The sequence below is a fragment of the Corynebacterium sp. NML130628 genome (assembly GCF_001875665.1).
GTDB lineage: Bacteria > Actinomycetota > Actinomycetes > Mycobacteriales > Mycobacteriaceae > Corynebacterium.
Map to the genome: position 1 here is coordinate 114629 of NZ_MLAL01000023.1, position 42215 is coordinate 156843.

At 62.2% G+C, this 42215-nt stretch carries 34 protein-coding genes and 6 pseudogenes (1 of these 40 cut by a window edge); 13 read left to right on the forward strand and 27 right to left on the reverse strand.

What is annotated here, in order from left to right:
- The 3 genes from recF to dnaA form a co-directional block, all read right to left on the reverse strand.
- Positions 1 to 848, reverse strand: partial view of a DNA replication/repair protein RecF gene (gene recF, locus BJP07_RS06870; protein WP_071566750.1) — the 5' portion only. It extends 331 nt beyond the left edge of the window; 848 of the gene's 1179 nt are visible here — the first part of the coding sequence; the start codon lies at positions 846 to 848; the stop codon falls past the left edge of the window.
- Between the two features lie 9 nt (positions 849 to 857).
- The gene (gene dnaN, locus BJP07_RS06875; RefSeq protein ID WP_177222538.1) at positions 858 to 2063 is read right to left on the reverse strand and encodes a DNA polymerase III subunit beta; all 1206 of its coding nucleotides are present in this window, start codon (positions 2061 to 2063) and stop codon (positions 858 to 860) included.
- A gap of 859 nt (positions 2064 to 2922) precedes the next feature.
- Positions 2923 to 4455, reverse strand: coding sequence for a chromosomal replication initiator protein DnaA (dnaA, locus tag BJP07_RS06880; protein WP_071566751.1), 1533 nt, complete (start codon positions 4453 to 4455; stop codon positions 2923 to 2925).
- 882 nt (positions 4456 to 5337) lie between these two features.
- Between dnaA and rpmH the strand changes: the two genes are divergently transcribed.
- From rpmH to BJP07_RS06915, 7 genes are all read left to right on the forward strand, one after another.
- Positions 5338 to 5475 carry a 50S ribosomal protein L34 gene (gene rpmH / locus BJP07_RS06885; RefSeq protein WP_071566791.1) on the forward strand — a complete coding sequence of 46 codons (138 nt, stop codon included), beginning with the start codon at positions 5338 to 5340 and terminating at the stop codon, positions 5473 to 5475.
- A 21-nt stretch (positions 5476 to 5496) separates the two neighbouring features.
- Positions 5497 to 5868, forward strand: coding sequence for a ribonuclease P protein component (rnpA, locus tag BJP07_RS06890; protein ID WP_071566752.1), 372 nt, complete (start codon positions 5497 to 5499; stop codon positions 5866 to 5868).
- Positions 5847 to 6149, forward strand: a complete 303-nt coding sequence (gene yidD, locus BJP07_RS06895; RefSeq protein ID WP_071566753.1) for a membrane protein insertion efficiency factor YidD — start codon at positions 5847 to 5849, stop codon at positions 6147 to 6149. Before rnpA ends, yidD begins: the two co-directional genes overlap by 22 nt.
- Before the next feature lie 22 nt (positions 6150 to 6171).
- Positions 6172 to 7152, forward strand: coding sequence for a membrane protein insertase YidC (gene yidC / locus BJP07_RS06900; RefSeq protein ID WP_071566754.1), 981 nt, complete (start codon positions 6172 to 6174; stop codon positions 7150 to 7152).
- Between the two features lie 67 nt (positions 7153 to 7219).
- On the forward strand, positions 7220 to 7870 hold the full coding sequence (rsmG, locus tag BJP07_RS06905; RefSeq protein WP_071566755.1) for a 16S rRNA (guanine(527)-N(7))-methyltransferase RsmG: 651 nt from the start codon (positions 7220 to 7222) through the stop codon (positions 7868 to 7870).
- 20 nt (positions 7871 to 7890) lie between these two features.
- Complete coding sequence (locus BJP07_RS06910; protein ID WP_071566756.1) at positions 7891 to 8772, forward strand: ParA family protein; 882 nt, start codon at positions 7891 to 7893, stop codon at positions 8770 to 8772.
- Between the two features lie 2 nt (positions 8773 to 8774).
- Positions 8775 to 9860 (forward strand): ParB/RepB/Spo0J family partition protein, encoded by a 1086-nt coding sequence (locus BJP07_RS06915; RefSeq protein WP_071566757.1) that lies wholly within the window; start codon positions 8775 to 8777, stop codon positions 9858 to 9860.
- On the opposite strand, the gene BJP07_RS06920 is transcribed toward BJP07_RS06915, so the two are convergent.
- The 7 genes from BJP07_RS06920 to BJP07_RS06950 all read right to left on the reverse strand — a co-directional run bounded on the left by BJP07_RS06920 (position 9861) and on the right by BJP07_RS06950 (position 20137).
- Positions 9861 to 11042 (reverse strand): N-acetylmuramoyl-L-alanine amidase, encoded by a 1182-nt coding sequence (locus tag BJP07_RS06920; protein ID WP_071566758.1) that lies wholly within the window; start codon positions 11040 to 11042, stop codon positions 9861 to 9863. It abuts the gene before it with no gap.
- 51 nt (positions 11043 to 11093) lie between these two features.
- A complete protein-coding gene (gene trxA, locus BJP07_RS06925) occupies positions 11094 to 11417 on the reverse strand; it encodes a thioredoxin (RefSeq protein ID WP_071566759.1) in 324 nt (107 codons plus the stop codon).
- 30 nt (positions 11418 to 11447) lie between these two features.
- Positions 11448 to 12398 carry a thioredoxin-disulfide reductase gene (gene trxB, locus BJP07_RS06930; RefSeq protein ID WP_071566760.1) on the reverse strand — a complete coding sequence of 317 codons (951 nt, stop codon included), beginning with the start codon at positions 12396 to 12398 and terminating at the stop codon, positions 11448 to 11450.
- 579 nt (positions 12399 to 12977) lie between these two features.
- Positions 12978 to 13529, reverse strand: coding sequence for a sigma-70 family RNA polymerase sigma factor (locus BJP07_RS06935; RefSeq protein WP_071566761.1), 552 nt, complete (start codon positions 13527 to 13529; stop codon positions 12978 to 12980).
- Positions 13530 to 13612: 83 nt separating this feature from the next.
- Positions 13613 to 16921: a lipid II flippase MurJ gene (locus BJP07_RS06940; RefSeq protein WP_143109697.1), complete on the reverse strand. Its 3309-nt coding sequence runs from the start codon at positions 16919 to 16921 to the stop codon at positions 13613 to 13615.
- Position 16922: 1 nt separating this feature from the next.
- Positions 16923 to 19388: a DUF6049 family protein gene (locus BJP07_RS06945; RefSeq protein WP_071566763.1), complete on the reverse strand. Its 2466-nt coding sequence runs from the start codon at positions 19386 to 19388 to the stop codon at positions 16923 to 16925.
- On the reverse strand, positions 19385 to 20137 hold the full coding sequence (locus BJP07_RS06950; RefSeq protein WP_083584141.1) for an NUDIX hydrolase: 753 nt from the start codon (positions 20135 to 20137) through the stop codon (positions 19385 to 19387). The genes BJP07_RS06945 and BJP07_RS06950 overlap by 4 nt, the downstream gene beginning before the upstream one ends.
- Positions 20138 to 20286: 149 nt before the next feature.
- Here BJP07_RS06950 and BJP07_RS06955 point away from each other — a divergent pair, with 149 nt between their 5' ends.
- The 4 genes from BJP07_RS06955 to BJP07_RS06970 are packed head-to-tail and all read left to right on the forward strand — an operon-like array spanning position 20287 to position 23352.
- Positions 20287 to 21708 (forward strand): CCA tRNA nucleotidyltransferase, encoded by a 1422-nt coding sequence (locus BJP07_RS06955; RefSeq protein ID WP_071566792.1) that lies wholly within the window; start codon positions 20287 to 20289, stop codon positions 21706 to 21708.
- Complete coding sequence (locus tag BJP07_RS06960; protein ID WP_071566764.1) at positions 21701 to 22309, forward strand: YqgE/AlgH family protein; 609 nt, start codon at positions 21701 to 21703, stop codon at positions 22307 to 22309. The genes BJP07_RS06955 and BJP07_RS06960 overlap by 8 nt, the downstream gene beginning before the upstream one ends.
- Positions 22310 to 23023, forward strand: coding sequence for an AzlC family ABC transporter permease (locus BJP07_RS06965; RefSeq protein WP_071566765.1), 714 nt, complete (start codon positions 22310 to 22312; stop codon positions 23021 to 23023).
- Positions 23020 to 23352, forward strand: a complete 333-nt coding sequence (locus BJP07_RS06970) for an AzlD domain-containing protein (protein WP_071566794.1) — start codon at positions 23020 to 23022, stop codon at positions 23350 to 23352. The genes BJP07_RS06965 and BJP07_RS06970 overlap by 4 nt, the downstream gene beginning before the upstream one ends.
- Before the next feature lie 639 nt (positions 23353 to 23991).
- Here BJP07_RS06970 and BJP07_RS06975 read toward each other — a convergent pair.
- Positions 23992 to 24444, reverse strand: a complete 453-nt coding sequence (locus BJP07_RS06975) for a hypothetical protein (RefSeq protein WP_071566766.1) — start codon at positions 24442 to 24444, stop codon at positions 23992 to 23994.
- 631 nt (positions 24445 to 25075) lie between these two features.
- On the opposite strand from BJP07_RS06975, the gene BJP07_RS06980 reads away from it, so the two are divergent.
- Entirely contained in the window at positions 25076 to 26296 is a 1221-nt protein-coding gene (locus BJP07_RS06980) for an HNH endonuclease signature motif containing protein (protein WP_071566767.1), read from the forward strand.
- Here BJP07_RS06980 and BJP07_RS06985 read toward each other — a convergent pair.
- From BJP07_RS06985 to BJP07_RS07030, 10 genes and pseudogenes are all read right to left on the reverse strand, one after another.
- Positions 26293 to 26601: a hypothetical protein gene (locus tag BJP07_RS06985; RefSeq protein WP_071566768.1), complete on the reverse strand. Its 309-nt coding sequence runs from the start codon at positions 26599 to 26601 to the stop codon at positions 26293 to 26295. The genes BJP07_RS06980 and BJP07_RS06985 overlap by 4 nt on opposite strands.
- Positions 26602 to 26607: 6 nt before the next feature.
- Complete coding sequence (locus BJP07_RS06990; protein ID WP_071566769.1) at positions 26608 to 27582, reverse strand: bile acid:sodium symporter family protein; 975 nt, start codon at positions 27580 to 27582, stop codon at positions 26608 to 26610.
- Positions 27583 to 27622: 40 nt separating this feature from the next.
- Positions 27623 to 27970 (reverse strand): Rieske (2Fe-2S) protein, encoded by a 348-nt coding sequence (locus BJP07_RS06995; RefSeq protein ID WP_071566770.1) that lies wholly within the window; start codon positions 27968 to 27970, stop codon positions 27623 to 27625.
- A gap of 14 nt (positions 27971 to 27984) precedes the next feature.
- Positions 27985 to 28841: pseudogene (trpA, locus tag BJP07_RS07000) on the reverse strand (tryptophan synthase subunit alpha).
- A 1-nt stretch (position 28842) separates the two neighbouring features.
- Positions 28843 to 29998: pseudogene (gene trpB, locus BJP07_RS07005) on the reverse strand (tryptophan synthase subunit beta).
- 9 nt (positions 29999 to 30007) lie between these two features.
- Positions 30008 to 31353 (reverse strand): annotated as a pseudogene (locus tag BJP07_RS07010) (bifunctional indole-3-glycerol phosphate synthase/phosphoribosylanthranilate isomerase).
- Positions 31340 to 31947: pseudogene (locus tag BJP07_RS11575) on the reverse strand (anthranilate phosphoribosyltransferase); the annotation flags it as partial. The pseudogenes BJP07_RS07010 and BJP07_RS11575, both read right to left, overlap by 14 nt.
- 39 nt (positions 31948 to 31986) lie before the next feature.
- Positions 31987 to 32391, reverse strand: a pseudogene (locus tag BJP07_RS11580) (anthranilate synthase component II); the annotation flags it as partial.
- A pseudogene (locus BJP07_RS07025) lies at positions 32388 to 33131 on the reverse strand (chorismate-binding protein); the annotation flags it as partial. The pseudogenes BJP07_RS07025 and BJP07_RS11580, both read right to left, overlap by 4 nt.
- A 469-nt stretch (positions 33132 to 33600) precedes the next feature.
- Positions 33601 to 33999, reverse strand: coding sequence for an SdpI family protein (locus BJP07_RS07030; RefSeq protein WP_255365939.1), 399 nt, complete (start codon positions 33997 to 33999; stop codon positions 33601 to 33603).
- Positions 34000 to 34157: 158 nt separating this feature from the next.
- Here BJP07_RS07030 and BJP07_RS07035 point away from each other — a divergent pair, with 158 nt between their 5' ends.
- Positions 34158 to 35387, forward strand: coding sequence for a dicarboxylate/amino acid:cation symporter (locus tag BJP07_RS07035; RefSeq protein WP_071566772.1), 1230 nt, complete (start codon positions 34158 to 34160; stop codon positions 35385 to 35387).
- On the opposite strand, the gene BJP07_RS07040 is transcribed toward BJP07_RS07035, so the two are convergent.
- The 6 genes from BJP07_RS07040 to BJP07_RS07065 all read right to left on the reverse strand — a co-directional run bounded on the left by BJP07_RS07040 (position 35377) and on the right by BJP07_RS07065 (position 41681).
- Positions 35377 to 36045 (reverse strand): hypothetical protein, encoded by a 669-nt coding sequence (locus tag BJP07_RS07040; protein WP_071566773.1) that lies wholly within the window; start codon positions 36043 to 36045, stop codon positions 35377 to 35379. The genes BJP07_RS07035 and BJP07_RS07040 overlap by 11 nt on opposite strands.
- 9 nt (positions 36046 to 36054) lie before the next feature.
- Positions 36055 to 36933 carry a carbohydrate ABC transporter permease gene (locus BJP07_RS07045; protein WP_071566774.1) on the reverse strand — a complete coding sequence of 293 codons (879 nt, stop codon included), beginning with the start codon at positions 36931 to 36933 and terminating at the stop codon, positions 36055 to 36057.
- 3 nt (positions 36934 to 36936) lie between these two features.
- The gene (locus BJP07_RS07050; protein ID WP_071566775.1) at positions 36937 to 37782 is read right to left on the reverse strand and encodes a carbohydrate ABC transporter permease; all 846 of its coding nucleotides are present in this window, start codon (positions 37780 to 37782) and stop codon (positions 36937 to 36939) included.
- Between the two features lie 82 nt (positions 37783 to 37864).
- Positions 37865 to 39193, reverse strand: coding sequence for an ABC transporter substrate-binding protein (locus BJP07_RS07055; RefSeq protein WP_071566776.1), 1329 nt, complete (start codon positions 39191 to 39193; stop codon positions 37865 to 37867).
- Between the two features lie 124 nt (positions 39194 to 39317).
- Entirely contained in the window at positions 39318 to 40547 is a 1230-nt protein-coding gene (locus BJP07_RS07060; RefSeq protein WP_071566777.1) for a DUF4032 domain-containing protein, read from the reverse strand.
- 9 nt (positions 40548 to 40556) lie between these two features.
- Complete coding sequence (locus BJP07_RS07065; protein ID WP_071566796.1) at positions 40557 to 41681, reverse strand: ABC transporter ATP-binding protein; 1125 nt, start codon at positions 41679 to 41681, stop codon at positions 40557 to 40559.
- Between the last annotated feature and the right edge of the window lie 534 nt (positions 41682 to 42215).

The window sequence follows — 42215 nt, forward strand, 5'->3', positions numbered from 1 at the left end:
TGCGGCCCAACCAGCGTTGAGCCACGCTCAATCTCCTCTTTTCGACGCCTCCCCAACTCCGACAACATCGCCGCCTCCAACACCCGCGGATCCCTCGACGCCGCCCCCGTCAACTCCAACACCGCCCTATCCAGCGTCGACGTGTACTCCACCGACGCCGCACGCGACTCCGGCGCCACCGACGCATAGGACTCCGTAATGTGGTCGGAGAGGGCGTCGACAAGCAGAAGCCTGCCCGCCAGCACCTGCGCCCCATAACGCGCCAACTGTGCATCCCACGCATCCAACGTGCTCAACGCACCCGCGCCCGCCGCATCCCCATAACCGCGGCGCAGCGCCATATTCTGCGAACGCAACAACGCATTACGCTGGCGCAACACCTTGTCATAGTCCGCCTTCACCCCACCATGACGCGGCGTACGCACCGCCGCCAACGCATCCAAAAACCGGCGCCGATCCCCCGGCTCCCCATTCACCAACCGCAAATCCTCCGGCGAAAACATCACCGTCCGCAACACACCCAGCAGCTCACGCGCCGACTTCAACCGCGTCCTATTAATCTGCGCCTGATTCGCCCCACTCGACTTAATCAACACATGCGTCGTCAGCGCGCGACCCTCATTCACCGTCGTCGCCGACACACGCGCATCACTCGCCCCCGAACGGATCAGCGGGCCATCCGTCGCCACCCGGTGACTCCCGAGCATCGACGTGTACCGCACCGCCTCCACAACGTTCGTCTTCCCATGCCCATTACGGCCAGAAAACACCGTGACGCCCGGCTCCAAATCCACATGCAACTCCCGCCACGAACGGAAATCACGCAGGTCAAGTTCCGAAACGTACATCGCGGCAAACTAGCCCGGCAGACGAACCGGCATCAACAAATACGTGAAATTCGTCTCCGGCGTCGGGAACAACCCATCATCACCCTTCTCCGGCAAGGACTCCGGCTCCGGAATCATAATCGCCGGACGCGACGACTCCGTAAACCCAAACACCGCACGATCCGTCCCAATCACCGACAAACCATCACGCAAATAACCAGCATTAAACGCAATCAACAACTCATCCTCCCCCACAAACTGCGCAGGAATCGACTCCGACGCCTCACCCGAATCAGCCCCCGACGCAAACAACGTCACCTGACCCTCCGAAAAATGCAACCTCAACTGCGCATTCCGATCCGCCACCAACGACACACGACGAATCGCCTCCAACAACGGAGCAACCTCCACCGACGCCATCGACGTATGCGCCTTCGGCAACAACGGCTGCACATTCGGGAAATCCGCATCCAACATACGCGTCGTCGTCTCACGATTGCCCGCATGCAAACCAAACAAACCGTCCGCGCCCACATTATCGACGCCACCAACGGCAATCTGCACCGGCTCCTCCAACTGCGTATCCAACGTCCGAGCGTTATCCAACAACGTCTTCGCCGGTACCAACAGCTTCGCCGCAACCCCCTCACCAGCAGGCGACCACTCCAACGAACGCAACGCCAACCGGAAACGGTCCGTCGCCGTCAGATGCAACGTCGAACCCTCCACCTCAATGTGGATACCCGTGAGCATCGGCAACGTGTCATCCTTACCCGCCGCGGCAGCCACCTGCATCACCGCACCGCTCAGATCCTCCGAGCTGATCGTGCCCGTCACCTCAGGCAACTGCGGCAACTGCGGATAATCATCCAATGGCATCAGAGGCAGCTCGAAGTGGGCGGAGCCGCCGTCGAGAAGCAGCTTCGAATCATTCGTAGAAACCTCAACCGGCTGATTCGGCATATTCGACACAATGTCAGCCAACAACTTACCCGCCACCGCAACGCGACCCGGCGTAGCAACCTCCGCCGCAATCCGCACCCGCGACGACACCTCATAATCGAAGCCCGCGAACTCCAAACCCTCATCCGACGCCGTAATCAACACCGCGCGCAAAATCGGCTGCGTGTTCTTCGTCGGCAACATCCGAGCAACCCACGCCACCGCGTCCGACAGGTCCTCCTTGTGCACGCGGAAAGAAACGTTGGAATTCAAGTTGTCATGGATGTCCGCCATAGTGACACGGGCTCCTTGCAGTACGTAGAGATTCTTGTAATTACGTTCTCACTTTAGGCGGGGACGCGCTTTTTGTCATTCGAGTTTTCACATAGCTTTTTGGGTCGTTGCTCGTTCGTGAGCCGTCCATGCGCCGTTCTGCACAGGTCCCCTTTCTACTCTAGGAATTACAAGTAAAAACCTTGGGAACAACAATAAGTCCTGTGCAATCTGTGGAATTACAAGTATTTGCCGTGGTTGGAGCGCGAAAACAGGGTGTGCAATTGCCTGTGGATGAATTGTGGATAACTCGACTCAGTTGTGGATAGAATTTTTAGCATCTGGCCTGTGCACAACTTGGAAAGGGTTGTCCACTGGGGATTCACAAGTTATCCACAAGCACTGTGGGGTGTGACGTGGGTCTCTTTGTGGTGGGGGTCACTCGCGTGTTTTGCCCCTGAATGTGAATTACAGCGGTGTAATTACACAGGTGTGGATAAGTCTGTGGATTGTTTGCTGGGTGGGGCCCCGTCAGCGTTTCCCCAGGTCGGGCGCTGGCAGCGAAGGAATATGGTGTCGCGTGGGTTGCGTGAGTGACAAAGGACGCAATCCTGCCGACGGACTACGGCAAAAGCCCAGGTCGCGAAAAGTCGGTTGCATCCTTTGTCACTCGCTGCCCAATCTCTGCACCAAATTCCTTGCTTTCTGCACGTGAGTTTGGAAAAACCCAGGTTGGAAGATGGTTGTGAAGGAATTTGGTGTCTTTGACTCTCGGTGAGGCACCAAATTCCAGGATTTTGGGTAAAGCGCTGGGTAAAACCCCAGGTGAGCATAACTCCGCGAGGGAATTTGGTGCGGGGGGCAACGCGGGGGCTAGCAACTAGCGCAGGGTGCGGGCGCGGGCCTTGATGATCTGGGTCAACTCCTGGATTTCGTCGTAGGTGACGCGGTTCTCCGTCATTTCCTTGCGGATCTTGCGGTCCGCGTACATCACGGTGGTGTGGTCCTTGCCCCCGAACTCGTCGCCGATCTTGGGCAGGGAGAGTTCGGTCAGTTCGCGACACAGGTACATCGCGATCTGGCGGGCGTGCGCCACCTGACGGGTTTTACCTGCGCCGATGAGCTGGTCCATCGTGACGTTGAAGTATTCGGCCGCGTACTCCTTGATGGTGGAGGCGTTGATATTGATGTCGCCTTCGTCGGGGAGGATGTCGCGAAGTGCGACTTGGGCGACGTCGAGGGTGATGGGCTCGTCGATAAGGGAGGAGTAGGCCGAGACCCTGATGAGGGCGCCCTCGAGCTCGCGGATCGACGACTCGAATTGTGAGGCGATGAGCTCGAGCACCTGGTGGTCGACTTGCGTGCCGTCGGCTGCTGCCTTCTTCATCAAGATGGCGATGCGGGTCTCCAGGTCAGGTGGCTGGACATCGGTGATGAGGCCGCCTTCGAAACGCGTGCGGAGGCGGTCCTCGAGGGTGGTGAGCTGCTTCGGTGGGCGGTCAGACGACAGGATGATCTGCTTATTCGCCTGGTGCAGCGCGTTGAAGGTGTGGAAGAACTCCTCCTGGGTGCCTTCCTTGCCCTCGAGGAACTGGATGTCGTCGACCATGAGGATGTCGAGGTTGCGGTAGCGGCGCTTGAAGCTTTCTTGGCGGTCGTCGCGCACGGAGTTGATGTAGTCGTTCGTGAACTCCTCGGAGGAGACGTACTTGATGCGGAGGTTTGGCTGCAGGACCTGCGCGTAGTTGCCGGCGGCGTGCAGCAAGTGCGTCTTGCCGAGCCCGGATCCGCCCCAGATGAACAGGGGGTTGTAGGCCTTCGCGGGGTTCTCGGCGACGGCGACGGCGGCGCCGTTGGCGAAGCGGTTCGAGGAGCCGATGACGAAGTTTTCGAAGGTGTACTTCGGGTTCAGGCTGGTCTCGCGCTCGGGGTCGTGGGCAGGCTTTTCGCGGGGGATTCGCTGAGGGACGGTCGGGTGCGCCGTCGCCTGGTGGTGTTGTTGTTGGCGGGCGTGCATCTCGGCGAGTTCGTCGAGGCCCATTGGGATTTGCTCGCCGGGGGTCATGTAGGCGGGGTCGATGGCCTCGGGAGCTGGCGCGGCAGGCGGGGGCGTGGGGGTCGGCGGGGCTGCTGGTGCCTGGATTGAGACGGCCAGCGTGCAGTGTTTGCCCACGTGGGAGGCCAGGAGCGCCGTGATGTGCGGTGCCAGGGACTGCTCCACGACCGTTTTCGCGGCGGCGTGGGGTGCGGAGAGGATGGCGTAGCCGTCGACAAGCATGACGGGGCGGACGAGTTGGAGGTACGCGCGTTCTTGCGGGGTGAGCGATGGGACCTGTGAGCTGGGCTGTTCCGACAGCGCCAGCAAGTCGGCGACGATGGTGCGCCATAGCGTTTCGATGTCTTGCTCTGCCAACGTCCCGCTCTCTTCCTAGTCCAACATGACATTTAGTGATGTTCGTCATATCTGTGGAATTTCACGTACATTCCACCGCTGTTTCACAGATTTTGTAATTCCAAAACCTGCCTCTCACCAGTATCTTCCACAGACTTATCCACACCTGTGGATAACTCCGGTGAGTAAGTTGTCCACAGTCTCTCGCCTCACCTGTGGATAACTTTTTCGTGAATATTCACCGGCGTTGACCTGCGGTAATTACAAATTCTTCCGAAAAGTCTCAACCTGTTGTTCACAGTTATCCACAGCGATGTGGAGAAAGAGCGTGTGTAATTGTGGTGCTTTACCATTGTTACCCGGTATGAGCTTGCAATGTCTAACAGCCCGCGGGTCGCAACCCTGTGGATAACTCGTTTCGACGGTGTAATTCACAGCGAATGTCGAACATCGCCTACGCGTGTTTGGAAGTAATCGCGCGTCAGGCCGGTGATAGCGCGGCCCCCGGTGTTCGAAAATGCGCAACCACCTGCGCGAAAGTACAGCTTTGTAATTACGGGGGTAAACGAATGGACGCTCGCCCCACCCGGCGCAAAAAGGCGGTGTGTCGATTTGAACAACCAGCGGTTTTTCGCGTAGTCTGGCGTAGTCTGTCACACCACGGGCGCGAAGCAACATGCCCACGGTGTGCTTGAGAGCAACATCTACGCGGTGCACCGGGCCGCCCACCCAGGGCGAGTCAGCGAAGGTGATGCATGCAGGTCAACGCGCACAACGCGCAGCGGCCGGGCAATCTCAACCTGCACATTATAATTCCGGGACGGCTACTACCCCGGGAGGGAACACGTCGCACACCGCGGCGGGTTCCCGCTGGCCGTCGTGACCTCTTTAAAGGAGTCCACCGTGTCTAAGCGGACTTTCCAGCCAAACAACCGCCGTCGCTCACGCAAGCACGGCTTCCGTGCCCGCATGCGTACCCGCGCCGGCCGCGCAATCGTTTCCGCGCGCCGCAAGAAGGGCCGCGCAAACCTCTCGGCATAAACGCCGAAGCGCAGCGACACCGTGTTACCCCGCCCGCACAAACTCGCCTCATCTGCCGACTTCCGGCAGACCATGAGGAAGGGAGTGCGCGCGGGGTCTCGCACTTTAATCGTCCACGTCCGCTCGCGGGCCGAAGACACCATCGCGCTCCAAGGAGGGCCGCGCTTCGGACTGATCGTGTCCAAGCAGGTTGGCAACGCGGTGACCAGGCACGCAGTGTCTCGAAAGCTGCGGCATGTGCTGCGAGGGGGCGTCGAGAAGCTGGGGCAGCACCACGACGTCGTGGTGAGGGCCCTGCCCGCCTCAGCCACCGCCACGAGCGCGCAACTCGCACACGACTACAACGCCGCGCTGCGCAAAGCCCTGGACAAATGGCGTACTACAACTTCCTAGGCCAACGCATCCCCGCACCACCAAACGCGGCCGCGCGGGCACTCGTGAAAGCCGTACGCTGCTACCAAAAGTACCTCTCACCCCTTAAGATGGGTGCGACGTGTCGTTTCATGCCAGTGTGCAGCGCCTACGCCCTCGAAGCGGTCGCGCGACACGGTGCCACCAAAGGCACCCTGCTCAGCGTGGCCCGCGTCTGTAAATGTGGGCCCTGGCACCCCGGCGGGTTCGACCCAGTACCCGGCAGCGGTACGGACGCGTCCACAGAAACGACCACCAAGTAACAACGAGGAGAAACACCCCAAAGTGCTGAATTTCATCTACTGGCCGATTTCTTGGGTGCTGTGGTTCTGGCACAAAGTATTCGGCTTCATACTCTCGCCGGACTCGGCGTTGTCATGGATCCTGTCCATCGTCTTCCTCACCTTCACCCTGCGAACCCTGCTGGTCAAGCCCATGGTCAACCAAATGCGGTCCATGCGCAAAATGCAGGAAATGCAGCCGAAGATGCAGGAAATCCGCCAAAAGTACAAGAACGACCAGCAAAAAATGGCGGAAGAGACGCAAAAACTGTACAAGGAGATGGGCACCAACCCACTCGCCTCGTGCATCGTCCCGCTGGCACAGATGCCCGTATTCATCGGACTGTTCCACGTGCTGCGCTCCTTCAACCGCACCGGCACCGGCCCCAACCAGCTGGGCTTAAGCGTTGAAGAAAACCGCAACCTGGCCAACTACGCGTTCTCCCCAGAAGACGTCCGCTCCTTCCTAGACGCCGACTTCTTCGGTGTGCCGCTCTCCGCCTACATGTCCATGCCAGAAGACGCCTTCGCAGCGTTCACCGGCCTGGACTTCACGCGCGCCAACATCATCATGGTGTGCCTGCCGCTCGTGCTCATCTCCGCGACGTTCACCCACCTGAACGCCCGGATGTCCCTGAACCGTCAGGCTGCTCGCCGCGCCGCCGGCAAGACCAACAGCCCATCCGGCGACAACGCCGCCATGATGGAACAGCAGATGCAGATGATGAACAAGATGATGCTGTGGGTCTTCCCGGTCATGATCATCGCGTCCGGCTTCCTGTGGCACATCGGCCTGCTGTTCTACATGCTGGCCAACAACGTGTGGACCTTCTTCCAGACCCGCATCGTCTTCGCCAAGATGGACGCCGAGGAAGAGGAAGAGGAGCGCGCCAAGGCAGAAGCCAAACGCGCCTCCGCGCCCGTTGTCGGTGCACGCAAGGTAGACAAGCGCAGCAAGAAGCAGCGCAAGCAGCAAGGCAAGTAACTTGGCCCCTAGTGAGCCTTCAGCCCCCAGCAAGTGTTTGCTGGGGGCGTTACTTTTACTAGAGTCGATGCCAGACCAAAATTCAAAGGAGTACACAGCCGTGTCAGCACTACCCACAGCCGCCGCCACCATCTTCGGCGACCGCCTGCCACTCGCCCAGGCCTACCACGAATCGCTCGCCACCACCGCCGCCGAGCGCGGCTTCATCGGCCCCAAAGAAGTCAGCCGCCTGTGGCAACGGCACATCCTCAACTGTGCGGTCGTCTCCGAAGCACTTGACGACGCCACCACCGTCGCCGACATCGGATCCGGCGCGGGACTGCCCGGCATCCCACTGGCCATCGCACGCCCCGACGTCACGTTTACCCTCATCGAGCCGCTGCTGAAGCGCTCCACGTACCTCGCCGAGGTGCAACGCGAACTGGGTTTGGACAACGTCACCGTCGTCCGCGGCCGCGCCGAAGAGCAGCCCGGCGGGCAATTCGACGTGGTCACCTCCCGTGCCGTCGCACCCCTGGGCAAGCTGGCCGGCTGGAGCCTTCCACTGGTCCGCCACGGGGGCTCGATGTTGGCGCTGAAAGGCGCTAGTGTTGCAGAAGAACTCGAACGCGACGCGCGGGCGATCAAGAAAGCCGGGGGTATCACGCCGAACATTTTCCAGGTTGGCGGCGACGTCCTCGACCAGCCGACCACCCTCATCCGAATCGTGCGGAAATAGCGGAAAGGAACACCACCAGCATGGACAACGCCACGCTGCAACGGCCCGCGCACACCCGCGTGTTCACCGTTGCGAACCAGAAGGGCGGCGTCGGCAAGACGACGACATCGGTGAACATGGCGTCGGCACTCAGCCGCCAAGGCATGCGCGTCCTCGTCATCGACCTTGACCCGCAGGGCAACGCCTCCACCGCGCTCGGCGCCGAGCACACCTCCGGCACCACCTCCAGCTACGAAGTTCTCATCGGCGAAGCCACGCCCGAGGAAGCGCTGCAGCCGCACGCTAACAACGAGAACCTCTACTGCATCCCCGCCACCATCGACCTCGCCGGCGCCGAGATCGAGTTGGTGTCCATGGTGCGCCGCGAATACCGGCTCCACGACGCCATCCGGCGCGGCTTCCTCGAAGAACACAACTTCGACTACGTCTTCATCGACTGCCCGCCATCGCTCGGGCTGCTCACCATCAACGCCATGACCGCCGTCGACGAAGTCATGATCCCCATCCAGTGCGAGTACTACGCGCTTGAGGGCGTCGGCCAGCTGCTCGGCAACATCGGCATGATCCGCGAGCACCTCAACCACAACCTGCACATCTCCGCGATCGTGCTCACCATGTACGACGCCCGCACGCGCCTCGCGGCGGACGTCGCCGGCGAGGTGCGCAACCAGTTCGGCGAAGTGGTGCTGCGCAACGTCATCCCGCGCTCCGTGAAAGTCTCCGAGGCGCCCGGTTACGGCCAAACCGTCATCGACTACGACCCACTCTCCAGCGGAGCGCTGGCCTACTACGACGCCGCCCGCGAACTGGCAACACGCGGCGACTACCAACCACACGCCACCACGGGGCCCATCGGCGTCAGCCCCCAGGTGGCCCAACAACTTGACGAGGGCGAGGAATAACCATGGCACAAGAGCGTAAAGGCGGCCTCGGCCGCGGACTAGCAGCACTCATCCCGCAGGCACCAGCCGCGACCGACAAAACCGGCAAAACAGGCGGTATCGGCGGCAAGGCCTCCGACGTGATCTTCGGGGCCGGAGCTCCTGCCGGCGCCGCAGAGACTGCTGGCGGTGGTGGTGGCGGCGATAAACTTCCGCCGCGCGGAAAGCGACCCAAGGTTGCGGGCGCGCCCACCGTCGGCGCCACCCCCGAGAACGTCATCCAGCCGGTGCCAGTCGGCGCACGCTACCAAGAAATCGCGATCGGGCAAATCATCCCGAACCCGAAGCAGCCCCGCCAGGTCTTCGACGAAGACGACCTCAACGAACTGGTCCACTCCATCCGCGAGTTCGGCCTGCTGCAGCCCATCGTCGTCCGCGACACCCCCGACGGCTTCGAACTCATCATGGGCGAGCGCCGCTGGCGCGCTGCCTCCAAAGCCGGCCTGAAACACATCCCAGCCATCGTCCGCGAAACCTCCGACGAGGACATGTTGCGCGACGCCCTGCTGGAAAACATCCACCGCGTCCAACTCAACCCACTCGAAGAAGCCGCCGCCTACCAGCAGCTCCTCGAAGAGTTCGGCGTCACCCAGGAGCAACTCGCCGACAAACTCGGGCGCTCCCGCCCCGTGATCACCAACGCGATCCGCCTCCTGCGCCTCCCAGTGCCAGTGCAGCGCCGCGTCGCCGCAGGCGTCCTCTCCGCAGGCCACGCCCGCGCCCTCCTCGGCCTCAAACTCGGCAGCGACGCCCTGACATCCAACGGCCAAAACCTGCTCGCCGAACGCATCGTCTCCGAAGGCCTAAGCGTCCGCGCCACCGAAGAAGCCGTCACCCTCATGAACAACGAAGGCGGCGTCCCGCAAAAGAAACGCCGCGAACCCACCCCCCAACCCGAATACCTGACCCGGGCCGCCGACCAACTCGCCGACGAATGGGACACCAAAGTCTCCGTCACCATGGGCAAGCGGAAAGGCAAAATCGTCGTCGAATTCGGCGACCGTCAGGACTTCGAACGCATCATGGGCCTCATCCAGGGCACAGACTAACTACAGGTGCTCCTGGCGGAGCAGCTCCTGGAAGGAATAAGTGCCTGTCGGCTGATCATCAGAATCCAGCAAGTACAGGCGCTTCACTGCCACCACAACCGCCTCAGCGATCGCGTCACGCTGCTCCGGATCCGTCACGACCTCAACATCGTGCGGATTCGTGACATAACCAGCCACAATCTCCACCGACGGCATCCGCGTCATCCGCAGCATCTCCCACGTCCGGGCATGATTCCAGCAATTACGTAGCGACGTCCTCGCCGCAATCTCACGCTGAATATAGCCCGACAGCGTCTCCCCCGTCATCGACGACGTCCCGTTCTCCGAACCGAAATAGAACGTGGCCACACCATTCGCCTTCTCATTGGCATACCGGTCCAGCTGCAGGGAAATCACCAAGTCGGCGTCGAAGCCGTTCGCCAAATCGGCGCGCTCCTTACACGACGGATTATCACCACGCGGGCGGGAAATAATCGTCTCCACACCAGCCGCAATCATGCGGCCCTCCACGCGCTGCGCCAAATCCCACAGGATCTCCTCCTCCGTGATCTGGCCAAAGGGGCCGTCGACAAGCGAACCCTTATCCGCACCACCAAGATGCGGATCAATCACCACGCGCTTGCCCGCCAACTGCGGGCCCGCCGCGCGCACATGCTCACGCTCACGAATCGCATGCGCAGAACCACCCGTAATCCGGCGGCCCAACAGGCTCAACGCGTGCAACGTATCCGGGCCACACACCCCATCGTCTTCCAAACCCGAATTCAGCTGGTAATTCACCACGGCCTCGTGCGTACGGGGACCAAACCGGCCATCCACGCGATCCGAATAAAATCCCAGCTCATGCAGCTGCGTCTGCAACTGGCCCACGTCGTCGCCCACCAGCTCCTGATTCGGCTGATACTGCAACACACGCGCCCCCAACGTATACGAGGCCTCACGCAGCTCACGCAACGTCAAATCATCAATCGTGCCAGTCGGCATAATTCCCCGCGACTGCTGAAACGCCTTCACCGACTCAGCCAAAGGGGCGTCGAAAAGCATCTCATCAGGAGTGAACTGCCGAGAGTTGAAGTCCTCAATGTCACCATCGAAGTCCTCCAACATGCCCAAACGCGCAAGCGTCGCACGCGCCTCGGCCACCCGAGCACTCGAATCACCTACGCGGAGAATGTCACCCACTGGGCACCTTTCTACAAAACCAACAATGCAGACTATTCTACGTCGAACAGCCTACAGGTACGACTCAACCTTCTGGAGGATCTGCGCCTTCGGCAGCGCCCCCACAAACTCATCCACCTTCTGGCCATCCTTGAAGATCAACACAGTCGGAATCGACATGACCTGGAACATCATCCCCAGCTCACGCTCCTCATCCACATTCACCTTCACGACCTTCACCTTGCCATCCAGCTCAGTCGCAAGCTCATCCAACACCGGCGACAACTTCCGGCACGGAGCACACCACTCAGCCCAAAAATCCACCAACACCGGCGTCGAAGCCTCAACAACCTCAGCCTTAAACGTGTTCTTCGTCACATCAACAGGTGCACTCATTATTCCTCCTTGAATACAGTTCTCTCTATCCTAAAGCGCCGCAAGGAAATGCTGCGCATCCAACGCCGCCCGGCACCCCGAACCAGCCGCCGTAATCGCCTGACGATAATGGTTATCCACCAAATCACCACACGCAAACACACCCGGCACGCTCGTGCGCGTCGAAGGGGCGTCGACAAGGACGTAGCCACCCTCATCCGTGGCCACCTGGCCCTCCAAGAACGCCGAACGCGGATCGTGCCCAATCGCCACGAACAACGCCGTCGCATCCAACACCGACTCCTCACCCGACTGCACATTCCGCACCTTCAGGCCCCCGACCTTGCCATCCTTCTCGACGACCTCTTCGACCACCGAATGCGTAATGAACTCAATCTTCTCATTCGCCCGAGCGCGCTCCAACATAATCTGCGACGCGCGGAAATTCTCCGAACGGTGAATAATCGATACCTTCGACCCAAACTTCGTCAAAAACGTCGCCTCCTCCATCGCCGAATCACCACCGCCCACAACAGCAATGTGCTGATCCTTAAAGAAGAAACCATCACACGTCGCACACGTGGACACACCACGACCCGTCAACTCAGCCTCACCCGGAATACCCAAGTGACGCGGCGCCGCACCAGTAGCCAGAATCACCGCGCGAGCCTGATAGACATCATCCCCAACGAACAGCTTCTTCACGTCCCCGCTGAGATCCACCTTGTCCACCAAGTCAGACTCCAGACACGCCCCGAACTTCTCCGCTTGCTCACGCATCTGCATCATCAAATCCGGGCCCATCACCCCGTCCTTGAAGCCCGGGAAATTCTCCACCTCCGTGGTGTTCATCAGCTCGCCGCCGTACTCGTAACCCTCAAACACCAGCGGGTTCAGCTCCGCGCGTGCTGCATACAGCGCCGCTGTGTACCCCGCCGGGCCCGAGCCGACAATAATCACGTCATGAATCTGGTCTTGCTTCTCGTTGGTCTCGTTGGCCATGGAAACTCCTCGTAGATTTGCTCTGTCTGGTGTGTAAACGTAGTAAGTCTACTGTTTGTTCCAGACGTGTGCTTCTTCCTTGCTTCTGCCCTGCATAAGGAGGTGCGCACCAGATTCCCGCTCCCGGGGTTGGTGACCTGGGGAAACGCCGAGGGTGCCTAGGGGGAATCCGTGAATGTGGTGTCACTCCGGCCGAACGGAGTGGCAAAGGGCGCATCCTACTTTCTGTGACCTGGGCTTTTGCCGGGGTCGGTCGGCAGGGTTGCGTCTCTTGTCACTCGTTGCCCTGTGTGCACCAGATTCCTGCTTTTCGGGAGGGTGCCGTCGCGTTCTCCCAGGTCGCTGGTGCTGCGTGAAGGAATGTGGTGTCACTCCGGCCGAACGGAGTGACAAAGGAAGCACCCCACTTTTCGTGACCTGGGCTTTTGCCGGGGTCGGTCGGCAGGGTTGCGTCTCTTGTCACTCGTTGCCCTGTGTGCACCAGATTCCTGCTTTTCTGCACATCGATTTTGAAAAGGCCAGGTCGTAGATCGGCGGTGAGGGAATTTGGTGCGCGCCTAACTTTCCTGTGGCGGGGAGCTAGCAGACCTCTTCCATGTGCTCGAGCATCATGGCTCGGGCGCGGGCGCGGCGGGACTTCATGGTGCCGGGCTGGACGCCGCACGTGTCGGCGGCGGATTGGAGCGACATGCCCATGATGTCGATGAGGTAGACGGCCTTCCGGTGGGCCTCCGGCACGACGCGGAGTGCATCCTTGACGGCGATGAGGCGATCCAGGTTGGCGGTTGGGTCGTGGGCGAGGCGGGGGTCCTTGTCTTGGGGGATGACGTCGTAATCGTCGAGGGAGACGGTGTACTCGGCGCGGCGACGGCGTTGGTGGTCGAGGCTCGCGTTGGCGACCAGGCGGTACAGCCAGGTGGACACCTTCGACTCGAAGCGGAAACGATGCAGGTGGCGCGACGCTTTCAGCAGGGCGTCTTGGACGATGTCCTGGGCGTCCTGCTCATTGCATGAGTAGCGAAGGGCCACGCCGAACATGTTGCGTTGGTGGCGTCGGACGATGACGTTGAAGGCGTGGACGTCGTCGGCGATGTAATCGTGGACGAGTTGGTGGTCTGTTTTTCTGCGCATGATGCACCCTCCCATTGCTGATGCATCCAGTGTGATGCATCAGCCCCAGGAAGGGAAGCGCTTTTTGTCCACCTTGGTGGACATCACCGGAGGTTGGTGCGGCCGATGAGGGTGATGTCGCGAAGGATGATGTCCTGGCCGGACACGTTGAGGATCAGGCCGGTGAGTTCCGGTGAGTCCTCCACATCGATGCCGTTTTCGCCACTGAGGAACGTGCCCTCCTGTAGCAGCGGCAGCTCGGCGGGGCTGCCGTTCCACGAGGCACCCGTGGGCAGCCCGTAGAGACGGAACGTGTCGCCGTTGGATGGGGTGTCGACGATCACGTGCTCCAGGGTGAACCCGGTGCGGGCGGTGGCCCCTTTGCCTGGTCGGAGTTCGACGCTCACTTCGTCCGAGCCGGTCCAGGTGGTGGAGCGGTCGGCGTCGACAAGCTCGGGGGCGGATGTGCCCTCGATGGTCGCGCGCATCGGGGTGAGTAGCACGGGCAGACCCTTGACCTCCTCCTCGACTTCCTCCGCGCCAGACTGTACGGAGTCGACAGTGACGGGTGCGTTGGTGTCGTCGCCGGAGAGGAACCCGACGAGGTAGGCGGTGAGCGCCGCGATGACGATGACCGCGCCGACCGCGAGCGACAGCAGCACCGCCAGCGTGACCGGGCGGTAGCGGCGGGAGCCGAAGCCGCCGCGCAGGTCCTTCGGCTCCTCCGGCTGCTCCTCCACCGGCTCGACGGGGTCGATTGCTTCGGCGGGTGCGTCCTCTGGTTCGTCGCGGGTGAGCTGGCGCTCGAGTTCGCGGAAGTCGTGGGACTCGATGGCGTCGGCGTCGACGAGGGCGCGGGTGGTGCTGGCGACGTCGGCGAGGTCATCGGAGTCGACATTGGTGGTCAGCAGCTGCAGCGCGGAGGCGAAGGCGTCCGCGTCGTCGGCGGCGGAGGCGTCCGGCAGGACGGCCGGGAACGCGAGGCGCACGTGGCCCTCGCGGTCGATACGGAGGCGCTGGCGGTTATCCAACCCGAGCGGCACCCCGGCCTCGTGGGCCGCGGCGATCGCGCCCGCCAACGGGGCAAGCGCGTTCGCCACCGCGTCCGTGTGCAACGTCTGGCCGGACTCGGCCACGGCGCGGACCGAGGAGCCCTCCACCCAGTCCGCAACCACGAGGGCGCCCGTGCGGTAGGACAGGATCTCGATGTTCTCCGGCAGCGCCGGGTGGCGCAGCATCGCGAGCTTGCGCGTGCGGCGCGACACACCGGCCGCGTCGATCGCGGCCTGGCGTGGCGTCGCCGGCGCCATCGGGGCCATGCCCGTCGTATCGACGAACGTCAGCGCCACGGAGCGGCCCGTCGACACCTCGCGGGCCTGCCAGAACCTGGCGCCCGTCGTGGAGCCGTGATCGCGGATGAGGCGGAAACGGCCATCCGACACCGACGCACCCGGCACCAAGCGGGGGCCTCGCACGACACCGGCCGACATCGGCGGCGGCACCGGCGACGCGTTGAACGTGTCGGCGGCGAGGAACTGCTGCGACATATCCCGCAGGTCCACTTCCCCGACCTCGATCGCCGCGTCCTCGTCCGGGCGGATGAAGCGGCCCACACCCGGGATGCGCGCCAGCGCGCGGCCCAGGTTCTGCACCTCCGGCAAACCAGAACGCGACAGCACCAGGCCCGTCGCCACCACGAACAGCACGCCGAGGACGATCACCTCAAGCAGGAAGCCCAGCGACGGCAGCCCGATGAGACCGCCGAGGAAGGATGGGGCGTCGACACCCGCGACATCGCGCACGAGCCAGCGGACCAGGAACGTCACAGCGATACCGATCAGCGCCGAGGCCGCCGCCCACAGCGACGTATGCAGCACCGAGCGGGCCTCCAGCGTGCCCAACTTACGACGCAACAGCAGCGCACCAATCACCGCGCCGGCGACGAAACCGAAGCCGTTCGCCGCACCCAACAGCACCACCACCGACTGCGTCGAGTCCGCGACCAGCGGCGCAAGGTACGACAGCACTACCTTCGTGATCGTGATGCCGGCGATGATGAACGTCGGCGTCCACGCCTCCTCCCGCGCGTAAAACACACGCAGGTGCAGCATCACCAGGGCGTACGGGATCAGGGTGAACGCGGAGAAACTCACCGTCAGGCCCAGCGTGCGGGCCGTGTTGCCGTCGAAGTTGCCGTACGCGAACAGCGCATGCCCGATATCCGGGCCGAGCGCCGTCATAAAGACAATGATCGGGATCAGGGCGATGAACGTCAGCTTCGTACCCAGCGTCAGGTCGCGGACCACGGCGGCGTCGTCACCGTCGGCGGCGTTGCGGGACAGGCGCGGCATAATCGCCGTCAGCAAGGTGACGCCAATGATGCCGTAGGGCACCTGCAGCAGCATCCAGTGCTGCTGGTAAATAATCGGGGCGGCGTCGCTCGCCATCGACGCGATACGCGTGGTCACGATGTAGCCGACCTGGCTGATACCCACATAGGTCACGATCGCCAGGGCCATCCCGCCGAACACCTTGAGGCGGTCGTCGATACCCCACAACGGCCGCAGATTGATGCCGAGCTTGCGCAGCGCAGGCAACATAATCAAGCACTGCACCGCCACACCCAACGTCGTACCGACGCCCAGCAGCAGCACATGCGGATTCGCTATCGACGCCGGTGCTGCGGGATTTAAGCTGCCTGGCAACATCATGTAGCCCAGCAACACCGCAATGGAAACGATATTGTTCGCCACCGGCGCCCACGCACCCGGACGGAAATGCTCCTTCGTATTCAGCACCGCCATAAACAGCGAGAACATGCCGTAGAAGAAAATCTGCGGCAGCACCAAATACGCAAAGGATGTCGATTGCGCGACGTTGACCTGCCCCTCATCGTCCAGGAAGAGGCGCGTCAGCAGCGGCGCGGCGGCCACCGCGATCACGGTCACCACCGTCAGAATCGTCAGCGTCAGCGTGAACAGCTGGCGGATAAAGCGCTCCCCGTGGTCGGGGTCCTCCTTCTCCGCACGCACCAGCACCGGCACGACCAGGGCCGTCAGCACCGACCCCAGCACGATCTCCGTAATGATGTTCGGCAGCGTATTCGCCGTATTAAATGCCGACGCCACCGCCGGGCCCAACGCGGCACCAATCAGCACCGTGCGGATGAAGCCCGTGATGCGGGAAATCAGCGTCGCGATCGCCATCGAGCCCGTCGCCCGCACCACCGAAGCGTTGCCCTGGACGGGCTCCGGCACCGCCGCCGACGGGTCCGCCGTCAGCGTCGAACGGTCCGGAGCTTCGGCCTCCGTGGTGTCGATAAGTTCTGGGTTCTCTCGCGGGGTGGGCACCGGCGCCGGCGGCGCAGGGGGCACGATTCGGCCACGCGTACCAGCCCGAGGTTGCTCAACCACGTCAGTCTCCAATCAAAGGTGGGTGTTCATTGTCCAAACGTTGCTCTGTTGTAGGACTACGGGGCGCCGCCCGCGCCCTGCGTCGGCGGCCCACGGAATACATCAGCATCAGGGCCACCAGCACGCCAAGCCCGGCGACGAGTGCCCAGCCCTCCACGGCGGCGCCCGCCGTGCGCACCGAAATGTTTACTGGCTGCGAGATCGGGCTGCCGTCGGCACCCGCTAGGTACAGCTGCAGGTCAATACTGCGTTGGTCCTCCGGGTAGTCCGCCGTCATCTGCACCGTTTGCGAGCCGCGGGCCGGGATCCGCATCGTCGTTGGCACGTGCAGCGTGATCGGGCCGCTCGCCGCCTGGAACCGAATCGTGGTCTCCACGGGCAGCGGCATCCCGTTCTGCGCCACAATCAGCAGCGGACTCGACGGGGAGGTCCGCGTGTACACGTTGCCCGGCGGAATCAGCGTTATCGACGCCCGCAACGCCTGCAGCGTGTCTCTGCTGCCCCGCAGGCGCTCGGCCGTGGTCCGTACGGTGGCGTCGTAACGCGAGAGTGCCTGGCGCTCCTGCATGCTCAGGGCGGCCAGCACGTCGCGGCGCAGCGGTAGCGTGAACCCGTAGCGGGTCAGCGCCACCTGCGGGTCATTCGCCAGGAGTTGCGTCAAGTCGTCTGTGAACTCGGCCTGCTGGGAGGCCGTCAGCACCTCCGCGTCCGACATGACCGTCGGGTCCGGAAACAGCGTGCCGACGCGCGTCGCCACTGGCACCGCCGCCGGGTCGGGCGTGTTCAGGAAGTCGCCGAAACTCATCGGCGCCGCCTTGCCTTCCCGCACGAGGTCGGCGACCGTCCCCAGCAGCAGTGCGGCCGAGTCGGCGTCCCAGCCGGCCGGCGGGTTCACGAACACCGGTTCCTCCGGAGTCGCCTCCTGCACCGCCAGCCGTAGCGCGGACGCCGCGTTGATCGCGCGCGCCCGTTGGGAGTCCATCTCGTACCGGAACCGGAGTGCGTCATTTGAGTAGCCGACGGTCGCGGGCGCGGAGCCGACCGTCGCTAAGACTGAAGCCAGCGAGTCCTGGAACTGCACCGCCATCACCCCCGGCGCCACCCACGCGGCGTTGCCGGGGCCCGGGTGGTCGACGCTGCTGCGCGCCGCCAGCACCTTCACCGGGTGCGCAGGCGCCGCCGGGAACACGTCCGCCGCATCCGGCAGCTCGTTACGGTCGAGCGCCGCCTGCCCGTCCCCGTTTATCGACGCCCGCTCCGCCCGAGCAGCCTCCCACTCCCCCTGCAGTCCGTGCTGCGGAATGGCCGAGTCGATGTGGTTCGCCCAGCCGAAGGCAGGCGCTGCGTCTTTCGTGATGTAACCGGCGCCCGGAATGACGGCGTTGAGCGTGCCCGCGGTGCCGAGCTCCTGCTCGAGCACGAACGGGCCGCGCTCCAACGCTTCCCGCATTAACCACTGGTCACCGGTGCGCGCAAGAGTGTTGATGTCCACGTTCTGCCACGGCAGCGCCACTGTGCAGCCCTTCGCGGCGACGCTGCGCAGCTGGGTCAGCCATGCCTTCGCGTCCGCGGAGCCGGTGCCGGGCTCGCCCTGGGCGGTGGTGTCGTCGGTATTCCAGCTGTCGCGGAGCCGTTTGGGTTCCACGGCGACGGGCGGGCGTGTGGTGGTCACGCGGTAGCCTTCCGCCATCCGCGCGACCGTATCCACGAGGGCCGGGTCGAGTCCCACGCACGTGGCGAAGCCGACGCCGGGCTCCTCCACGGCCTCCTCGTACTGGCTGAGCAGCCGCTCGAGCCGCCCGCCTGGCGCGAGTTGGTGCGCCAACGTCTCCGACTTCAGCAACAGCGGGGCGCGCTCCGGCGCTTCTCCGGTCTCGCCGGGCACGATGTCTATCGGCGCGGTGATCGGGTACAGCGCGGTCATCGCCGGCGCAGGGTCCTCGGAGGGTGCGCCGCGCACTGAAATGTGGAAGCGCTCGGTGTCCAGCGTCGTCGCGCCTTGTTTCAGCTCGAACAGCAGCGGGTACGTCCCCGCGCCCGGGAGCTCCACGTCCAGCTCGACCTCAGCAGACTCCCCCGCCCCAAGCTCCTTTTCGACGTCCACTCCGCGCCCCACCACGCCGTACTGGCTCACCGAAGCGACCGCTGCCGCCCGCTGGTCCAGCACGGAACCAGTTGCCGCTCCGCGGCGCGGCACCACGCGCAGGTTCGCCAGGGGCGCGTCCGTGGCGTTGTGAATGCGAAGTTTCACGTGAAACATTTCGGCGGCGTTGACGGCCGAGGGGGCGTCGACAAGCGTGACGGAGGCACGAGTGCCCTCCCCCGGGCGAACCGCCGGGTTCACCCACTGCGAAGCCACCGCCGAATCCCCCGGCGACGTCGGCGCCGGCAGAGCACCCGCCGTGACCGGCAGCAGGCCCAGCGCCGCCACCGCAACCGCCGCGGCTCCCCTCCGCACACTGCTCATCGTGGCGTCAACCTTCCGGCCGCGGCCTCCTTGCGCGCGAGATCCGGCATTCTATTCACCGCGATCCGTGCCAACTTGCGCTCATCCGCGTACGCCAACCGCTCAATCAGCTGGTTCATCGGCACCCACGCGACTTCCGTGACTTCCGGGTCTTCGTCGTTAAACACCCCGTCGACGTAACGCAACAAATTGTGGTGCACGGTCTTATGAATACGGACGCCCTCAGAAATGAACCAATAATCAATCACACCAAGCGTATTGAAGGCCTCCCCGGTAATCCCGGTTTCCTCCCACACCTCACGTTCCGCGGTACGCCACTGGTCCTCGCCATCCTCCACGTGACCCTTCGGCATCGACCACAGCAGACGGCCCCGGCGATCCAGCCGCCCAATCAACGCGACGTAAATCTTCGACAGGTCCACCTTGTCATGCTGGTCCACAGCCTCAGCCATGCCCGACACCACCAAGCCGCCCGCACTCGTCTCGTTCCGGGTCTCCAGCGATGAATCAACCGGCCTCTGCTGCCTCTTACGTGCCGACGCGCCCCGCCCCCGCCGATTCGACCCGCGACGACGCTGCTGCTGCGACCCCCGCTTTTTGGCGTGCGAACCACGCCGACGGCCACGCCGCCGCTTCGGGGAGTCACCCCCCGCCTTCGAGTTAGCGCCGTCCCCGCGCCCCTTCCCGCCAGAGTTCGAAGACTTGCGCTCCGACGGAGGAACCGGCTTCGGCCGAGTGTTCTCAGTCATTCAATTCATGGTATCCGCACTGGCCACGTTTGTGGTACTTAACAGCACCCGGGAAGCAAAGTATCGTGTGAGAGGTGACAAAGACTGAAGAAACACACCGGTGCCCATTCGACCTCCCCGAGCCTTCCGACCCGAACGCCGTCGCGGCGTTGCAGGTTCGGGCCGAAGGGGGCGTCGAGAAGCTGAGTGGCTTGCTGACGCCGCTCGCCCAGCGCTTTGTGGAGCGCGGCGAGCACCTTTATCTTGTCGGCGGGCCCGTGCGCGACGCGATGCTGGGCAAGCTCGGGCACGACCTCGACTTCACGACGTCCGCCCTGCCCTCCACCGTGCAGGAAATTCTCGACGAGTGGGGCGAGACGACCTGGGACACCGGCATCGAATTCGGCACCGTCGCCGCCGTGCGCGAGGGCCAGCAGGTGGAGATCACAACGTTCCGCTCCGACCTCTACGACGGCGTGACGCGCAACCCCGAAGTCACCTTCGGCGACACGCTCGACGGCGACCTCGTGCGACGCGATTTCGCCTGCAACGCGATGGCCATCGAGCTCGACGTGGTCGACGGCGCGCTCCGCCCAATCTTCCACGACCCCGTAGACGGCATCAGTGACCTGCTGCAACGCCGCCTGGACACCCCGCAGGCGCCCGAGGTTTCCTTCCGCGACGACCCGCTGCGCATGCTCCGCGCGGCCCGCTTCGCCTCCCAACTCGGCTTCGAGGTGGCCCCGCGCGTCTTCGATGCGATGCGCGACATGGCAGGTGAGATTGAACGGATCACGGTCGAACGCATCCAAGCCGAGCTGGACAAACTCATGTGCGGCATCGCCCCCTGGGAGGGCATTGACCTGCTGGTTCGGACCGGCCTCGCCGAGTTTGTGCTGCCCGAGGTGCCCGCGCTGCAGCTCGAGCAGGACGAACACATGCAGCACAAGGACGTCTACGCACACTCGCTGACCGTGCTGCGCCAGGCAACCGAGCTCGAGGACGACGGCCCTGACCTCAAGTTGCGGCTCGCTGCGCTACTTCACGACGTCGGCAAGCCCGCCACCCGGGCCGTCAAAGAAGGCGGCGGCGTGAGCTTCCACCACCACGAAGTCGTGGGCGCGAAACTAGTGCGCAAGCGCCTCCGCGCGCTGAAGTATCCGAAGCACGTGATCAGCGATGTTGGCCAGCTGGTGTTCTTGCACATGCGTTTCTACGGCTTCGGCGACGGCAAGTGGACGGATTCGGCGGTGCGTCGCTACGTCACTGACGCTGGCGACCTGCTCGGCCGCCTGAACAAACTTGTCCGCGCCGATTGCACCACGCGCAACCCGCGCAAGGCCCGCCGCCTGCAGCGCGCGTACCAGGAGCTCGAGGAGCGGATCGAGACGCTGGCCGAGCAGGAAGACCTCGCGCGGATCCGTCCTGACCTGGATGGCAACGAGATCATGCGGATTCTGGACCTCAAACCGGGCCCCGAAGTTGGCGAGGCCTGGAAGTACATGAAGGAACTTCGTTTGGAGCGCGGCGAACTCGACCACGACGAGGCCGTCGCCGCGTTGAAGAGTTGGTGGGAGGAACGCAATGCCTGAGTACTTTTACGGTGACCGCCTGTTCACGTCACTCGAGCGCACCGAGCCTGACAGCGGCATGTTGCTCGTCGCCGCTCCGGGGATGTACTCGCCGGATTTCGCACGCACGGTTGTCCTCGTGATTGAGCACGGTGAGCAGGGCACCCTCGGCGTCGTGCTCAACCGGCGTTCCGACGCCGCCGTGGTGAGCGTGCTGCCCGAGTGGGAGGCACTCGCCAGTGAGCCATCGGTGATGTACTACGGCGGACCCGTCAGCCCGAACGCAGCTGTGGGCCTGGGCGTGACGCGCAACGACGTGGACATCGCCGAGCACCCGACGCTGACCAGGCTGGCGAACAAGCTGGTCCACGTGAACATGCATGAGCCGGCTTCCTCTTTCTCTGATTTGCTGGAGGGCTTCCGCCTGTTCGCCGGGTTCTCCTCCTGGGACGTTGGGCAGCTCGACGAGGAGATCGAGCGCGGGGACTGGTACGTCGCCCCCGCCCTGCCGTCCGATGTAATCACGCCTGCGAGCGTCGATTTGTGGTCCGACGTCCTGCGCCACCAGCCGATGCCACTGCCCTTGTTCGCCACCTTCCCGTCGGACATTGAGGACAACTAGATGCATGTTTCACGTGAAACATTGCGCGAACTTGGGCTCGGAGTGCGCGACATGTGGCTCGTCGGCCTCGGCGTCGTCCCGCTCGGGTTAGCGTTTGGCCTGCTCATGGTGCAGTCCGGGTTCGTCTGGTGGTGGACACCAGTCTTCTCGATGCTTATCTACGCCGGCTCCACCGAATTCCTCGCAATCCCGATGGTGCTCGGCGGTGTCGGCCCAGCCTCAGCCGCGATGACCGGGTTCATGGTGAACTTCCGCCACCTTTTCTACGGCCTCACCTACCCGCTCAACTCCATCCGCTCGACGTTCGGTCGCCTCTACGCGATGTATTCACTGACCGACGAAGCCTACGCCGTAGTCAGCGCCCGCCAGCAGACAACACGCTACACCGGACCGCGACTCCTCGCCATTCACGTGTTGTGCCAGGCACTGTGGGTTTTGTCCGGGATCGTCGGCGCCATCATCGGCGAGCGCCTCCCCGGCACGATCGAGGGCATGGATTTCGCCCTGACCGCACTCTTCATCGTCCTCGCCTACGAAGCCTTCCAAGCTTCGCGCGACCTGAGCGCCGTGCTTATCGCCGCCGGGATCGCGCTCGTGGCGGCATTCGTCGTGCCGGGGCAGATGCTGATGGTGGCGTTGATTGCGTATTTCCTCGTCCTATTGGTTCGATTTTGGGTACCGGGCGTCGACAAGCGATTGGAGTGGAAGCGATGAGCGGCCTACCTACCGGCGTCGACCTGCCCATGGTGTGGGCCGTTATCGTGCCCGTCGGCGTGGTCACGGTGCTGCTGCGCTCGCTGCCGTTCGCGCTGCGAGGATGGCTGGACGGCAGCCCACTTCTCGACTTCCTCCGCATCTACATGCCCGTAGGCGTCATGATCGTGCTCGTCCTGTACACCTTCACCAGCTCCGACCAGCCGGTGTGGGTCGGCGTGCTCGTCGGGCTCGTGACGCTCGCCCTCCACGCGTGGCGACGCTCCCCCGCCCTCTCGATCCTGGCCGGCACCGGCTTGTACGTCGCTTTGGTCAACGTAGTGTTGTAGTAAAACGTATTACTGAATAGAAATCTGGCTGATAGATTGAATCTAGTTGTCAAAGCCCTGGCAATTTCACCCTCTGCATTCAGGAGAGTTCCACGAAGCGTTTCGCTACCGCTGCCCTTTCGCTCGCTGTTGTACCGGCACATGCTGGTGAGACTTCGAGCGGTGACGAGGTCACTTCCTCTGTTCAAATCTTGACCCTTCTGCAGCTCGGCAAGAATGGGGTTGCGAAGACCAGGATGAACTTGACCACGCGGATGGGGAAACTGCTTTGGGGTATGTTGCTTGGCGTTGCGGCACTCGGCGGGTTGGCGTTTCTTGGAATGGCCGAACAATAGTTCCGGAGCTAAAGCGCTCGGTCCGAATTTTCGGCCGGGCGTTTTTCTGACTCTGGACCAACTTGTATATCGTCACATACGATAAAGTGGCGCGGGTGCCGGGTAGGGTGAGAATTCTCCGTTTCTGCGTCACATCGGCCACTTGAGACGCTAATGCTCTCAGGAGGCTATTGAGCAACGAATAATAACCACTCGCCCACCCATTGATCGGGAATCAATACGAGCGTCCTGCAACTAGCTACCAACGCAAAAAGGCCCAGCCTTATCGGGAAGGCTGGGCCAGAATGTGGCGTCTATAAGCCGATTAGAAAGGCAGTGCCGGGAGCTGAACGCCAGGGATGACCCCGGCAACGGCAGCGCCAGCAACGCCAAGAAGTGCAATGATCGCAGCCGGTACACCGATCAGGAGGCCGAGAATACCAGCCTTGTAGTCCTTATCGTTGATGAGTTCCTTGACGCAGTCCAGCTCGTCAGACGCCGAGGTGAGCTCCTCGCGAGCCTCCTGACGAGCCTGATCGGCCTTGTTCTTCGCCAGGTCGCCAGCGGTCTTCGCATCAGCCGCCTTCTTCTTGGCGTCAGCTTCCTTCTGCTTCTCAGCAGCTTCAGCCCTCGCCTTGCACTGAGCGTATGCAACGGAAGAGCCGACCTTGGCATCTTTGTCGCTAAGCTGCTTATTGGCCGCGCCGGTAAACGCAGGGCCAGCAACGAGGGAAAGGGACAATGTTGCAGCTGCTGCCGCGGTGGCAAAGCGCTTCATCGGGAGCTCCTTAAAGTGTTTGCGTTGAATGTCAGGAAGTTGGCATTTCTAAAACGCCATCCTGGCCAAGCTGATGTGCGTTACATTCCAACTCAATTCTCGAAAGTAATTCGAAGACTCGTCACCGCGGAATAGATTATCGACGCCGCCATGCCCGCCCACAACAAATTGGAGCTGGAGAGGCGCTCTCTGTTGCCGGGAGAACTTGCCGCAAAGGTCGCGTATATTCCGCGGGGCGGACAACCCAAATTGGCCGGTGTAGCGACCGACCGCGTGTGTGTCAGACTGTCCGCCGCGCGGACACCTGCTCGCCGCTTCCCGCATTCCGCGGCGCGGACAGATATTGCTGATTTCATTACCCATCACTAGACACTCCCCACTGACGTGAGGTGTCGGTCTCGTTATTCCGCGCGGCGGACAACCCCTGTCGGGCAGTGTGGCGATCGAGCGTATGACGAGGTGTCCGCCGCGCGGACACTACCCGCATATCCCGTGGACGAAGGGGGCGTCGAAAAGCTACCCCTCATACTGTCCGCCCCGCGGACACCGCTAAACAATCTTCCACACACCCCTTGACACCACCACTCGAACACGTATACTAAACGAAACAACCAAAACATCAGGGGGAGTCATGCACACCACCATCGACGCAGAAGCAATCGTCAACACCATCGTTGATAGCGCACGCTTGTTCGCGTATTCGCACGCGGAAATCTTGTCAGCGATCGCCGAATTCGACGCCCATAACCTCGCCGAAACGTACGGCTGTGCTTCCACCGGGGCGTGGCTTGCCAGAGTGCTGAAAATGAAACGCACCCGCGCCTATGAATACGCCGCTGTGGCACGCAAACTGACAGGCTTTCCCGCCATCCTTACCGCGTTGCGCAACGGACATATCGACTACACCAGCGTGCGCTACATGCTTGACTACGCCACGTATGCCAACGAGGAAGAGTTAATCAACATTGCGACGCACTCTGGCTACCAAGGGTTAGTCACCGCGCTTGCCGGGGCGAGCCCTACCGGAGGCGAACCTGCAGATGCCGGTGAAGCATGTGGGTTGCACCTGCGGGAAGACGGTGAATACATTCGTGGCTGGTTTTGTATGAACGCTACTGATGGGGCCGCGTTCCAAGCAGCACTGCGGGCAGGGGCGCACGCCTATGTCGACGAGAACGCTTTGGATGAGGCTGATGCGGCGATGATGCGCTCAACGTTTGGGCTGCCGCCTCGTCGGTTGATGCTGCAATCACTGATGGGCATGGTGCACATGGTGCGCACCGGTGCTGCCAAACACGCGACGATGGCGCCGGCGGCACAGGTGATGGTGCATATGACTACTGATGGGCGAGCATTCTTACCGAATCATATGGCGGCGCCAGCCACGCGGATTGCCAATCTGGTTGATCATGGGGATTTGATGGGTGTGCTCTATGACTCGCAGGGGCAGATGATCAAGTTTGGGCGCAAACGGCGTTTGGCAAGCCCGAAGCAGGTGCAGGTGTTGTTAGGGATGTGGGGGCACAAGTGTGCGGTGCCGGGATGTGGGCATACCAGGTTTTTGCAGACGCATCATATTCGGGATTGGGCTGAGGGTGGTGCAACGGATCTGGAGAATCTTGTGCCGTTGTGTTCGAGGTGTCATTCGTTGGTCACTGATGGGTTTAATCGGGTGGTGAAGCCTGGTCCGACGTTGTTTTTCCGGTTTGCTAGTGGTGAGCAGTGGGTGTGTGAGCCTGGTCGGGTGGGGTATCGCGATGATGATGCGGAAATTGAGATGGATGGGTGGGGTATGGATTCGTTTGCGGATGAGACCGCACCAACATGGGACTGGGACAGACCCAAAACCTAGGCATGGCTGAGAAGGCTGCAGGCCTCAGCCCAAAGGGTCTCGAACTCCTCCATAGCAATTGCCGTCGCGGTGACGCCTTCAAACTGTGCGTACATTTCAGGGTGAGGAACCGTGTCCAGGGGCTTGTTCGCCTGGCCGATGACCTTCCCGTCAACGTAAATGCCGGTGATCGTTTCACTCGGATCCAACTCGATCATCCTGACCATGGTGCACTCGCGCGGGTTGAGCTCCTCCAACTCTGCGATGTTGAGCAGCTCTCCCCCGAGATCCGGTGCGCTGTAATGAATGCGAACGTAATGTTTCACGTGAAACTACTCCTCAGAAGTCGTCGATTGGGCAAGGCGGGAGACGTACGCGGAGCACGTCATCAACTGAATCAGATGGTAGAGCATCAATGGCACAATCAGCACACCGAGCTGCCCTCCCCCGAAAATCACCGAAGCCATCGGCAATCCAGCGGCCAACGACTTCTGGGTTCCACACATTTGGATAGCCACAGTGTCCGCCCTGGAGAATCCCACGTGGCCTGGGACCGCCTTCGTCACCCACAACATGACGCACACGAGCACAAACGCGAACACGGAAAGGAAGACCAATTCAAGCAAAGAAACGTTGGTCCACACTCCAGAAACTACCCCGGCCGAGAATGCCGAATACACAACCATCCAGATCGACCCGCGATCGACAAGCTTCGTAGCCTTACGAGCAGCAAACCCCGCAACAGCGGGCACCGCTGCCCTCGCTACCTGGCCGAGCACGAACGGAAAGAGCAACTGCAATGCAACATTTCGAAACACTGAGGCATCGACATGCACACCGCTATCCGTGCCCATGAGCACCATGACGAGGGCAGGCGTCGCCACGACACCAACTATCGACGACAGGCTCGCCGCCACCACCGCACCCGGCACATTGCCACGCGCGATCCCTGTCAACGCAACCGACGACTGCACCGTCGAAGGCACAAGGCACAGATACAGGATGCCTTGATACACGGACTCCGAGACAAAGGCTGTCGTAGGCCGCATTGCGAGCCCGATCAGCGGGTACGCCACAAAGGTAAACGCCAAGATGACAGAGTGCAATCGCCAGTTCGTGAGCCCTTGCAACGCCTCACGGGTAGACAGGCGTGCACCATAGAGGAAGAACAGCAACCCGATGGCGATTTTGACGGCAACAGAAAACCCCTCGGCAAACGATCCGCGGGCAGGCACAACGAATGCGAGTACCGCGGCGATGATGATGCCGAGGAGCAAGGGGTCTATGCGGCGAAGAAAACCTGGCATGCAGATATGATAGCCACGCCAGGTTCAGTTGGCACCAGTTCTACAGAGACGCGTTGAGGGTCTCGCCCTCTTCGGTCAGCTGTGCTTGAGTAAGGGGGTTCTGCGTCGGACCGGAGACTGCGGAGCCGTCGATAATGCTGAAGACGGAACCGTGGCCGGTGCAGCGCACTGTGTCGCCTTCGACCTTGGTGATTTTCTGGCCCTGGTGTGGGCAAGTTTGGGAGTATGCGACGTACTCGCCGGCGGTCGGCTGCGCGATGATGAAGCCGTCGAGGATGACGGCGCTGCCGACGGGTACTTGGGTCTTGGCAACCTCGGCGGTCGGTTCGGATCCGCAGGCGGCGAGGAACGCGCCTGCGAAGGTGGTGGCGGTGCCGAGGAGGAACATGCGTCGTGAACAAGTCATGCCCTGATAGTAGCCTGTTTCATCGCGGCGACGTAGGAGGACAGCTCGGCTGTGAGGCCGTTGATGTCGGCGATGCGTCCAGGCGCCGGGTGCGTATGCGAGGCGTATTTTGCCACGATGCTCGCAATCGCGGAGCCCGTGATGGCGTCTGCTGTCCCAGCGGAAATGGCGTCGCGGACGTACTGTGACGTGGAGATCCCGAATCCGAGTAGCACCGGGGCACCGCCGTACGCTTGCACGTTGTCCACTACCTCGGGGGCCCGTCGACGGAGGCCTCCTTGTCGGCGCCGGTTAGCCCGTCGCGGGAGATGGCGTAGATGTAGCCACGGGATTGCGCCGCCACGCCCTCGAGCGTAGCGGGCGAAGCCTTGGCTGGGGCGATGTAGATCGGGTCGATGCCGGCAGCAATCGCAGCCTGGCTGAATGGCGCAGACTCGCGGACGGGCACGTCTGGCAGCAGTACGCTGTCCGCGCCGGCTTCCCGGAACGCCCCATAGAACGAAGCAAGTCCGCGCACGTAGGCGACGTTGGCGTAGATGAGCATCCCGATCGGAAGGTCGGGGTAGCGTTTACGGATCGTGCGGAGTTGCGCCAGCGCCTTATCGACGTTCGCTCCGCCATCGAGTGCCCGCACGTGTGCGTCCTGGATGGCGGGGCCGTCGGCGACGGGGTCGAAGCATGGGACGCGGCGTTCGAGGGCGTCGGCTCCGGCGGTGACGGCGGCGTCGATGATGTGGAGGGCGTCGTCGGGGTTGGGGTCGGAAAGCATGATGAATGGGACGAATGCTCCTTCTCCCCTTTCTTGGAGGGATGCGAAAAGTGTTTCGTAACGTGACGTTGTAGGGGTGGACATGTTAGTTGGTCTCTTTTCGTGTATTTTCGACCCATTCGGGGTGTTCGGCGAGTGTTGCGCGCACGTGTGCAACGTCTTTGTCGCCGCGGCCGGACAGGGAAACGAGTATCTTCAGAGGCTCGGCGTCTGCCGGGTGGGTCGCCGCGCGTTGCAGCGCGTACGCGAGCGCACGCGAGGATTCGAGCGCCGGGATGATGTCCTCGTGCCGTGGCAGCAACTGAAACGCTCGGAGTGCCTCCGCGTCGGTTACGGGTACGTACTGCGCGCGTCCGGTCTTGGCGAGGTATGCGTGTTCCGGTCCGACCGCGGAATAGTCGAGCTCGGCCGATATTGAGTAAGACTCAGCAACTTGGTCGTCGTTGTCGCACATCAGATAGGAACGCGTGCCGTCCAGGATGCCGACGGTCCCGGCTGCGATGGCGGCGCCATGCTTGCCAACACCCACGCCCTCTCCCCCAGACTCGACGCCGACGAGCTCGATGTCCTCTTCGTCGATAAAACTTGGCGAACATTCCGATAGCGTTGGAGCCGCTACCGACGCACGCGCAGACCACGTCCGGCAGTCCTCCTGTGCGCTCCAGTATCTGGGCCTTCGCCTCGGTGGAGATCACGCGGAGGAACTCCTTGACAATCTTGGGGAATGAGTGCGGTCCGTCCGCGGTCCCGAGGAGGTAATGCGATTCGTGGAAGGTGGCGGTCCAATCGCGGAGCGTTTCGGCGACGGCGTCTTTCAGGGTGCCCGCCCCGGTGTCCACGCCCACCACTTCGACGCCCATCAGTCGCATGCGGTAGACGTTTGGTTCTTGCCGCGCCATGTCGGATTTGCTCATGTAGATGACGCAGTCGAGGTCGAGTAGCGCGCACGCGAGGGCGGTGGCGGTGCCGTGTTGGCCGGCCCCGGTCTCGGCGATGATGCGCGTTTTGTCCACCTTTTTCGCCAGTAGCGCTTGTCCGATGACTTGGTTCGTCTTGTGCGCGCCGCCGTGCACGAGGTCTTCGCGTTTGAGGAAGATCCCGGCGTTTGCCCCATCGAGGGGGAGGTCGCGGCATTCGGTCAGCGGGGTTGGGCGTCCGAGGTAGTCGCGGAGCAGTGCGTGGTATTCGGCCATGAAGGTGTCGTCGGCGAGGGCGCCGTAGTATGCGGAAAGTAGTGTCATTGCGTGTCCTTATTCGTGGTAGTTGCCGATGGTTTCGAAGGCTCGCCGCAGCGCGCCAGCGTCTTTGCGTCCGGGCTGCGCGGGGTACTCAACTCCGGAGTTGAGGTCGAGCCCTGAGCATCCGACCGCGAGCGCCCCCGCGAGGTTCCCGGGGTGCAGCTCGCCGGCGAGGAGCGAGGCGCCGCGCACTTCGGCCGGGATGTCGGCCCAGCGGAAGGTCTCGCCGGAGCCCCCGTCGTGCGCGTCAAGCGCCAGCGTGTCGACGCCGCCTCGGATTCCCAGCGCTACCTCCGCTCCAGACGCCTCACTCATGGAGACCGCCCTCCAAAGTTCGACGCCCTCCCCTATTTCTGCGCGCCCCCGTTCCACGAGCGAGCGCTCGGCCTCCAGCGAACTCTGGTACGGAGCGTGGACCTGCACGGCGTGAATGCCTGGCAGGATCAATTCGCCGTATCCGGACGTGAGGCGGGAAACGGCCACGTACCGTAGCCCCGGCTCCTGCGCGATGATGTCCGCCGATGTTTCACGTGAAACATTGGGGGGCTCCATGACATCAGTCCGCACACCTTGTTGGGCCCGTACACCAGCTCCCGGGCAGCGAGGTCGATGTCCGGCTGGTTTGTCAGCTGCGACCCGACCAAGAACCCGCCCGAATGTCCGACGAGCTGGCGCACGGTCTCCACGTCGCGGATGCCCGACTCCGACACCACCACCGCGTCGGCAGGTGCCAGTCGGGCCAAGCGCGCGGAGCGTGTCAGGTCAATTGACAGATCGTGGAGTTTCCGGTGGTTCACGCCGAAGATTCTGCCGCCAAGCCGGGCGGCCCGCTCGGCCTCTTCCTCGCTCATCACCTCGATGAGCACGACCATCCCGAGGTATTCGGCGATACCGGCGAGGTGGGCGTAGCTGGCGTCGTCAAGAATGGAGAGCAGGAGCAGGATGGCGTCGGCGCCAAGGTAGCGCGCGGCGTAGACCTGGACGTCTTCGATGATGAAGTCCTTGCACAGCACGAGCAGGTGCGTGCTTGAGGCGACCGTGGCCAGATGGTCGTAGTCGCCGCCGAAGCGCGAGGGTTCGCGCAGGACGGAGATGCCCGCGGCGTAGCGCGAGTACACCGAGCTGATTTTGCCCGGTTTGTAGTCCGCGTGGATCAGGCCGAGGGACGGCGAGGGGGCCTTGCACTCCATGATGAAGCTGGTCCCCTCGCGCTTCAGGTTGTCGTAAACCGAGCGCTCTGAACGCGGCAGCGCATCGAAGTCGATGTGCTCCACGCGCTGCCAGATCGACGGCAAGTCGCCCCTCTCACTAGCGAGGATCTCCTCGAACACGGTGGGTAATTGTTTAGGCACTGTAATCAGCCTCCTCGTATTGTTGCAACCATGCGTGCACGATGCCGTCGGCAAGTAGAATGAGGGCGGGTTGACGCCATCTGCGATGCTGTCGGCGAGGCCGTTCAGGTAGAACATCGCGCCTGCACCGGTAGCAACGGCTGAGCGGTGCGCCTCCGGCCCCTCCCGCGCGAATGTCGCGCGGATCGCGGCGGCGTTCTCCACGCCGTCCCCGCCGCGCAGGTCCTCGAGCGAGCAGCGTGGCAGGCCGAGTTCCTCCGGAGTAAGCACGTACTCGGTGATCGTGTTAAACAGCGTGGACACTCCCAGCGCCTTGCGTACTCGCTGCACGTGCGCGATGGCCGGGTTGTATGCGGGGCCGAAGAGGATCGTGAAGTTGGAGGACTCGAATTGCCGCACAGCGCGTGAGGGGTCCAGGTCGAGCGGGAGGTTGAGCGCTTCGAGCACGTCGGTCGAGCCGGATTTGGAGGACACCGACCGGTTGCCGCGTTTCACCATGGGCGTCCCGCCCGCGGCTGCGACGAGTGATGCCGCGGTGGTGATGTTGATGGTGTTCGCGCCGTCGCTGCCGGTTCCGGCGGCCATGACGATGTCTCCGGTCCGGGCGAGCGCGTGCATTCCCGCAGGCGTTTCGGTTGCGCCGAGCGAGTGGTAGCGCGCGACGGGCACGTCGCGCCTGGATTGGTCGGCAACGCCATCGAAGAGGCCGGATGCGAGTCCCGCTGGGGTGAGCGTCATGGTGTCGGAGACCCCGTGGACAGGCCCGCATGGCTGGATGGTGCCACCGAAGTATTCCACGAGGGCTTGGTGGTCGAGGCAGATGCCGAGCATCGGCACCTTGCCTTGTGCCCGGCGGGTCAGTTCAGGCATGCATCCGGCCTCGCCCGGGTACCCAGGGCCCGGCGAGAGCACGATCAGCGAAGAATCTAACGCCAGTATTAAGTCAGAGTTAACAGCATTGCGAAACGCTACTGACTCATACTCAGCAAGCGCGTCGACCAAGTTGTACACGAAGGAATCTTGGTTATCCAGCAGCACAATCATTTGATTACCTCCAGTTCTGCGGCAGCGGCCGACGCGATGACGTTGAGTACGGTGTACGCCTTGTGCACTGTCTCGTTGGCTTCGGACTGCGGGTTGGAGTCACGCACCACCCCGGCGCCGGCCTGCACCACAGCGCAGCCGTTCGTGATGTACGCGGAGCGGATCACGATGCAGGTGTCGAAGTCGCCGTTGCTGTCCAGGTATCCGACTGCCCCGCCGTAGGACCCGCGCCGCGTGCCCTCCAACGAGCGGATGAGCGAGGTGGCACGCAGTTTCGGCGCCCCGGTGAGCGTGCCCATGTTCATGCATGCGCGGTACGCATCGAGCGCGCGAGGCCTAAGAGCATCGTGTGCTCTGCGATCTCTTTCGCATTCGTGCGCAGCCGCAGCTCCATCCGCGTATTCCAGCTCGTGGTCGACCGTCCCATCCTCGGCGAGCCCGCGCGGTCGTGTCCCCGCGATCGGGTAGAGCTGCACTTCGCGGTTGGCACTTCTGTACTTCAGGTTGGATTCGGGGGAGGCGCCGTAGAGTTCAAATTCAGCACCATGCGTATCGACGCCCCGCTGGTACAACATGTACGGCGAAGGATTGGTGGCGCGCAGTTGGAGGTACGCGGCGAACGCGTTGGCGCATGCGGTGGTGAAGCTGCGGGCGGGAACGACTTGGTAAATGTCCCCGTTGTAGAGGTGTTTGACGTCGGCGCCGAACTGGGCGTCGGGGATGTCGGCGCGGGCGGTGAGGGTGCCGCCGGGCCGTTGCGCAGAGGTGCGCGGAGCGAGAGCGAAGCGGCGTCGATACGCTTGGCGAATTCCTCGAGGTCGAGCCCGGTGAGTGTCGCGGTCTGTGACTGGTGGTCGACGCGCACCCGCTCGCCCGCGCAGGTCACTCGGACCGCGGCGCGCAGCACCGCGACGGATTGGATGTCGGCGCGGGTGGTGATGACGGCGGATCCCAACAGGATCGTGTCCGAGGTCGTGGTGCCACCGAGGGCGTGTGAGCCAACACAAACGGCCCGCGGTGCTTGTGGTGTACAAACCGGCGGGCCGTGGTTGGGACTCTAGAACGTACTAGAAGTGGCGGCTCGCCGTGTTCGGGAGCCACCACCAGTTCTTCTGAGTGGTGAAAGTCTTAGCTGCAAAGCTAGCGGGTAGCGGGCGCGCTCTGGGCAAAACTGTCAAATGCGCAGCACAGCCCGTAAATATTAAACGCTTACGGCTTTTCGTCCGCTTTCCCGGCGGCGCGGCGTAGGGCGCCGAGGTCGACAGCGGGCTGTTCGGCAGGCTCACCTGCGGCAGATTCCGAGGAGTCCAGGGCGGCGTCGACAAGTGCGGCGGCGCGGGCCCCGAAGTTGCCGCCGACGGAGATGCTCACGAGCCCGGCGATGACTGCCACGACGACGAGAATCCACATCCACCCGTATGCAATAAATGCAAAGGCGGCGCCGATGGCGAAGGCGACTGCGGCGAGGACCCAGAAGGGGCCGGTGACGCGGTGGGCTTGGCGCCAGGTGGACTCGTGCTTGCGAACTTCCGGGACACGCAGCCCGATGACGCCGTTGCCGGGAAGCTTCCCGACGGTCGCGAGGACACCAGGTATGAGAAGCGCCACAGTGAATACTATAAGGAGTATCCCAATGATAGTATTTATGGAACTTGTGTCAGAAAATGGCCCATTGGGGCTCTGTGCAAGCAACATACCGTATAGCATAACCATCACAGGTTTTTCACCTGTGGATCTGTCCATCGCCTCGTATTAAAGGTGCAACAATGAAATCGAAAGTGTTGAGCTCGCTGCTCTTCTGGATTGTCGTGGCGATCGTCGCCGGCTTTCTGTGCAGTTTTTTCTTTCCTGACTGGCTCGCGCGCGTCTTCGTGACGTTCAACGGCCTGTTCTCGAACTTCCTGGGATTCTTCGTCCCGGTCCTCATCTTCTCCCTGATTGCCCCCGCGATTGCGGGCCTGGGCAAAGGCGCGGGTAAGTGGTTGGGCATCACGGCCGGGGTCGCCTACGGATCCACGATCATTTCCGGCCTGATTGCCTGGGGGGTGGCTTCAGCACTCTACCCAACGCTGCTGGCTGGTACGCAGCTGCGTACAGATATCGACGACCCCTCCGAGGGCGGCCTGTCGCCGTTCTTTGAGGTGGAAATGCCTGCACCGTTTGAGGTGATGTCGGCGCTGCTGCTGGCGTTCGTGATTGGTATTGCGATGACGACGGTGAAGTCCCGCACGATGCACGAGGTGCTTGATGAGCTGCGTGACGTGATCATGAAGGTGGTGCAGAGCTTCGTCATTCCGCTGCTGCCGCTGTTCATTTTTGGTACGTTCCTGAACCTGGCCATGAACGAGAACTTCGGTTCGACGATGGCCGCGTTCGGCGTGGTGCTGCTGCTCTCGGTCGGTATGACGATCGTGATCGTGCTGGGCCAGTACCTGATCGCTGGTGCGGTGGCGGGCCAGAACCCGTTCACGGCGCTGAAGAATATGCTGCCGGCGTACTTCACGGCGCTGGGCACGTCCTCATCTGCGGCGACGATTCCGGTGACGTACGAGTCCACCTTGAAGAACAAGGTGGACGAGAACGTGGCGGGCTTCATCGTGCCGCTGTGCGCGACGATTCACCTGTCTGGTTCGATGATGAAGATTACGCTCTACGCCCTGGCGATTGTGTTCATGGCGCAGCTGCCGATCACCGGCGGTGCGGTCGTCGGCTTCGTGCTGCTGCTGGGCATCATGATGATTGCTGCGCCGGGCGTGCCTGGTGGCGCGATCATGGCCGCTGTCGGCCTGTTGCAGGCGAACCTCGGCTTCGATGAGTCGATGATCTCCCTGATGATCGCCGCCTACATTGTGGTGGACTCCTTCGGTACGGCTGCGAACGTGACCGGTGACGGTGCGATCGCGATGATTGTGAACCGTTTCGCGAAGGGCAAGATCGTCACGCAGGATATGCAGCGCGCGCAGGAGATCCAGGCGCAGGAAGTCTCTAGTCGCTAGCGAGTCCCCGCCCGAGCGGTGCCGCGACGAGCAGCTGCACAAGAAACAGCGTGAGCGCCGGCACCGCAAAGAAATAGGCGGGGATCCACACGGCAACTGAGGTCCATAGCGGCAGGGATGCCGCTGCCCCGATGCACAGGAGTGCGCCGAGGGTGCGTGGCAGTTGCTGGAACGTGAGGATCACGGAGCGCCCCAGGGTTTCGCCCAGGGGCGCTTTTTGCTGCTTTTCTGGGGTCGCCTGGAGGTCCAACTGCGCCTGGAGCGCGAAGAACCACACGCTGATGCCGGCGATGATGAGGATGCCGGACAGGGTGAGCCCTTGCGTGAGGTTGAGGAGGGGGCCGTCGACACCTGCTTGGAAGATGACCCACTGTTGGTAGATGACGCCGAGGCCGATGGCGACGAGGATCCCCCACCACTGGGTGGAGGCGCCGCCGAATGTGCCGCCGCCGTAGCGGAACTCGCGGAGGTAGTGCAGCCCGTAGCGGGAGCCGCGCCCTTCGACCATGTAGCCGGTGACGACGTTCGCCGCGCGGATCGCCATGCCACCCGTGACGATGGGCAGGCTGGACAGCACGAAAAGCATGTTGACAATGACAATGTCCGCCATCAAGGTGAAGGCGGACATAAATCGGGAATCGGGATTGAAAAGGCTCACGCCAGAATGTTATCCCTTCACGGCGCCAGCTGCGACACCTTCCACGATGTGCTTCTGGGAAGACATGTAGAAGATGATGATCGGCACGATGGCGAGCACGAGCATTGCCATCATTGCGCCCAGGTCGCGGTTGCCCTGGGATCCAACGAACTGCTGGATGACCACTGGGATGGTGCGGTATGGGGTGGACAGGCCGATGACGAGGTATGGCAGCAGGTAGTCGTTCCAGACCCACATTGCGTTGAGGATGGCGACGGTCACTGCGGTTGGCTTGAGCATCGGCAGGACGACGCGGAAGAACGTTTGCAGTGGGCTGCAGCCGTCGATGGTTGCTGCTTCTTCAATTTCGAGTGGGATCGATTTGACGAAGCCGGCGAACATGAAGACGGACAGGCCTGCGCCGAATCCGGTGTAGAGCACCACCATGCCAAGCGGGTTGGCCAGGCCGAGGCGGTCGGCGATGGTGACGGTTGGGAACATCACCATCTGGAACGGGATGACCATGGAGAACACGAACAGGTAGTACAGAGTGGACGTCCACCACGTTTTCACGCGGGTGATGTAGTAGGCGGTCATCGAGGAGAAGAAGACGATGGAGGCGACGGAGAGGATCGTGATGGTGAACGACCACACGATGGCCCACGCGAAGCCTTCGCCTTGGATGCCGGTGATGTAGTTTTCGAATCCGGCCCACATGTCGCCGAGCGGGATGGCGAATGGGTTGTTGGAGATTGCGAACTTCTGCTTGAAGGAGTTCAGGAAGATGAACGCGATGGGGCCGAGGAAGACCACGGTGAGGAACACCAGCACCGCGTAGATGAGTACTTTGGCTGGGCCGCTGACGCTCGCTTCGGAGGCGGTAACGGGTGCCTTTGTTTTGGTTGCCATGGGTTATGCCTCCACTTCCTTGCTGCGTGTTGCGCGCAGCTGGAACATTGCGATGACGACGACCACTACGACGAAGATGACGGCCTTTGCTTGGCCGACGCCCTCGACGTTGTTGCGCAGGAACATCGTGTTGACGATGTTGAGTGCGACCATTTCGGTTGCGCCGCCTGGGGCACCGTTGGTGAGCGCGAGGTTCTGGTCGAAGAGTTTGAAGGTGTTGGACAGGGTCAGGAAGAGGCAGATGGTAATGGACGGCATGATCATTGGGATGGTCACGTGGCGGAGCATTTCCCACTTGGAGACGCCGTCGAGTTCTGCTGCTTCTACGAGCTCTGGTGGCACGTTCTGTAGGCCTGCGATGTAGATGATCATCATGTAGCCGACGAGCTGCCAGTTAATGAGGATGACCAGGCCGAGGTAGCCGTACTTCCAGTCGGAGACGATCGTGGTGCCGTATTGGGCGAGCACGGCGTTGATCATGGATTGCCATGTGTAGCCGAGGACGATGCCGCCGATGAGGTTCGGCATGAAGAATACGGTGCGGAAGAAGTTGGTGCCTTTGAGTTTCCGTGTCAGTGTCCAGGCGATTGCGAACGCGAAGACGTTGACGGTGATGATGGAAACGATGGAGACGAGGGCGGTGAATCCGAACGCTCGGACGAAGCCTTCTCGTGCTTGGAACGCTTGGACGTAGTTGTCGATTCCTACCCAGGTTGCGTCAGTGATGGTGTGGAAGCTGGTGAATGACAGCAGGAAACCAATGACGAATGGGGCAAGGAAGGCGATCAAGAACGCAAGCAGCGTCGGCAGTACGAAGAGTGGGAAATATTTCTTCAGTGATTGCTGCATTTGTGGTGCCTATCTGGGAAATAAAAAGCGCGGAGTGCGCTGTTCGCACACCCCGCGCTCTGGTTTACAACATGTTCAGTGCTTAGTTGGAGCCCTTTTCGGCCTTCCAGTCCTCGCTGAACTTAGCGACGACGTCTGCCCACTCCATGTTGCCGGATGCGTACTGGGCGAGGTTGCCGCCGAAGTCATCCTTGAACTGCTGGGATGGGAAGAACTGGAAGTCCCATGGCAGGGTGGTCAGCTCCGTGTTAGAGATGGCCTCCTGTACCTGGCGTGCCAGCGGGTCGGCTGGGACGTCGGTCTCCGTGTAGTTCTTGAACGGTGCGATGAAGCCGAGGTCCTCGATGACGTGCTTCTTGCCTGCCTCGGAGGTGAACAGCCAGTTCAGGAAGTCCTTGGTGGCCTGCTGGTCCTCTTCTGGCGCCTTGGCGTTGATGGCGAGGTAGTTCTCGGTGCCGACGTTGATGCCGGTCTTTTCCTCATCTGGGAGGCCCATGTACATCGGGAGGAACTTGATCTTGTCTTCCTTCACGACGTTGCCGTTCACATCGGCGATCTGCGACCACGCCCAGTTACCGTTCTGGACGAACGCTGCCTGGCCGAGTGCGAACTCTGCCATGGAGTCGGACACTGCCTTGGACGGTGCCAGGGTCGGTGCGACGGTGGAGTTGTTCAGGTACAGGTCGAAGAGGTTCTTGAACTCCTCGTTGTACTTGAAGGTGACGTCCTCTGCGTCGGTGTTGCCGAGGTCCTCGAACTCGAAGTGCATCGGGCCGTTAGCCAGGTGCGTCTGCCAGCGCCAGTCTTCACCGCTGGTGAGCGAGGTGGAGGCGAAGGTGCCGTCGATGCCGAGCTCGTCCTTCTTTGCCTGCATGTCTTCGGCGAGCTTCTTCAGGGATTCGAAGTTCTTGACTTCGTCCATGGAAGCGACTGCCGGGTTTGGCAGTGCGAAGTACTTGTCGGTGATTTCCTCGTTGTAGATGATGCCGAAGCCTTCAACTGCGAACGGGATGCCTCGCACGGTGCCGTCTTCCGCGGTGAGCGGGGTGACGTCCTCGTTGAGGTCCTGTGCGAGTGAGAAGTCGGACAGGTCTGCGGTGTAGTCCTTCCAGGTCTTGAAGCCGGTTGGGCCGTTCATCTGGAAGAGTGTCGGAGCGTCGGACTTGCCGACCTCGGTGCGCAGGGTCTGCTCGTAGTTGCCGGACGCCGCGGTGACGACCTTGACTGGAACGCCGGTTTCCGCGGTGTACTCTTCGGCGATTGCTTGGTAGGTCGCGTCCTGCTCAGGCTTGAAGTTGAGGAAGTAGACGTTCGGACCTGCGGTGTCGTTCCCGCCGCCGCAGGCAACGAGGGCGGACGCTGCCAGTGCTGCGACAGCGGTTGAGGCAAAAGCTCGCGTGAATTTCTTCATGGGCCATCCTTCATGTGTAGCCGTGCTCCTTGCCAGCGTTACCTGATGCGGCTCACGGCGCGTTTTAAGGTACTACCTCAGCATAGTGACCTTTTATGAAGCACGGCAAACATTATGGTCCCTGTCACAGCTCCGGGGGTAATTTATAGACGATTGCTTCGTCCGGATGCCCCGGCAGCACATGATCGAAATAGGACTGTGCCGCCTCCGTGAGGGTGACGTAGCGCTGGTCATTTTGGCTCATGAACCAGCGGTGATCCAGGATTTCGTGGAAAATCTGGGCGGGTTCGAGCTTCTCGCGGAGCTCGGGTGGGATGAGCTCGATGATGGGCTCGTAGTTCTTCACCATCCAGCGGTGCGCCACCGATTCGAGGGGGAGCTTGCCACCGTAGCGCACGGCGCGGTATACCTCCATCTCGCCGAGGAGGCGTTGCGCCTGCCGGTCCTGTACCTCCAGCCCGGTGAGCCGCAGCAGCTTCTTCTGGTAGAAGCCTGTGGAGAAGACCGCGGGCTCGATGATCACCCGGTAGGTGTCGTTCCCGTCGTGTTCGATTTCGACTTCGCCGACGTCGAAGCCCAGCTCATTAATCTTTGCGACGCGCCCAGCGATCGCCTCGAACGCGTCATCTTCGACGATGAGCTCCCCTGTCATCAGGTCCCACAGTTCGTTGTAGGTGGATGCGATGTCGTTGCCGAGGGCAATGACGTCGACATCCTCGCTGAGGTAGCCGCCTGCCTGCAGGTCCATCATCTCGCCAATGATGTTGACGCGGGCGACGTCGACGTCGTAGAGGCGTCGTCCGTCGGAGATGGGGTCGTGGAACTCGCCGGTTTCGGCGTCGACGAGGTAGGCGGAGAACTGGTCGGCGTCGCGGCGGAACAGGGTGTTGGACAGGGAGACGTCGCCCCAGTAGAAGTGCAGCAGGTGCAGGCGCACCAGCAGTACCGCCAGGGCGCGCACCAGCTTGTTGATGGTGTCGACGCTGATGTCGCGGGAGAACACGTCGCGGTACGGAAGTGAGAACCGCAGGTGCTCCGTGACCAGGCAGGGGGTGAGCTCCTCGCCGTTTTCGTCGACGCGGTGCGTGATGACGGCGACGGGGACGACGCAGGGGGCGTCGAGCTCTTGAAGCCTCCTGAGCATGTTGTACTCGTGGTAGGCGACTTCCCCGCCGATTTCCTTGACTGCGAAGACTAGCCCGTCGGCCTCGATGAGGCGCACCGTGTGGCGCGAAATGCCGCGGGGCAGCGCCGCGAGGAGGTCGGAGGACCAGTCCTCGAGTGGCTGCGCCCACGGCATTTTCAGCAGTGTTGGTGCGTAGACGGGCGAGACAACGCTGAGTTTCTCGCGCAATGTGTGTCCTTAGATCCGCTGGCCAGTTGCCTTGCTAAAGACGTGGAGTCCACCGTCGACGATCTGGACGTGGACGACGTCGCCCTTCATGATGCCGGACAGTGGCGCGGTGCGTACCACGATCTGGCCGGAGGTATCTCCGTCGAGGCCCTCTTCCTTCCAGCCGCCGCCCGCGAGGTGGCCGTACAGGTAGGAGTCGGAGCCGAGTTCTTCCACGAAGTCGATTTCGACCGGGATGGAGTGCTTTGCGTTCGCGTCGACGACCTCCAGGGACTCTGGGCGGAAGCCGAGGATGACCTGGCCGTCGTCTTCCACGGTGAGGTGGGAGATGTGCGCGTCGGAAAGCGGGATGGAGGCGCGGCCGAGCTTGGCTACCTTCTCGTTCAGGTCGACGTCGAAGGTGGACAGGTTCATGGCTGGGGAGCCGATGAAGCCTGCGACGAAGACGTTGTTCGGGTGATCGTAGAGCTCACGCGGGGTGCCGACCTGCTGCAGGACGCCGAAGTTCAGCACGGCGATGCGGTCGCCCATGGTGAGGGCTTCCGTCTGGTCGTGGGTGACGTACAGGGTGGTCACACCCATGCGGCGCTGCAGGTTCGCGATCTGGGTACGGGTCTGCACACGCAGTTTCGCGTCCAGGTTGGACAGTGGCTCGTCCATAAGGAAGACCTGTGGCTTGCGCACGATGGCGCGGCCCATGGCCACGCGCTGGCGCTGACCACCGGAGAGGGCCTTCGGCTTGCGGTCGAGGTACTGGGTCAGGTCGAGAGTCTTAGCGGCCTCTTCCACTCGCTTATCGATCTCCGCCTTGTCCATGCCGGCGATCTTCAGCGCGAAGCCCATGTTCTCGCGCACGGTCATGTGCGGGTACAGGGCGTAGTTCTGGAAGACCATCGCGATGTCGCGGTCCTTCGGGCTGACGTGGGTGACGTCGCGGTCGCCGATGCGGATGTGGCCTTCGTTGGTGTCCTCGAGACCTGCGAGCATGCGCAGCGCGGTCGACTTACCGGAGCCGGACGGGCCGACGAGGACGAGGAACTCCCCGTCCGCGATTTCAAGGTTGAGCTTGTCGACACTCGGCGTGGTCGCACCCGGGTAGATGCGCGTTGCGTTGTCGTAAGTTACTGATGCCATGTGGTCCTCCATCGGCAGGTACGTGCCGAACGTTCCGTAGTGGGGATAAGGTACTCCCTTAACCTACCACCTCGAATCACAAGCCCCCACTTGCTATGGCGCAGTTCACATGGGTGGTACCCCCGTTCCGTGTCGTCCCCCCGGAAGGGGTAGATTTCCGTGACATGCACCCGTTTTCCGGCCCTTTTATTGATTTGGCATAATCCAAGGTCAACGCGAATTTAAGAGAAAGTTAAGAAGTGTTCGTTGTCCCGTGTCGTTAAACTTGAGGCCGATTTTCTTGCGAGTATTCCCTTTTCCCTGGGCTTTCCATATACTCCTGGGTAGAGAAATTCGAAGCAGAGACCCGGTACCTAGAACACGAGGTGCCGGGTTTTTCTTTGCCTTCTTAGAATCCTCTGAGTTAGGGGCTTAAGGGACATTTTGTGTGTAAATACGGCGTGTCGCGATAAGGGACATTTTGTGTGTAACTAGCTACGTCCAGCCCACCCTTTTCTCACGCCTAAGCTGGAGTTCCACTGACTATCAATGCCG

Bases quoted from the DNA above. Each gene is read 5' to 3' on its own strand.
- dnaN (WP_177222538.1), bottom strand. From the start codon at position 2,063: ATGGCGGACATCCATGACAACTTGAATTCCAACGTTTCTTTCCGCGTG.
- yidD (WP_071566753.1), top strand. From the start codon at position 5,847: ATGGCGTACTACAACTTCCTAGGCCAACGCATCCCCGCACCACCAAAC.
- rsmG (WP_071566755.1), top strand. From the start codon at position 7,220: ATGCCAGACCAAAATTCAAAGGAGTACACAGCCGTGTCAGCACTACCC.
- BJP07_RS06910 (WP_071566756.1), top strand. From the start codon at position 7,891: ATGGACAACGCCACGCTGCAACGGCCCGCGCACACCCGCGTGTTCACC.
- BJP07_RS06915 (WP_071566757.1), top strand. From the start codon at position 8,775: ATGGCACAAGAGCGTAAAGGCGGCCTCGGCCGCGGACTAGCAGCACTC.
- trxA (WP_071566759.1), bottom strand. From the start codon at position 11,417: ATGAGTGCACCTGTTGATGTGACGAAGAACACGTTTAAGGCTGAGGTT.
- trxB (WP_071566760.1), bottom strand. From the start codon at position 12,398: ATGGCCAACGAGACCAACGAGAAGCAAGACCAGATTCATGACGTGATT.
- BJP07_RS06935 (WP_071566761.1), bottom strand. From the start codon at position 13,529: ATGCGCAGAAAAACAGACCACCAACTCGTCCACGATTACATCGCCGAC.
- BJP07_RS06945 (WP_071566763.1), bottom strand. From the start codon at position 19,388: ATGAGCAGTGTGCGGAGGGGAGCCGCGGCGGTTGCGGTGGCGGCGCTG.
- BJP07_RS06950 (WP_083584141.1), bottom strand. From the start codon at position 20,137: ATGACTGAGAACACTCGGCCGAAGCCGGTTCCTCCGTCGGAGCGCAAG.
- BJP07_RS06960 (WP_071566764.1), top strand. From the start codon at position 21,701: ATGCCTGAGTACTTTTACGGTGACCGCCTGTTCACGTCACTCGAGCGC.
- BJP07_RS06965 (WP_071566765.1), top strand. From the start codon at position 22,310: ATGCATGTTTCACGTGAAACATTGCGCGAACTTGGGCTCGGAGTGCGC.
- BJP07_RS06970 (WP_071566794.1), top strand. From the start codon at position 23,020: ATGAGCGGCCTACCTACCGGCGTCGACCTGCCCATGGTGTGGGCCGTT.
- BJP07_RS06975 (WP_071566766.1), bottom strand. From the start codon at position 24,444: ATGAAGCGCTTTGCCACCGCGGCAGCAGCTGCAACATTGTCCCTTTCC.
- BJP07_RS06980 (WP_071566767.1), top strand. From the start codon at position 25,076: ATGCACACCACCATCGACGCAGAAGCAATCGTCAACACCATCGTTGAT.
- BJP07_RS06990 (WP_071566769.1), bottom strand. From the start codon at position 27,582: ATGCCAGGTTTTCTTCGCCGCATAGACCCCTTGCTCCTCGGCATCATC.
- BJP07_RS06995 (WP_071566770.1), bottom strand. From the start codon at position 27,970: ATGTTCCTCCTCGGCACCGCCACCACCTTCGCAGGCGCGTTCCTCGCC.
- BJP07_RS07035 (WP_071566772.1), top strand. From the start codon at position 34,158: ATGAAATCGAAAGTGTTGAGCTCGCTGCTCTTCTGGATTGTCGTGGCG.
- BJP07_RS07045 (WP_071566774.1), bottom strand. From the start codon at position 36,933: ATGGCAACCAAAACAAAGGCACCCGTTACCGCCTCCGAAGCGAGCGTC.
- BJP07_RS07050 (WP_071566775.1), bottom strand. From the start codon at position 37,782: ATGCAGCAATCACTGAAGAAATATTTCCCACTCTTCGTACTGCCGACG.
- BJP07_RS07055 (WP_071566776.1), bottom strand. From the start codon at position 39,193: ATGAAGAAATTCACGCGAGCTTTTGCCTCAACCGCTGTCGCAGCACTG.
- BJP07_RS07065 (WP_071566796.1), bottom strand. From the start codon at position 41,681: ATGGCATCAGTAACTTACGACAACGCAACGCGCATCTACCCGGGTGCG.